The following is a 56,304-nucleotide window of genomic DNA, read 5'->3' as shown; positions in this document are numbered from 1 at the left end:
GCCACCGGCCAGGCCCCCGCCCCCCCGGCGCCTGCCCCCGCAGCACCGGCTGCGGCTGCGGCGGCCCCGCCACCAGCCACCGAGGCAGCGGCCCCTACGCCGCACCAGAAGCCCCATGTGATGTACGTGGACGACGACCAGGCCCTGGTCTTCCTGGTGCAGCGCCTCTTGCGCCGGCGGGGCTACGAGGTAAGCGGCTTTACCGACCCGCACGAGGCCACGGCCGCGCTGCGCGCAGCGCCGCAGCGCTACGACCTGCTGGTGACCGACTACAACATGCCCGGCTTCTGCGGCGTGGACCTGGTGCGCGAGGCACGCCTCATCCGCCCCGGCCTGCCCGTGGCCCTGGCCTCGGGCTATGTCACGGCCGAGATCGAGCAGGCCGCGCTGGCCGAAGGCGCGCGCGCGCTGATCCACAAGCCCAACGATGTGGAAGAGCTGTGCGCCACGGTGCAGCGGCTGATCGCAGACAACGCAGCAACCAGCAATGCCGCAGGCGATGGCGCGGCCTGAGCCCCTGGCGGGCGGCGTGCAGGCGGCGTACGAAGATGCCGACCTGCTGGTGCTGCAAAAGCCTGCGGGCCTGCTGTGCGTGCCCGGCCGGGGCCCCGACAAGCAAGACTGCCTGAGCGCCCGCGCGCAGCAGCTCTGGCCCGGCGCACTCATCGTGCACCGGCTGGACCAGGCCACCTCGGGCCTGGTGCTCATGGCGCGCCACATCGACGCCCAGCGCCGCCTGGGCCACGCCTTTGCCGAGCGCCAGGTGCACAAGCGCTACCAGGCCGTGGTGTCGGGACTGCCGGGTGGGGACGACGGCGCCTGGAACGAGATCGACCTGCCCATCGCCGCCGACTGGGAGCGGCGCCCGCTGCGCGTCATCGACCCCGCCCTGGGCAAGCCCAGCCTCACCCGCTGGCGCATGCGCAGCCACGACCCGGTGGCCCGAACCACGCACGTCGAACTGGAACCCGTGACCGGCCGCACCCACCAGTTGCGTGTGCACTTGGCGGCCATCGGCCACCCCATCCTGGGCGACGCGCTGTATGCCGACCCCGCCACCCAGGCGCAGGCCCCGCGCCTGCTGCTGCACGCCAGCCACCTCGCATTCACCCACCCCGGCACCGGCGCCTGGCTGGCCCTGGAGTGGCCTGCAGAATTTGAATCGGTTTGAATAAAACCGGCCCGCAGCGCTTATCCAGCAAGCGCAATCAGCTATCCATTGGATAGCATCACGCGGCGGCGGACGCTGCCGGCCGCGACATCGCCCACTGCACCGCCAGGATGCTGGCCAGCACCACCAGCATGCCCGCCAGCGACAGGCCCCGCAGGGCCTGCCCCAGCAGCGCCCAGCCCAGCACCACGGCCGTGACGGGGCTGAGCAACAGCAGCGACGACACCGCCACCGAAGGCAGCCGCGCCACCCCCCCGGAACCACAGCGCATACGACAGCAGCGCGCCCACCAGGCTCAGGTACAGGTAGCCGGCGACATGGGTGGCGGTGAGCACGGGCAGCGGCGGGTCCACCACCCAGGCCACGGGCGCCAGCATGATGCCGCCGGCCAGCAGCTGCCAGCCGGTGAAGGCCAGCACCGGCAGGTCGGACCGCCAGCGGCGCGACCAGAAGGTGCCCGCCGCCATGCACAAGGTGCCCGCCAGCGCGGCGGCCACGCCCACCATGTCCCAGCGCGCGCCCGGCGACAGCAGCAGCGCCGCCATGCCCAGCACCCCCAGGCCCCCCGCGCCCAGCGCCAGGGCGGGCGGACGGCGGTGGTCCAGCGCCCAGGCCAGCCCCATCACCACCAGCGGCCCGACAGCGCCCACCACCGCAGCCACTCCACCGGGCAGCCGGTAGGCCGCCACGAACAGCAGCGCCTGGAAAACACCGATGTTCAGTGCCGCCAGCACCAGCAGGCGCCACCACCCCGTGAAGTCGCCCCAGGCTGGCCACCGGCGGCACCACAGCACCAGCAGCAGGCCCGCAGGCAAGGTGCGCAGCAGTGCGGCGGTGAAGGGCCGGTCGGGTGGCAGCAGCTCGGTGGTGACGATGTAGGTCGAACCCCAGATCACGGGGCCCACCGCCGTGGTCAGCGCATCCAGCCAGGGGGAGGTACGGAGATTCGACATGGTGATTTATCTTAAATTCAAGATAAATGACTCTACCATACAATCTTGAAATCAAGACAATTCCAAACCGATAGCCATGGCCACCCAACGCCCCCCCGACGCCGTGGACGCCATCCTCGACCAATGGCACCGCGAGCGCCCCGACCTGGATGTGAGCCCCATGGGCCCCATCGGGCGCGTCACGCGCTGTGCGGCCCTGCTGCAGCGCCGCCTGGACGAGGCCTTTGCCCCGTTCGGCCTGAGCTTCTGGGAGTTCGACATGCTGGCCACGCTGCGCCGCTCGGGCGCGCCCTACTGCCTGGCGCCCACCACGCTGTTCTCCACCCTCATGGTGACCTCGGGCACCATGACGCACCGCATGGGCAAGCTCGAAGCCAGCGGCTGGATCGAGCGCCTGCCCAACCCTGCGGACGCGCGCAGCTCGCTGGTGCAACTCACCCCCGCCGGGCTGGCGCTGATCGACCGCGCCGTCGAGGCCCATGTGGCCAACGAGCACCGCATCCTCGCGCCACTCAAGGCAGCCGACCTGGCGGCGCTGGACGCGCGGCTGTCGCAGTTGCTGGCAGCACTGGAGTCGCCTGCGGGCCCATAGCAGCGCGTGGACATGCGTACTGCGCAGTAACATGGCGGGATGCCTCATAACCACCTCACCATCCTCACCGGCGCCTCGCGCGGCATGGGCCTGGCCATGGCCCAGCAACTGCTGCGCAGCGGCAACACCCTGGTCTGCATTGCACGCAGTGCCAACGCCGACCTGGCCACCGAAGCCAAGGCCGCCGGCGTCACCATCGAACAATGGCAGCAGGACCTCTCGCAAGGCGAGCAGGCCGCACACAAGCTGCAGGCCTGGCTCACCGCCCAGGGCCCTGCCGCTTTTGCCAGTGCCACGCTCATCAACAACGCGGGCATGATCCCGCGCATTGCGCCGCTGTCCGGCAGCGATGCCGGCGACCTGGCCAACGCACTGCGCGTGGGGCTGGAAGCGCCCATGCAGCTCACCGCCGCCTTCCTGGGCGCGACGGACGCCTGGACGGTGCCGCGCAAGGTGCTCAACATCTCCTCGGGCTTGGGCCGCCGTGCCATGGCCTCGCAAGCCGCCTACTGCGCGGCCAAGGCGGGCATGGACCATTTCACGCGCTGCGTGGCGCTGGACGAGGCCACCAAGCCCCATGGCGCCAAGGTATGCTCGCTGGCGCCCGGTGTGATCGACACCGACATGCAGGTCCAGCTGCGCGGCGCCGACCCGGCCGCCTTCCCGGACCGCCAGAATTTCGCCAACCTCAAGACGGGTGGCCAGCTCACATCGCCCACCGACGCCGCCACCCGCGTGCTCGCCTGGCTGGAGCGCGCAGACTTCGGCACCAACCCGGTGGCCGATGTCCGGGACGCATGACACCCTGATACTCCTGTTTTTATAGCTGCCAGCGCTTACTGGACAGGCGATAGCGGCCAATTTGATCTAAACCCCACCTGAAAGGACCTCCCCATGACCCGTGAAGTCGTCGTCGTCAGCGCCGTGCGCACCGCCATTGGCACCTTTGGCGGCAGCCTCAAAGACCTGCCCCCCACCGAACTCGGCGCGCTGGTCGTGCGCGAATCGCTCGCCCGCGCCAACGTGGAGGGCAAGGACGTGGGCCACGTGGTGTTCGGCCATGTGGTGAACACCGAGCCCAAGGACATGTACCTCTCGCGCGTCGCGGCCATCAACGGCGGCTGCGCCGAAGGCACGCCCGCGTTCAACGTGAACCGCCTGTGCGGCTCGGGCCTGCAGGCCATCGTGTCGGCGGCCCAGGCCATCCAGCTGGGCGACACCGACGTAACCATCGGCGCGGGTGCCGAGGTGATGAGCCGCGCACCGTTTGCCAGCCTGAACATGCGCTGGGGCGCACGCATGGGCGACACCAAGATGGTGGACATGATGATCGGCGCGCTGCACGACCCCTTCCACACCATCCATATGGGCGTGACGGCCGAGAACATCGCCGCCAAGTGGGGCATCAGCCGCGAAGACCAGGACCAGCTGGCGGTAGAGAGCCACAACCGCGCCGAGCGCGCCACACTGGCCGGCGTGTTCAAGGACCAGATCGTGCCCGTCACCCTTAGAGCCAAGAAGGGCGACGTGCAGTACGCCACCGATGAGCACTTCCGCCCCGGCGCCACCATGGCCGACTTTGCCAAGCTCAAGCCCGTGTTCGTAAAGGAAAACGGCACCGTCACGGCCGGCAATGCCTCGGGCATCAACGACGCGGCCGCCGCCGTGGTGCTGATGGAAGCCGGCGCCGCCAAGGCGCGCGGCGCCAAGCCCCTGGCCCGCCTAGTGGCCTACGCCCATGCGGGCGTGGACCCCAAGTACATGGGCATCGGCCCGGTGCCAGCGACGCAGCTGGCCTTGAAAAAAGCCGGCCTCACCGTCAACGACCTCGACGTGATCGAAGCCAACGAGGCCTTCGCCGCACAGGCCTGCGCCGTGACCAAGGACCTGGGGCTGGACCCGGCCAAGGTCAACCCCAACGGCTCGGGCATCTCGCTGGGCCACCCCATCGGCGCCACGGGCGCGCTCATCACCGTGAAGGCGATCCACGAGCTGCAGCGCGTGCAGGGCCGCTACGCGCTGGTGACCATGTGCATCGGTGGCGGCCAGGGCATTGCCGCGATTTTTGAACGCATCTGACCCCCGCCCCAAGGCCTGCGGGCCTGCCATCGCCAGCGGCGATGCTGCCAACCGCGATTGGCAAGGCAGGCGCCGTGGAGGATCAGCGATCATCCACGGCTGCCGACCCAGATCGGCCGAGCCCGCTGCGGCCTCGGGATGGCTTCTGATGAGATCACCCCACCCGCAGCCTGCCCGCACCTCCTTGAACCGACGGAGACATCCTTCACCATGATTCGCACCCTGCTTTCCTTCACCGCCCTCGCCTTCGCCCTGGGCGCCACGGCCCACGCCCAGGCGCCCGCGCCAGCGGCGGCCTACCCAAACAAGCCCATCCGCCTCATCGTGCCCTTCCCGCCCGGGGGCGGCACCGACATCCTTTCGCGCCTGGTGGCCACCAAGCTCACCGACAGCGCCAAATGGACCGTGGTGGCCGACAACAAGGCCGGCGCAGGCGGCACCATCGGCATCACCGAAGCCGTGAAGGCCGCGCCCACGGGCTACGACCTCGTGATGGGCCAGAAGGACAACCTGGTGATCGGCCCCTGGCTCTACAAGAACCTGCCCTGGGACCCGACGAAGGACCTGACCGCCGTGGCCCATGTGGCCTGGACGCCCGTGGTCATCGCCACCAGCGTGAACTCCAAGTACAAGACCCTGGCCGACGTGGTGGCCGCCGCCAAGGCCGCACCCGGCACCATCACCTATGGCTCGCCCGGCAACGGCACGTCCATCCATCTGGCGGGCCACCTGTTCGAGCAGGCGGCGGGCGCCAAGCTCAGCCACATCCCCTACAAGGGCTCCAACCCCGCGCTGATGGATGCGCTGGCGGGCAATGTGGACCTGCTGGTGTCCTCGCTGCCCTCGGCCATGGGCCAGATCAAGTCCGGCAAGCTGCGCCCGCTGGCCGTCACATCGGCCAAGCGCAGCTCGTCGCTGCCCGACGTGCCCACCGTGGCCGAATCGGGCTTCAAGGACTTTGATGTGAGCACCTGGTACGGCGTGTTTGCCCCTGCGGGCACCCCCGCGCCCGTGGTGGCCGCGTTGAACACCGAGATCAACAAGCTGCTGGCCACGGCCGACATGAAGGCCGCCATCCATGCCCAGGGCGCCGAGCCTGAGGCGATGTCGCCCGCCCAGCTGGGGGCCCAGCTCAAGAAGGAATACGGCCAGTGGAAGGGCATCGTGGAGGCGTCTGGCGCAAAGATTGAATGACCCCCTGAGGCGCTTCGCGCCTTCCCCCTGAAGGGGGACGCACCCGGTGGCCTGGCGGAGCCAGCTCCACGGGTGCACTGGCCGGGGGTGTGCCTGTTCCACGGACAGGAGGCTGCGGGCGGTGCGCAGCGTTATCAAGCACTGAAATGAAAACGGCTCCTTGCGGAGCCGTTCTTCATGGGGGATGGCGCTCAGTCTCTAACCACCAGCACGGGGATGTGCACCACGCCCAGCACGCGCTGCGTGACGCTGCCCAGCACCAGCTTTTCGAGGCCGCGGCGGCCGTGCGAGCCCATCACGATGAGGTCGGCCCCGGTGCTTTCGAGTGCGCGCAGGATGCCGTCGTGCACCGCATGGCCCTCGCCCACCAGGGCGGTCGCCTGCACACCCGCTTCTGCCATGGCTTTTTTGGTGGCATCCAGGGCCGCATTGGCCTCTGCCGTGGCGGCGCTGATGTACTGCGCCTGGCCATAGGCGAAATCCGCCCCCACGCCGGTGAAGGGATAGGGGTCGATCACATACACCGCCGTCACGGCGCTGCCGAAGGTCTTGGCCAGGCCTGCGGCCTTGGACACGGCCAGCATCGAGGTCTTGGAGCCATCGACGGGAACCAGAATGTGCTTGAACATGGTGCTACTCCTTAAGTGAAGGGTGGGACCGGGCTTTGAATCTGTTCAAGATCTTATGGCCTGGCCATGGGCATCAGTGTGAACTGCCACCATACCCCGCATCTTGATTCGCATCAAATCCGGCGCACTCGCAACAGCTTTCAGGCGGCCGGGCTCTGCCCCACCACATCGGCGCCCTGGAAGTTGCCGCGCCGGCAGGTCACCACCAGCGTGTCGCGGTGGCCGCCTTCGGCCAGGGGCTGGATGGGGGTGGATTCATGGATCATGCGCGCATCGTCGAGCAGCAAGAGCGACCAGGGCTCGGTGAGCGTGAAGCGCTGGCCGCTGGGGCCCGTGGCCTCGAACACGCGGGTCTCGCCACCCTTCACGCCTTCGCGGCCCACCAGGAACACCGCCACCAAATCCACCCCGTCACGGTGCGCGCCCTCGGGCGTGGGGCGGCCAATGCCATCGGTGGTGTCGATGCGGAACTGGTGCGCTTCCACAAACCAGGGCGCGGGCGCATCCGGGCCCGCAAAAACAGTGTCGGACACCCCCGCCAGCGCCGCCAGCAACTGCTGCCACACGGGCTGGGCCACAGTAGCGGGCTCCATGGGCGCAAACCAGCGCTCCATGCCGCCATGCAGCGCGTTGTATTCCACCGGCTGCCAGTGCGCACGGTGGGGGGCCTGCTGCACCTGCCCATCCTGCACCACAAAACAGGCATGGCGGCGGCGGCGGTAGCGGCCGCCGTCTTTCAGAAAATCATCGGGCGGCAGCGTGGCCCAGTCGCCGTTGAGGGCCTGGAGTGCCGACAGATCGCACCCGATCCACGCGGCCACGGCCGCCGGGGACAGCACGGCATAACCGCCCTGGCGCAGCTGGCTGGCGACTTCGGAAGGGGTGGTGAACGGGGGTGAAAAGGTGACTTGGGCCATAGAAGCCCGAGCTTAACCGCTGGCGCCAGCCCCTGGCCTGCGGTGGCGCAAGGGAACGGGCGGCGCCCTGCCCTGCCCGCCCGCCCCCACCAGCTAGCCAGTCAGTCAGTCAATCCCGGTGGCCATGGCCCTTGCCGCGGCCTTCGCCCCGCTCGTCCCGGTCACCACGCTCATCCCCCCGGCCATGGCCACGCCCGTGGTCACGGTCGTGCTTGCCGCCACCGTGGCGGTGGTCGTCGTCCCAGCGGTGGTCGTCACGCCCCCGGGGGCCCGGGTAGGGGTTGCCACGGCGTGGCGGGGGCTCTTGCACAAAGTACACCGGCTGGTTGCAGGCGTTGTAGCGGGCGCAGTGCTTGCCCCAGTGCTTGGCGTGGCCCGGGGGCACATACAGGTAGATCGGGGCGCGCGGCACCACCACGGCCGGGCGGTGGATGATGACGGGCTCGGCGTAGATCAGGGGCGGCGGTGGTGCGTTGCCGATGTTGATGCGGCCATACACGCCCGGTGCCAGCTCGCCCCCCACCGTGGCATTGATGTAGGTCTGGGCCTGGGCGCCGCCTGCAGCGGCCAGCAGCAGTGCGGCGGCAGCGCCGGCAACCAGGTGGCGGATCGTGGTGGAGGTTGTGGTGTTGTTCATGGGGGGCTCCGAAAGGCGAAGGGCGGGCCCGCCGGATGCACGCAGTGCGCGCAAAAACCAGCGTGCGGGGCCATGGCGGTCTGCGCAGATCACAGGGCCTGCCCGACCTTACCCCGCAAGGGGCGCGGCGGCTGTCAGCCAAGGGCGACAGATGCGAATGAAGATGCAGGCGCAGACCCCGGGCAGCAGCCCACGGGATTTTACAAGCCGAAATGGCATGCAGCGCCCGACCATCCTACCCAACCAGCTATCAAAAATGGAGCATTCCGACACTCCGAGGCACGGAAGGGTTCACGGCACGGGCGCCTGCTCCTGCGCCGCTACCGCCTGCAGGGCCGCCGCCGGGCCGGGGCGCCCGAACAGGTAGCCCTGCCAGGTGTGGCAGCCCAGGCTGGCCAGCATGTCGCGCTGCTCGCGGGTTTCCACGCCTTCGGCGATCACGCCCAGGTCCATGCTGTGCGCCAGCGTGACGATGGTGCGGGCAATGCTGGCGTCGTCGGCATCGGTGAGCAGGTCGCGCACAAAACCCTGGTCGATCTTGAGCTGGTCCAGCGGCAGCCGCTTGAGATAGCTCAGGCTGGAATAGCCCGTGCCAAAGTCGTCGAGCGAGAAGCCCACCCCATGGCCACGCAACTGCTCCATGCGCTCGATGGTGTCCTCCACATCGTCGAGCAGCAGGGTTTCGGTCAGCTCCAGCTTCAGGCGCTGGGGGTTGGCGCCGGTCTCCTCCAGCACCCCCAGCACCTCGTCCACAAAATGGCTGTGGCGGAACTGCCGCGCACTCACGTTGACGGCCAGCGTCCAGTGCGCGGTGCGCGCATCCCGCGCCCATTCCACCAGTTGCAGGCAGGCGGCGCGCAAAATCCACGCGCCCAGCGGGACGATGAGGCCCGAGGCCTCGGCCACCGGGATGAACTCGGCCGGCGACACCAGGCCCCGCAGCGGATGCTGCCAGCGCACCAGGGCCTCGGCCCCCACCACGCCGTGGTGCGCGCTGATCTGCGCCTGGTAGTGCAGCAGGAACTGGCCGTCGCGCAGCCCCTCGCGCAGCCCGGCCTCCAGCAGCGTGCGCGCCGTGACGTTGGCCTGTGTGCGCGGGTCGAAAAACCGCAAGGTGTTGCGCCCGGCCCCTTTGGCTTGGTACATCGCCATGTCGCCGTGCTTGAGCAGCTCATCCACCGAGCCCCGCGCGTCGGCATACAGCGCAATGCCGATGCTGCAGGCGCTGTGGTGGGCCAGGCCGCCCAGCAGGTAGCTTTGGCCCAGTGCCTGCAGCACCGTGCGCCCCACCATCTCGGCCTGGGCGGCGGCTTCGTGCGCGTGAGGGCTGAGCCCCTCCAGCAGCACGATGAACTCGTCGCCCCCCAGGCGCGCCACCGTGTCGCCCATGCGCACGCAACCCGTCAGGCGGGCGGCCACCTGGCGCAACAGCTGATCGCCCAGCTCGTGGCCCTGGGTGTCGTTGAGGTCCTTGAAGTTGTCGAGGTCCACAAACAGCAGCGCCCCGCCGGTGCCGGCCCGCGCGCTGGCCACCAGGCTGTGCTGCAGGCGGTCGGTCATCAGGCGGCGGTTGGGCAGGCCCGTGAGCGGGTCGTAGAAGGCCAGCAGGCGGATCTCTTCTTCGGCCGCCTTGCGGCTGGAGATGTCGGTCTGGGTGCCCACGTAGTGCGTGATCCCGCCCTCGGGTGAGCGCACCGCGGTGATGGTGATCCAGGCCGGGTACTCCGAGCCATCCTTGCGCCGGTTCCACACCTCGCCCTGCCACATGCCCGTGGCACGCAGCGCGGCGTGCATGCCGGCATAGAACGCCGCGTCCTGCCGCCCCGAGTGCAGCAACCGGGGCGTCTGCCCCACCAGTTCGTCCACGGCATAACCCGTCAGCCGCGCATAGGCCTGGTTGGCCTTGAGGATGCGCTGGTCGGGCCCGGTGACGATCATGCCCTCGAACGACTCGAACACCGTAGCCGCGATCTGCAACGACTCCTCGGCCTTGCGGCGCTCGGTGATGTCGGTGGAAATGCCGCACAGCGCGTGGATGCTGCCGTCGGCATGGCGCAGCGGGATCTTGACCGACAGGTAGACCCGGGTTTCGCCCGTGGCTAGCTGGGTGTTCACCTCCTCGGCTTCCAGCGTTTCGCCGTCCTCCAGCACCCGCCGGTCGTTGGCACGCAGCTGTGCGGCCGTGGCGGCATCGAACACGATGGAATCCTCATGCCCCACCACCTCGCTGGCCGTCTTGCCGAACAGCTTGAGCGTGTGGTGGTTGGCGTACTGGTAGCGGTAATCCCGGCCCTTGATGTAGATGAAGGCGCCCACGCTGTCCAAAATGGTGGCCAGCTTCTGCTCGCTGTCCTGCAGGTGGCGGGTGCGCGTTTGCACCTCGCGGCGCAGCAACAGGGCCGCCAGCGCCGCCAGCAGGCCAAACACCAGCAGCCCGCCCAGGCCCCACCACCACAGCCGCGACACGCCCCCCACCTGCTCCTGTACACCCCAGCGGCGCAGCACCTCGGTGTAGGCCGGGTCGGCGCCGCTGCGCCAGCCCTGCACCGAACGGTCAATGGCCTCCAGCACATCGGCGTCGCGCCCCGGGCCAGCGGCAAAGAACAGGGTGGCGGGCTGGAAGACGATGCCCGTGTCCACCACCCCATACCGGGCCGAATGGAAATTGCCGAACAGGTGGTTGGCGATCACGGCATCGGCCTCGCCCCGCTGCACCAGGGCGAAGGCGTCGATGAGGCTGGAGGCATCCACCAGCGAGACCTGGATGCCAAAGCTGTCCATCATGCTGACAAAGGTCGCGCGCTGCACCGAGCCCCTGAGCACCGCCACCCGCTTGCCCTGCAGGTCAAACAGAGAGTGGATCGCGCTGCCCGGTGTGCGGTAGATCTGCGACCAGCTGTGCAGCACCGGCAGGGCGTGGAAGCTGTACAGCGCCTCGCGCTCGGGCGAGCGCGCCACGTCGGGCATCAGGTCGAGCTGCCCCGCGCGCAGGGCGTCCAGGCAGGCCTGCCAGTCGCAGGGCACGAACTTCAGCGTCCATTGCTCGCGCGCCGCCACCAGCTGTAGCAGGTCCACAAAAATGCCGGCGGCCTTGCCGTCGCCATCGACAAACACCTTGGGCTCGTTGGAGTAGACCCCCACCCGCAGCTCGCGCGGCGCCGCAGACAGGCTGGCGCAGGCCCACAGCAGGGGCAGCACCACGACCCATCGCAGCCAGCCGACACATCGGCGCCTGAACCGGTACACGCCTGGACCCACAGCCCGACTCCACAAACAGCAGAGTCTGGATGGTAACGAAACCCCGCAAAAACCACCAAAGACAATCTGCGGGGTTGGAGTAGCATGTGCCCAACCCCCTCCCCGCTTCGTCCAGGAGACAGCGATGCCCCATGAACGCCGCCACTTCGTCCGCGTCAGTTTTGATGCGCCGGCCCTGCTCACCACCTCGCGCGATGCCTTCAGCGTGCATGTGCTGGACCTGTCCCTCAAGGGCGCACTCATCACGGTGCCCGCCCAGGCCGAGCTGGAGCCCGGCATGCTCTGCCAGATCACCATTCCCCTGGCCGAAACCGGCAACCACATCGCCATGTCCACCGAGGTGGCGCATGTGCAGGGCCTGCACACCGGCCTGCTGTGCCGGGGCATCGACCTGGACAGCGTGACCCACCTGCGCCGCCTGATCGAGCTGCAACTGGGCGACCCCGCCCTGCTGGAGCGCGACCTGGGCGAGCTGACCACAGCATCGGCCGCGTCCTGACACGGCCAGCCCCCCGCCCCCGGCCACCCCGCCAAAAAAGAAAGGGCTGCACCACCAGCAGCCCTTTTCCCTGTCGTCCCTTGTCAGAACGGGGCAACGTGCCCCTCCGTCCTGGTCTACGCCGCCTCCTGCTCCTGCAGCGCGCGCCACATCACCTTGCCGCTGCCGCTCTTGGGCAAAGCGTTCACAAACTGCACGATGCGCGGCACCTTGTACACCGCCATGTTCTCGCGGCACCAGTCGATGATCTGCTGCTCGGTGGTGCTGTCCTTGTGCGATGCACGCACCACCACCACGGCCTTCACCGTCTCGCCCCGGTAGCTGTCCTTGGCCGCGATGATGCAGGCCTCCTGGATCGCGGGGTGGCGGAACATCAGCGCCTCCACCTCGGCGGGCCAGACCTTGAAGCCGCTCGCGTTGATCATGCGCTTGAGCCTGTCGGTGAGGAAGAAGTAGCCCTCTTCATCCATGCGCCCCAGGTCGCCCGATCTGAAGAAGCGCTTGCCCTCGAACTCGATGAACGCCGACGCCGTGGCATCGGGCCGCTTCCAGTAGCCCTCGAACACCTCGGGGCCGTGGATGATGATCTCGCCCTGCTCGCCCACGGGCACCTCCTGCAAGGTGTCGGGGTCGATCACGCGCGCATCGGTGCCCATGAAGGGGATGCCCAGGCACTGCTGCTTGGGGTGGTCGGGCGGGTTGGAGTGCGAAGGCGCGGCCGTTTCGGTCAGGCCATAGCCCTCGGCATAGCGCAGGCCATATTGCTCCAGCAGGCGCTGCGCCACGGCCTGGGGCATGGCCGCGCCACCACCGCCGATGTAGACCAGGCTGGACAGGTCGTAGCTTGCAAAGTTCGGACTGCCCAGCAGGTCGATGACCATGGTGGGGATGTTGGTCCAGTTCGTGACCTGCCAGCGCGAGATCAGGCGCCCGGCCAGATCGCGGTCCCAGCGCGGCATGATCACGATGGTGGCGCCACTGTAGATGGACGCATGCATCACGCTCACCATGCCGGTGATGTGGAACATGGGCACCACGGCCAGCGTCACGTTGTCGGCTGATCCGTTGCCCCACAGGCTGCTGGCCACGGCGTTGTGCATGATGCTCTTGTGCAAATGCATGCAGCCCTTGGGCAAGCCCGTGGTGCCGCTGGTGTAGGGCAGCAGCGCCAGGTCCTCCGGCCCCACCGCCAGCGCCGGGGGGGCATCGGCGCAGGCCACGGCATCCACCCAGGCATGGGCCTCGCCACCGTCCAGCACGGGCAGCGGATGCCGCGTGCCCAGCCACTCGGCCCAGGCCTCGGGCGGCGCATCGGCGCCCGTCACGCCTGCATCAAACGCATCGGTGAACTGCGTCACCACCAGGTGCGCCAGCCGTTCGGACGGGTGCAGCGCATTGCTGGCCTTGGCCATCTCCGGGGCCAGGTCGCCCGTGGTGAAGGCCACCTTGGTGTCGGGGTCGGTGATGTAGTGCTTGAGCTCCTCGGCCCGGTTCATGGGGTTGACCGGCACCACCACCGCATTGGCACGCAGGATGGCAAAGTGCGCCATCACCAGTTGCGGACAGTTCTGCATGCACAGCACCACCCGGTCGCCCCGCTGCACCCCCAACGCCGCCAGCCGCGCCGCCACCCGCTCGGCCCCGGCGGCCAACTGCGCGTAGGTCACGGTGCTGCCAAAGAAGACCAGCGCCGGCTTGTCCGGGTAACGCCGGGCGTTGATGGCCAGGTTGTCCCACAGCGAGGTGGACGGCAGGGTGATGGCATGCGGCAGGCGGCGGGGCCAGAACTTGTAATGCGGACGCATAGGGCAAACAGTCTCCTTTGCCCTCAAGCCTAGAGGCCGTGCGGTGGACGGGCAATGGGGGTGGCCCGGTTCGGCGTCGCCAAAGTGACCCCCATCGACCAGCCCTTGAACGTGTCCTTCTGGTCACCACACCCGTCCCCTGCGACAGAGATGCGAGTGACTCGACTGAGGTCACACACAGTTAACCAGATGTATCTGCCCCCTAGAATGGCCCGCAGGGAGGAACACGCATGACGCCAGAGGCCAAGGCCAGGGTAACCATCGATGCACTGCTGATATCGGCGGGCTGGCACGTGTGCAGCGTTGCGGACGCCAACATCCACGCAGCCATGGGCGTGGCGATCCGCGAATTCCCCCTGAACCCCGGTTTTGGCTATGCCGACTACCTGCTCTACGTCAACGGCAAGGCCTGCGGCGTGATCGAAGCCAAAAAAGAAGGCGCCACCCTGACTGGCGTAGAGCTGCAAAGCAGCCGCTACGCCAAAGGCCTGCCCACCACCCTGCCCGCCTGGAGCCGCCCCCTGCCCTTTGTGTGGGAAAGCACGGGGGTAGAAACCCACTTCACCAACGGCCTGGACCCCGAACCACGCGCCCGCAGCGTGTTCGCCTTCTTCCGCCCCGAGCTGCTGGTGCAATGGCTGGCGCTGCTGCCGCCAACCAGCCATGGCAACGGCGTCAGCGAATCCCCCAGCACCTTCCTGGCCCGCATGCGCAACATGCCCCAGCTGATCACTGAATGGGGCAGCGGCGGCGCGCACTACCAGCTATGGCCCGCGCAGATCGGCGCCATCACCAACCTGGAGAAAAGTCTGGCTGCCAACAAGCCCAAGGCCCTGATCCAGATGGCCACCGGCAGCGGAAAAACCTTTACCAGCATTGGCTTCATCTACCGCCTCATCAAGTTTGGCGGCGCGCGCCGCGTGCTCTTCTTGGTAGACCGGGGCAACCTGGCCCGCCAGACCAAAAAAGAGTTTGACGCCTACGCCAGCCCCTACAACAACTACAAGTTTGGCGAGGAATACATCGTCCAGCACCTGCAAGGCAACCAGCTCGATACCAGCGCCCGCGTGGTCATCTGCACCATCCAGCGCATGTTCAGCATGCTCAAAGGGCGCGAGCTGGCCGACGAGGCCGACGAAGAAAGCACCGAACGTATCGAAGGCCTGTTCAAAGACCCCGAGCCCATTGGCTACAACCCGGCCATCCCCATCGAGAGCTTTGACATTGTGGTGACGGACGAGGCCCACCGCAGCATCTACAACCTGTGGCGCCAGGTGCTGGAGTACTTTGACGCGTATCTGATCGGTCTGACCGCCACGCCCAACAAGCAGACCTTCGGCTTCTTCAACCAAAACCTGGTCATGGAATACGGCCACGCCCAGGCCGTGGCCGATGGCGTGAACGTGAACTACGACGTGTACCGCATCAAAACCGAGGTGGGCGAAAGCGGTGCCAAGGTGGACAAAGGCTTCTGGCTGGAAACGCAAGACAAAGCCACCCGCCGCAAAACCGCCTGGCAGCTGGACGACGACTTCGAATACCAGCCCGAAGAGCTGGACCGTGCCGTGCAAACACCCGACCAGATCCGCACCGTGGTGCGCACCCTGCGTGACCGCTGGCAGCCCGACATGTTCCCCCAGCGGCAAGAGCTGCCCAAGACCCTGATCTTTGCCAAGGACGACAACCACGCCGAAAAAATTGTCGAAACCCTGCGCGAAGAGTTTGGCCGGGGCAATGAGTTTGCGCAAAAAATCACCTACCGCAGCGCCCAGGGCGGCGGCACCAGCCCCGAGCAGCTCATCAAAGACTTCCGCTCCAGCTACTACCCCCGCGTGGCCGTCACCGTGGACATGATCGCCACCGGCACCGACATCAAGCCGGTGGAAATCGTCGTCTTCATGCGCTCGGTCAAAAGCCGCAGCTTCTTCGAGCAGATGAAAGGCCGTGGCGTGCGCGTATGCAACCCCACGGATCTTGCCGCCGTCAACCCCGGCGAACACATCAAGAAAGACCACTTCGTCATCGTCGATGCCGTGGGCGTGTGCGAGCGCGACAAAACCGACAGCCGCCCCATGGACGCCAAAAAGAGCGTGCCCCTGGACAAACTGCTGCAAGCCGTAAGCTTAGGGAACGTGGAAGACGAAGTGCTCAGCAGCATCGCTGCCCGCCTGGCCCGGCTGGACAAAGACGCCGGCGACGCCGACCGCGCCAAAGTGCTGGAGCTAAGTGGCGGCAAAACCCTGCGCGACCTGGCGCGCGGCATTGTGGAAGCGCTCAACATCGACGCCACCCAAGACATGCCGCCCGCCGAGGCAGAGCAGCGTTTAAGGGACGCTACAAGGCCTTTCGGCGCACCTGCATTGCGCGAGCAGCTATTAAAAATGAAGCAAAAGGCAGACTTGGTGATCGACACGGTCACCCAAGACACCCTGCTGCACGCAGGTTTTAGCGAAGGCAGCGACCGCGCCACCGCATTGGTGCAAAGCTTTGAGCAGTTCATCCAACAGCACAAAGACGAAATCACCGCCCTGCAAATCTTGTACAGCCGCCCCACGCGTGCGCCGCTCAAGTTTGACGACGTGAAAGCCTTGGCCGACGCCCTGCACGCCCCGCCGCTGAACATTGACGAGGGCGCCCTGTGGCAGGCCTACGCCACCCTGCGCAAAGGCGCAGTGAAAGGCGCCACGCAGCGCCGCCTGCTGACGGACTTGGTCAGCCTGGTGCGCTTTGCCATGCAGCAGACGAATGAGCTGGTGCCCTACCCCGAGCGCGTGCAGGCCAACTTCAAAGCCTGGCTGGCCCAGCACCAATCCGCAAACCCCGCCGTTCGCCCTGAGCCAGTCGAAGGGCATAGCACCACCACCACCGTTCAGGCTGAGCCTGTCGAAGCCCCTTTCACCCAAGAACAAATCCACTGGCTAGAAATGATCCGCGACCACATCGCCGCCAACCTTGGCATTGAAATTGACGACTTTGAATACGCCCCCTTCAACGCCCAGGGCGGCCTGGGCAAGGTGCACCAGCTCTTTGGCGCAGAACTGCCCAGGGTGATTGAGGAATTGAATCGGGAGTTGGCGGCGTGAGTGAGGTACTGGACATCGCCGCGTTGAACTTGTCTGCGCTCCCAAACGGCTGGCATTACCAAGCTGTGAGTGAGATCGGAGCAACTGGCGAGCAACCGGTGCTGACTGGGCCATTTGGTACGAACCTTGGGCGCGGTGATTTCGTTGCATCGGGAGTTCCTCTTTTGACGATTGGTTGCCTTACCCAAGGCGGTATCAATCTGGACAAGGCCTTATTTGTCTCTGAAGAAAAAGCCAAGGAACTATCGCGCTATCGCCTCAAAGAGGGCGATTTGCTGTTCTCGCGAATGGCCTCTGTGGGGCGCGCTGGCCTCGTCCCCAAGTGGCTGGAAGGCGCACTCTTCAACTATCACATCATGCGATTGCGCCTCGACGAGTCACGCATCGACACGCGGTTGTTTATCAACTACGTTCGTGGCGCAAAGCAAGTCCGCGACTATCTCAAGGCTGTAAATCACGGGGCAACCCGTGACGGAATCAACACCGAGCAGCTTCTTGGTTTACCAGTTGCTGTGCCACCGCTCTCGGAGCAGCGTGAAATCGTCGCCGAACTCGAAAAACAGTTCTCCCGCCTCGACGAAGCCGTCGCCAACCTCCAGCGCGTCAAAGCCAACCTCAAACGCTACAAAGCCTCCGTCCTCAAAGCCGCCGTCGAAGGCCGCCTCGTAGAAACCGAAGCCACCCTGGCCCGCCGCGAAGGCCGCACCTTTGAGACCGGCGAACAACTTTTGCAGCGGATTCTTGAGGAGCGGCAGGCGAAGTGGGCTGGACGTGGGAAGTACAAGCTACCAGTCTCGCCATTGAACGATGGACTGCCCCCATTGCCGGATGGGTGGACTTGGGCAACTTCGGATCAACTGACGTACCTCATCACGAGCGGTTCACGCGGGTGGGGAGATTTCTATTCGGACACCGGTGTTCTGTTCATTCGTGCCCAAGACATCAAAACGGATGCACTTAATTTTCCTGACGCCGCGCGAGTGAATGTGCCTATAGATGCCGAAGGCACGCGCAGCAGCGTTACGGAAGGAGACATCCTCGTCACGATCACTGGTGCAAACGTAACCAAGTCCGCATTGGTGCCCGCGTTGGGTGAACTCGCATTTGTGAGTCAACACGTCGCGCTAATGAAGCTGTCCATGCCTGAAACAGCATCGTTTGTTTTCAATTGGATTATTTCGCCCGCGAATGGCCGTAAGACATTGGAGTCGTGGGCATACGGCGCAGGGAAACCCGGTTTGAGCCTTGAGCAAGTGCGGGCGCTGCCAATTGCCCTGCCACCGCTCGCAGAGCAAGCCCGAATCGTCGCCGAAGTCGACCGCCATCTATCCATCATCCGCGAAGTCGAAGCCGAGGTCGACACCAACCTCCAGCGCGCAAAGTCTCTACGGCAAGCGACGTTGGCAAGAGCATTCTTATAAGCAAAAGGAGGCAAGCTTGAAGTACACATTTCGGCGCAACAGTCACATCGGGGCAATGGATGCGGAGTCAGACAACAAGTATTTAAAAGAATGTTTCTTTGAAACCGGTGACTTGCAGGTATTGCAGGATTGCAGTGAGCCGAAACGGATAGTCGTTGGTCGAGTTGGGGCTGGAAAGAGTGCTTTGCTTGGGCGCTTGTTAGAAACATTCCCGAATGCCATTGAGGTGAAAGCGGAAGACCTTTCGCTAAACTGGATATCCAACTCTGACATCATTCAGTTTTTTGAGAATGCTGGCGTCAAGTTAGATTTGTTTTACCAGTTGCTATGGAAACATGTCTTTGTCGTTGAATTATTGAAGCGACGCTATCGCATAACCGATAGAGACCCAAAAGGGTTTCTAACGAATTTTCACGAACTTTTTAGACGCGACCCTGCCAAGCAGCGGGCAATCCAGTATTTGGAGCAATGGGGGGATAAGTTCTGGCTTGATACGGAAATGCGAGTCAAGGAGTTTGCATCCAAACTCGAACAGAAGTTATCCGCTTCGATCGATACAAAGTACGGGCCACTCACGTTAAACGCTGCAGGGGCCAAAAACCTTTCTGATGAGATTCGTGGAGAGATCGTTCACAAAGCGCAAAGCATCGTCAATGCCAATCAGGTCCGCGAGCTTGGCGAAATCGTTAATTTTCTGGCAGATGATGTTTTTTCCGATCCATTAAATCGCTACTACATAGTCATTGATCGTTTAGATGATGCTTGGGTTGATGACCGCATCAGATTCAAGCTAATCCGTGCCCTGATAGAGACTGCTAAAGCATTCGTTCGTGTTAGATCAGTCAAAATTGTCGTCGCGCTTCGAGAGGACCTACTCAGACTCGTTTTCGATCAAACGCGTGACGCAGGTTTTCAAGAGGAAAAATACGAATCACTTTTCCTGCGCTTGCGATGGAAGCCCGCGCAGCTGCGTGAGCTTTTAGATTTACGCATCGCAATGCTTGTGCGAGAGCAGTACACAAGCAGAAGAGTAACTTTTAATGATGTTTTTCGAGGCGAGGTCAGAGGGGAGAGTGCATTTGATTATGTTGCCAGTAGAACACTATTCAGGCCCCGCGACGTAATTGCCTTCGTAAACTGCTGCATAGAGCTTTGTGAGAACAAGGAGTATATCCCGCCCTCAGCAGTTCAGGATGCAGAGAAAAAATATTCAGATGGGCGTTTACGCTCACTCGCTGATGAATGGCGAAATCATTACCCCGATCTGGTTATTTATGCCGAATTAGTGCGAGGGCGTCCGGCATCTTTCAAGTTTACCGATATCACCGAAGAACAGTTTCAAAGCTTTATGTCGGATGCTTTCGAGGCTCTTCCTGATGAAGATCCTTTTAAGCAACTGGTTTCTGAGTATTTGGAAAGCAAACGTTCGATGAACTATTGCCTCCAGCAAATATTGAAAATCTTGTACACAGCATCGGTTGTTGGCATCAAACCACAAGCAACCGATAAAACAAGTTGGTCGTTCCTCGAAGATAGAGGTGTGCCTGACGGCCAGTACAAATCAAGCTCGTCAATTCAGGTTCACAAAATGCTGTGGCGGGCGCTCGATACGTTCCTGCCACCTAGATTGGGTAGTCAGCGCAAAGGTTGAAAGGCGCAGGACATGCAAACCCCTTTCTCCCTCCGCATCTTCGTCGCCGACGGCGACCCCGACGGCCTGCGCATCGTCGACAAGTCCAACTGGATCGGCAAGGCGCTGGTGTTCCCGCGTGCGCTGCTGCCGCAGATCAAGGCCCGGCCAGAGTTGGCGCAGACCGGCGTGTACCTGCTGCTGGGGCCGCGCCCGGATGGTGAGGGCGACATGCTCTACGTGGGCGAGGGCGACCCCATCCTTCCGCGTTTGCAGGATCACCAGGCCAAGAAAGACTTCTGGACCCGCGCCATTGGCTTCACCACCACCACGGCCGGGCAGCTCAACAAGGCGCATGTGCAGTTTCTGGAGTCGCGCCTGATCGCCCTGGCCCGCGCCGCCAAGCGCATGCCACTGGACAACGCCAACCAGCCCGCCGAGCCATCGCTGAGCGAGGCCGACCGGGCCGACATGGAAGTCTTTTTGGGCCACATGCTGGGCATGCTGCCGGTGCTGGGGGTGCATGCGTTTGAGCAAGCGCCCAAAGCCCCCGCGGCCAAGGCCGGCCCGGTGCTCACCTGCAAGGGCAAGGGCGTGCAGGCCACGGGCTACGAGGCCAGCCAGGGCTTTGTGGTGCGTACTGGATCGCAGGCTGTTGCAGACACCTCTCCCAGCATGGAGCACCACGTTCGCGGAATGTGGGAACTGCGCCAAGAACTCATTGGCAACGGCGTGCTAACTCTCGCGGGCGCTTTTTATGTTTTCACCCAGGATTACCCATTCAGTGCACCAAGTACGGCGGCAGGGGTTGTTCTGGGTCGAATTGCGAATGGGCGCATTGAGTGGAAGACGGCGGAAGGCCGCACGCTGAAAGAGCTGCAAGAGGCCGAGGCGGCGCAGTAATCAATTCACTACAATTTTGATAGCTGCTTGCGCTTGATAGACGGGCGGTAGGTGCCATTTTTACCCAAACGCCTACCCTTGCAGCGCTATCCGCGGCGCTTCACTCACTCGATTTAAAAACCCATTTTGGGTATTAAAATGCCCAAAATGGGTATACAGCCAATACACACCGCCGCAACACACCGCACCAGCCTGGCGGGTGCCCTGTTTTCTGGCACGCAGCAGCGCGTGCTGGGCCTGCTGTTTGGGCAGCCGGACCGCAGCTTTTACGCCACCGAGTTGATCAACCTGGCGGGCGTGGGCTCGGGGGCGGTGCAGCGGGAGTTGGCGCGCCTGGCTCAAAGTGGCTTGGTCACTGTCAAACCCGTGGGCAACCAGAAGCACTACCAGGCCAACCCGGTTTCGCCCATCTACGAAGAGCTGTGCAGCATGGTGCGCAAGACCGTGGGCATGGCCGAGCCGTTGCGTGCGGCACTGGCACCGCTGGCAGCGCAGATCAAAGTGGCGTTTGTGTATGGCTCCGTCGCCAAGCAGCAAGACACGGCCCGCAGCGATATTGACCTGCTGCTGGTGAGCGATACCCTGACCTATGGTGACACCATTCTGGCGCTGCAAAACGTAAGCGCGCAGCTGGGGCGCGAGGTCAACCCCAATATCTTTACGCCGCAAGACTTTGCCAAACGGCTAAAGGAAGGCGGCTCTTTCGTGTCGCGCGTCATGGCGCAACCCAAGGTCTGGCTGATAGGAGGACCTGATGACCTCGCCCTTTGAAAACCTGGCCGGGCCGGGCAAGGCTCTGCGTGCAGAGCCTCCCGATGCGAATGAATTTGCGGGCCTGCAGCGCATGGGGCTGGCCCGCCTGCAAGACGCCCAAAAGCCAGACCTGGCCGTTGAAAGCCAGTTTGACCTGGCCTACAACGCCGCACACGCGCTGTGCCTTGCAGCCTTGCGCTGGCATGGCTATCGCTCGGGCAATCGATTCCTTGTTTTTCAACTGCTGCCCCACACGCTGGGCCTGGGCCCCGAGGTGTGGCGCGTACTGTCCAAATGCCATGACGCGCGCAACCTCGGCGAATACGAAGGCATGCTCGAAGTCGATACGCGGCTCGTCACAGACCTGATCACGGCCTGCAAACAGGTGGCAGACAAACTTGGTGCCTTGCCACCCATCACATCCGCATGAACACCACCACCCACTCTCTCGTCCAGAAGCTCTGGAACTACTGCAACGTGCTGCGCGACGACGGCATGAGCTATGGCGACTATGTGGAGCAGCTGACGTACCTGCTGTTCCTGAAGATGGCCGATGAGCGCTCGCAGCCGCCCTACAACCAGCCCAGCATCGTGCCAGCCGAATACGCCTGGGCGTCGCTACTGGCCAAGGATGGTGACGATCTTTTTGAGCACTACCGCCACGTTCTCGAAAAGCTGGGGCACGAGAAAGGCACGCTGGGCCTGATCTTCGGCAAGGCGCAAAACAAGTTTCAAGACCCGGCCAAGTTGCGCCGGGTGATTGTGGATTTGATCGGCGCTGAAACCTGGACGGTGCTGGGCGCAGATGTAAAAGGCGATGCCTACGAAGGCCTGCTGGAGAAAAACGCCCAAGACACCAAGAGCGGTGCGGGCCAGTACTTCACGCCCCGGGCGCTGATCCAGGCCATGGTGGAGTGCATTGCGCCCAAACCGGCGGAGCGCATTTGCGACCCGGCATGTGGCACGGGTGGCTTCTTATTTACCGCGCACAACTACATCACGGCGCACAACAAAAGCCTGACGCGCGAACAGCTCAAGCACCTGAAGGAGAAGGCCTTTACCGGCTACGAACTGGTGCAGGCCACGGCCCGCGTGTGCGCGATGAACATGATGCTGCACGGCATTGGCTCTGAAAAATCCGTGCCCGTGGTGGTGGGTGATGCGCTGGCTGTAGACCCCGGCGAGCGCTTTGAGGTGGTGCTGGCCAACCCGCCGTTTGGCAAGAAGAGCAGCACCGTCATCGTGGGTGAAGACGGCCGCACCAGCACCGAAAAGGACACCATCGAGCGCGACGATTTCTGGGCCACCACCAGCAACAAACAGCTCAACTTTGTGCAGCACATCAAGACGCTGCTCACCACCCACGGCCGCGCGGCGGTGGTGCTGCCCGACAACGTGCTGTTTGAAGGCGGCGCGGGCGAAACCATCCGCAAAAAACTGCTGCACGAGTGCAATGTGCACACACTGCTGCGCCTGCCCACCGGCCTGTTTTACGCCCAGGGCGTCAAGGCCAATGTGCTGTTCTTTGAAAAGAAACCCGCCAGCGAAACGCCGTGGACCCAGCAGCTGTGGATTTACGACCTGCGCACCAACAAGCACTTCACGCTCAAGACCAACCCGCTCACCCGCGCGGACCTGGACGAGTTTGTGACGCTGTACCAGGCAGACAACCGCCAGCAGCGGCAAGCCACTTGGTCGCCCGAAGTGGATGCCATCAAAGGCTCCAGCCCCGACGGCCGTTGGCGCGCGTACAGCTACGACGAGCTGGTGGCGCGGGACAAGACGAGCCTCGATATCTTCTGGCTCAAAGACGAATCACTGGCCGACAGCGACAACCTGCCCGCACCGGGCGTGATTGCGCGGGACATTGTGGAAGACCTGCAAGCGGCGCTGGCGCAGTTCAGGCTGATTGCGGGTGACCTGGGGGAAGTGGTGGAGGAGTAAGGGTGGCAGAGTGGCAGGCATACGCCCCTCCCCCCGCTCTGGATGTACGGCCCCTATTTGCGTCTGCACCGCACCACTTGAAGCCGTTCACGCTGAGTTTGTCGAAGCGCAGCGCGAGGCTTCGACAGGCTCAGCCCGAACGGTTGCCTCAAGTTCAGACTCCCGATCCATCGCGCTGGATTGACTAGCTCTGTATCTGCCCCCACAGCTTGTCCAGCCGCTTCACGCTCACCGGCTGCGGCGTGCGCAGCTCCTGCGCGAAGAAGCTCACGCGCAGCTCTTCCAGCAGCCAGCGCAGCTCCTGCATGCGCGCATCCACCACGCCCTTGCGCTCGGCCACCAGGCGCCAATAGCGTTGCTCTTGCGGGCGCAGTTCGGCCAGCTTGGCAGCGTCGCGGGCGGGGTCGGTGCGGACCTTGTCCAGGCGCAGGGTGATGGCCTTGAGGTAGCGGGCGTAGTGGGCCAGCTGCGCCCACGGCGCCACGGCGATGAAGTTCTTGGGTACCAGGCGCTGCAGCTGCTGCAGGGCGTCCGCTGTCGCATCGGGCGCGCTCTTGGTGTCCTTGATCTTGCGGGCGGCCGCCGCGTATTCGATGAGGATGGTGCCCGCCAGGCGCGCGACCTCGTTGGCGATCAGCGTGAGGCGGCCCCTGCCCTCTTCCACGCGGCGCTTGAAGGCGTACTCGTCGGTGGGCAGCGGGTCGAGCAAAAAGGCCCGGTCCAGCGCCACGTCGATGATCTGGGTGCGCAGCTCTTCTTGTGTGCCCAGCGGCATGAAGGCCACGGCCATTTTCTGCAGGTCGGGGATGTTCTTTTCGAGGTACTTGAGCGCGTCCTTGATCTGCAGCGCAAACAGGCGGCGCAGGCCTGCGCGGTGCTTGGCGGCGGCGACCTCGGGCTCGTCAAACACCTCGATGCTCACGGCGTCGCCGCCGTCGATGAGCGCCGGGAAGCCGATCAGCGTCTGGCCGGCCTTTTTGATCTCCATGAGTTCGGGCAGCTCGCCAAACGTCCAGGTGGTGTAGCGCTGGCCTGCAGGGGCCGCTGCGGGCGCCGGGGTCGGCGCTGCTTTTGCTACATTTTTAGTAGCTTCTATGGCTTTTCCAGCGGGCGCTGGAGCCGTTTTTTTATCCGATGCTTCTGACGCACCCGCCTGGCCGCCCAGCTTGAGCCCCGCCAGCGCCTGGAAGGCACCGCGCGCCTTGGCGCCCCACTCGGCCTTGAGGGCGCCCAGGTTGCGGCCGTAGCCCAGCTGGCGGCCATGTTCGTCCACCACGCGGAAGTTCATGAACAGGTGGGGGCTGAGCATGTCGAGCTTGAAGTCGGCGCGCTTGACATCCAGCGAGGTCTCGTCGCGCACCTGCTTGAGCAGGGCGTCGGTGAGGCCGCCGGTGCCAAAACGCTCGGGCGCGTTGAACAGCTCGGCCAGCCGCGCGGCCGACTCGGGCAGCGGCACGAAGCGGCTGCGCGGGCGCTGGTGCAGGCTTTTGAGCAGCGCCTGGATCTTGTCCTTGAGCATGCCGGGCACCAGCCATTCGCAACGCTCGTCGCTCACCTGGTTGAGCACGAACAGCGGGATGGTCACGGTGATGCCGTCGCGCGCGTCGCCGGGCTCGTGCAGGTAGGTGGCGGCGCAGTCCACGCCGCCCAGGCGCACAGTCTTGGGGAAGGCGCTGGTGGTGATGCCCGCCGCCTCGTGGCGCATGAGTTCGTCGCGCGTGAGTTTGAGTAACTCGGGATTGGCGCGGCTCGCGTCCTTGTACCAGCGCTCAAACGTGGTGCCGCTGCACACGTCCTGCGGCACCTGCTGGTCGTAGAAGGCGTAGATGAGTTCGTCGTCCACCAGCACGTCCTGGCGGCGCGACTTGTGCTCCAGCTCCTCGACCTTGGCGATGAGCTTCTGGTTGGCGGCCAGGAACGGCAGGCGGGTTTCCCACTCGCCGCCCACCAGCGCCTCGCGCAGGAAGACTTCGCGCGCGCCCTGCGGGTCCACCTTGCCGAAGTCCACGCGCCGGTTGTTGTAGACCACGATGCCGTAGAGCGTGGCACGCTCGAGCGCGGTGACCTGCGCGGCCTTCTTCTCCCAGTGCGGGTCCAGCATCTGCTTCTTGAGCAGGTGGCCGCCCACCTGCTCCAGCCACTGCGGCTCGATGGCGGCAATGCCCCGGCCGAAGAGGCGCGTGGTCTCGACCAGCTCGGCAGCAACAATCCAGCGGCCAGGCTTTTTGTTCAGATGCGCGCCAGGGTGCTTGTAGAACTTGATGCCACGTGCGCCCAGGTACCAGTCCTCCTCGTCGCTCTTGACGCCGATGTTGCCCAGCAGGCCCGAGAGCATGGACAGGTGGATCTGCTCATAGCTCGCGGGCTGCGTGTTGATCTGCCACTTGTGCTCGGTCACCACCGTAAGCAACTGGGTGTGGATGTCGCGCCACTCGCGCAGGCGCCGGATGCTGATGAAGTTCTGGCGCAACAGCTGCTCATACTGGCGGTTGCTGAGCTTGTGGGTAGGCGCTGGCAACGCAGCCGCGCTGGCCGCTGCAGGCGCTGCGGCAGACGCCGCAGCCACGGCACGCTGCGCCACGGGCAGGTGCGCTTGCGAGGGCGCCTTCTGCTGCGCCATGGCTTTCTGAGCGCGCGCCGACGGCAGGCTCGGTGCACCGCCGCGCGCTTCGTTGATCCATTTCCAGAGCTTGAGGTAGCCGCTGAATTCGCTTTTTTCGTCGTCGAACTTGGCGTGCGCCTGGTCGGCCTGCTGCTGGGCTTCAAGCGGACGGTCGCGCACGTCCTGCACGCTCAGGGCGCTGGCGATGACCAGCACTTCGTCGAGTGCACGGCGCTCACGCGCCTCCAGAATCATGCGGCCCACGCGCGGGTCCAGCGGCAGTCGCGACAGCTCCACGCCCATGGGGGTGAGTTCGTTGGCATCGTCCACCGCGCCCAGCTCGGACAGCAGCTGGTAGCCGTCGGCAATCGCACGGCCCGAGGGGGCCTCGATGAACGGAAACTGCCCCACGTCGCCCAGGTGCAGCGACTTCATGCGCAAGATGACGCCCGCCAGCGAGCTGCGCAGGATTTCGGGGTCGGTGAAGCGCGGGCGGCTGTTGAAGTCCGCCTCGTCGTACAGGCGGATGCAGATGCCGTTGGCCACGCGGCCACAGCGGCCCGCGCGCTGGTTGGCAGCGGCCTGGCTGATGGGTTCCACCAGCAGCTGCTCCACCTTGCTGCGGAAGGAATAGCGCTTGACGCGCGCCGTACCTGCGTCAATCACATACCGGATGCCCGGCACGGTGAGCGAGGTCTCGGCCACATTGGTGGCCAAAACAATGCGCCGGCCCGTGTGGCCATCAAAGATGCGGTCCTGCTCGGCCTGCGACAGCCGGGCGAACAGGGGCAGCACCTCGGCATTGCGCATCACCGGCTGATGTGACAGGTGCTTGCGCAGGTGGTCCGCCGCCTCGCGGATTTCGCGCTCGCCGGGCAGGAAAATCAGGATGTCGCCACCCGCATTGCCCGCCCACAGCTCGTCCACTCCGTCTGCAATCGCTTCGTTCAGGCCGTGGTCACGCGTCTCTTCAAAAGGCCGCCAGCGCTGCTCCACCGGGAAGGTGCGGCCGGACACCATGATGACCGGGGCTGGGCCCTTGGCACTCTCAAAGTGTTTGGCAAACCGGTCGGCATCGATGGTGGCCGAGGTGACGATGACCTTGAGGTCGGGCCGGCGCGGCAGGATCTGGCGGATGTAGCCCAGCAGGAAGTCGATGTTGAGGCTGCGTTCATGCGCCTCGTCGATGATGATGGTGTCGTAGGCCTTGAGCAGCGGGTCGGTCTGCGTTTCGGCCAGCAAGATGCCGTCGGTCATCAGCTTGACCGAGGCGTCGCGCGAGAGGCGATCCTGGAACCGCACCTTGAAGCCCACCACGTCGCCCAAAGGCGTGTTCAGCTCTTCGGCAATGCGCTTGGCCACGCTGCTGGCGGCAATGCGGCGCGGCTGGGTGTGGCCGATGAGCTGGCCCCGGACCTTTCCATCGGGCCCCGGCTTGGCATTGCACTTGCCCCGGCCCAGCGCCAGCGCAATCTTGGGCAGCTGCGTGGTCTTGCCCGAGCCCGTCTCGCCACACACGATGATGACCTGGTGCTTGCTGATGGCCGCCATGATCTCTTCGCGCTTGCCCGAAACGGGCAGGGAATCAGGAAACGTGATGCGCAGCGGCGTGGCGGGGGCGGCGGCGCGCGGGGCGGTGGGCGTGGGGGAGAGAGGCGCGGATTCGGTCATGAAGGCACGCATTATCCGAGAGCCTGGGTTTTCGGTATGTAATGCGCACACCGTCTTCACCGCACGGCGATGTCTCCGTGGCCGGTGCCCCCCTGGAATGCCCGAATGCCCCTGCAGACATCTGCCCAAACGCCCGTTGCCGACGACGACCGCACCCCGCGCCCGCCCCCGTCGCGGCGCGACTGGCTGGCGTGGGCGGGCACCTCCGCCCTGGCGCCCCTTTCACCCGTGCTTGCCCCCTTGCTTGCGGGCTGCGGGGGCAGCAACAACCCGGGGCCCCAGCTGGCGGCCACCATGGCCTGGGGCCGCCAAGCCATCCGGCAGGCCATGCAGGCCAGCCAGGCGCGGGCCGCCTCCGTTGCACTGCTGCAGGGCGAGCGCCTGGTCTGGCAGGAGGCCTTTGGGGTGCTGGACGACACCTCCCGCGCGCCGGCCACGCCCGACACGCGCTTCAACGTGGGCTCGGTGAGCAAGGTGCTGGCGGCGCTGGCCGTGGTGGTTTTGATGGACCGCCAACTGCTGGAGTTGGACGCCCCCGTGGTGCGCTACCTGCCGCAGTTCACCATGCTGTCGCCGGGCTACCGCGACATCACGGTGCGGCACCTGCTGAACCACGCCTCGGGGCTGCCCGGCACCTACCCCCACCACCTGTTTGCCTTTGCCCCGCAGCCGGGCTATGCGGCCGGGCTGGAGGCCGCGCTGGCCGACATGCACCTGAAGCACGCGCCCGGCGCCATGGCGGTGTACTGCAACGACGGCTTCACGCTGGTCGAGCGCATCGTGCTCGCGGTCACAGGCCAAACCTACCCGGCGTTTGTACAGTCAGCCCTCCTCAACCCGCTGGGCATGGCCCGCTCGGGCTACACGCTGCAGCCCCTGCCGGCCGGCAGCTTTGCCCACGGGTACATCGGCAACCTGCGCCAGGGCCAGGAATTTGTGATGGGCTACGCCACCGGCGGGCTGTGCACCACCCCGGGCGACATGATGAAGCTGGCCGCCCTGCTGATGCGGGGCGGTGAGCTGGATGGCCAGCGCATCGTTTCGAAGGCCGCCGTGGCCGAGATGGGCAGCGCCCAGACCCAGGGCATGCGCCTGAACCACCTCACCCCCGACTGGCACGGGGGCCTGGGCTGGGACAACACCCTGCAGCCGGGCCTGGACGCTGCGGGCTTTGTGGCCTGGCAAAAGAGCGGCAGCACCATGTTCCACGCCAGCGACTTCTACGTGCTGCCGCAAGCGGGCCTGGCGCTGTTGCTCACGGGCAGTGCGCCTGGCTTCAAACCCGGGCCCCTGGCCGAAGGCATCTTGCTGCGCGCGCTGCAGGAAACGGGGCAGCTGCGCACCCTGCCGCCCAAGGTGTCGGTGGCCACACCGGCGCTGGCCACCATCTCTTCCAGCGCCGTAGATGCCTTGCTGGGCATCTACGGCTGTGCCTCCAGGCCCATGAAAGTCGCCTCGCCCGACGGCCAGCAGGTGGATGTGTCGATCTGGTCCACAAAGGCCAAAGACTGGGAGCCGCTGTGCACCGGGCTGCGCCTGTGCAGCGATGGCTGGTGGTGGTCAGACGCCCAGCCCCGCACACAGTACCGCTGGGAGCAGGCCGAAGGCCGGCGCTACCTGCTCGCGCGCGAGCCCGCCATGGCCGGGCACTACGGGGTCACCACGCCCGTGGCGCAGCAAATGCCGCGGGCCCCGGGCCCGCTGCCGCCGGCCTGGACGGCGCGGCTGGGCAGCACCTGGCTGCTGGCCAACGAGGGGCCCGACTCCATCCCGCTGGCCATGGGCGCGGGGGCCGCCACCCTGCAGGAGCTACCAGACCTGCCCGGCTACCTGTTCTGGGACGACAGCCAATTCCTGCGGCCACTGTCGGCAGACCGCGCTGGCATGGTGGTGCAGGTGCCGCACAACGCGGGCCGCGACCTGGTGGAGCTGGTGGTGCAAACGCACGACCAGGAAGAGTGGCTCAACGCTGCGGGCTGGGCCTACCGCCGCCAGGATTGATTCCATTTTCAAGTCATCCGTGCCGTTGACCAGGGACGCAATGGCTGCGCCTGTAGCAGCCGAAAGCTCAGCATGCTTATGATGCGCGGTTTGGCGGCCCCAATGGGTCGCCCGTTGTCGCCGGTTTTTCCGTATTCTCAAGGCCCGCCCCCACCGATTCCACCGCCATGTCCGCCGTTTTCAACTTCACCTTTGTCCCCTGGTTCCGCTCGGTGGCGCCGTACATCCACAAGTTCCGCAACCAGACCTTCGTGATCGGGCTCACGGGCGAGGCGATTGCGGCGGGCAAGCTGCACAACATTGCGCAGGACTTGGCGCTGATCCAGGCCATGGGCGTGAAGATCGTGCTGGTGCACGGCTTTCGCCCCCAGGTGAACGAGCAGCTGGCGGCCAAGGGGCATGCGGCCAAATACTCGCACGGCATCCGCATCACCGACTCGGTGGCGCTCGACTGTGCGCAGGAAGCCGCCGGCCAGCTGCGCTACGAAATTGAGGCGGCCTTTAGCCAGGGCCTGCCCAACACGCCCATGGCCGGCGCCACGGTGCGGGTGATCTCGGGCAACTTCCTCACCGCGCGGCCGGTGGGCATCGTGGACGGGGTGGACTTCCAGCACTCGGGCCTGGTGCGCAAGGTGGACGTGGCGGGCATCCGGCAGACGCTGGACATGGACGCGCTGGTGCTGCTGTCGCCGTTTGGCTTCTCGCCCACGGGCGAGGCCTTCAACCTGAGCATGGAAGAAGTGGCCACCAGCGTGGCCATCGAGCTGCGGGCCGACAAACTGATCTTTTTGACCGAGGTGCCCGGCATCCGCATGCAGCCCGGCGAGCCCGAGAGCGAAGACAACCCCATCGACACCGAGCTGCCTCTGGCCGCCGCGCAGGCCCTGCTGGCCACGCTGCCCACGGCGCAGCAGCCCACCGACACGGGGTTTTACCTGCAGCACTGCGTGAAGGCCTGCAAGGCGGGCGTGGAGCGCAGCCACATCCTGCCGTTTGCGGTGGACGGCTCGCTGCTGCTGGAGGTGTACGTGCACGACGGCATCGGCACCATGGTCATCGACGAAAAGCTCGAGGAGCTGCGCGAGGCCACCATCGACGACGTGGGCGGCATCCTGCAGCTGATCGAGCCCTTCGAGAAGGACGGCACGCTGGTCAAGCGCGACCGCACCGAGATCGAGCGCGACATCGCCACCTACACCATCATCGAACACGACGGCGTGATTTTTGGCTGCGCGGCGCTCTACCCCTACCCCGAAGCCAAGACCGCCGAGATGGCCGCCGTGACGGTATCGCCGCAAAGCCAGGGAACTGGCGACGGCGAAAAGCTGCTCAAGCGCATCGAGCAGCGCGCGCGCCTGCTGGGGCTGGACAGCATCTTTGTGCTGACCACCCGCACCATGCACTGGTTCATCAAGCGCGGCTTCTCCCCCGTGGATCCGGACTGGCTGCCCGACGCCCGCAAGCGCAAGTACAACTGGGACCGCAAGAGCCAGGTGCTGGTCAAGAAGCTCTGAAGAACCGGGCTTCAAAATCACACAACCGTGCGGGCTGAGCCTGTTGAAGCGCTGCGCAAGGCTTCGACAGGCTCAGCCCGCACGGTTTGGAGAAATGCCAACCAAGGCCCGCCCTGGTCAAAGAACCTGCAGGCAGACTACCCTTGGCGCGCCGCCACCACAGCCCGCGCCACCTGGGCAATCGCCGCGTCCCGCTGCTCTGCTGACGCCGCTGACCGCGTGAGGTAGCAGGTCACCAGCACCGGTGCGCCGCCGCCCGGGGGCCAGAGCACGCCGATGTCGTTGGCCGTTCCGCTGTCGCCGGCCGTGCCCGTCTTGTCACCCACCTTCCAGCCCGGCACACCCGCGCGCAGGCGCTGGTCGCCCGTGCTCGTCTCCACCAGCCAGCGCTGCAGCCAGGCGCGGGATGTGGGGCTGAGCACATCGCCCAGCACCAGCTTGTGCAGCGTGTGCAGCATGGCCAGCGGCGTGGTGGTGTCGCGCGGGTCGCCCACCTTGGCTTCGTTGAGCGTGGGTTCGGTGCGGTCCAGCCGCGTGGCGGTGTCGCCCAGCGAGCGCACAAAGGCCGTGACCCCCGCAGGGCCGCCATGGCGCGCCAGCAGCAGGTTGGCGGCGGTGTTGTCGCTCAGGCTCACGGTGGCAGCGCAGAGCTCACCCACCGTCAGACCGCCGCCGTTGCCCGCGCGAGGGCCACTCACGGGCGAATACGCCACCACGTCGGTGGCCGCGTAGTGCACGCGCGCATCCAGCCGCTCCCGGCCCTGGTCCACCAGCGCCAGCATCCAACCGGCCAGCACGGCCTTGAAGGTGCTGGCCATGGCAAAACGCTCGTCCTGGCGCCAGCCCAGGGCCAGGCCCGATCCGGTGTCCAGCATGGCCACGCCCAGTCGGCCCTGGGCGGCGCGCTCGATGCCGGCCAGGGTCTCATTCCAGGTCCGCACGGTCCTGCCGCTGCCTTGCGTTCCCTGCCCGCTCCCGGCATTGCCAACGCCGGCGCAACCCCACAGGGGCAGCGCCGCAGCACCCATCAAGCCCAAGGAAAACTGTCGTCTTTGCATAAAAATTCGGCCCAAAATGGAAACAAGGCCCGAACGATAAGGACTCCCAGCCCCCAGCACCATCGACAATAATTGCCAACAGCCCCAAGAAAAACTTCCATCTCACAATGCACCTGCCGCTGAATGCCCTGCGCGCCTTCGAGGCCTCGGCGCGCCACCTGAACCTCACGCGCGCGGCGGAGGAACTGCACGTGACCCAGACCGCCGTGAGCCAGCACATCCGCAAGCTCGAAGACCGCCTGGGCAAGCCCCTGTTTCGCCGCCTGCCGCGCGGCCTGGCGCTGACGGACGAGGGCCAGGCACTGCTGCCCGTGGTGGTGGAATCGTTCGGCAACCTGGAGCGGGCGCTGGAAAAGCTGGGCGACACCCGCCCGCGCGAGGTGCTCACGGTGGGCGCGGTGGGCACTTTTGCCGTGGGCTGGCTGCTGCCCCGGCTGCGCGACTTTCAGCAGGCCTGCCCCTTTGTGGACCTGCGCCTCTTCACGCACAACAACCGGGTGGACATGGCGGGCGAAGGGCTGGACTGCGCGATCCGCTTTGGCGACGGCGCCTGGCATGGCACCCATGCCGAACGCATCATGGACGCGCCCCTGTCGGTGATGTGCTCACCCGCGCTGGCCCATGGCCTGCGCAACGCGGCCGACCTGGCGCGCCGACCGCTGCTGCGCAGCTACCGCACGGACGAATGGGCAGCCTGGTTCGACGCCGCAGGCGCGCCCTGCCCCGTGGTGCGCGGCGCGGTGTTCGACTCTTCCCTCACCCTGGCCGAGGCGGCGGCCCAGGGCGCGGGCATGGCGCTGCTGCCGGTGTGCATGTTCACCCATGAGCTGCGCCAGGGCCGGCTGGTGCAGCCGTTTGCGCAGGAACTGCCCCGGGGCGCCTACTGGCTCACGCGGCTGCAGTCGCGGCCCGCCACCGGGGCCATGGCGGCGTTCAGCGACTGGCTCAGGGCCCAGGCCCGCGCGCAGGGGCGCAGCGACACCATCAAATGAAAATCGGGCTGTAGCGCCCATCCATCAATCCCAAGCAGCTATTGAATCAATAGCGAAACCCATGCAAGCAAGGCGCGCCCCAGGCATCCAGGCTGGCCTCTATGCCGGGGGAGCGGCCAGCGCAGGATGCTCGGCCTGCGGCTGGTCCAGGTGGTAGCCCTGCACCATGTCCACGCCGAGCGTTTTGAGCATGTCCCAGATCTCCTGGCTCTCCACGAACTCTGCCACCGTGCGCCGGCCCAGCCCACGGGCCACGTCGATGATGGCGCGGACAAACACCTGGTTGTCGTGCTCGCGGGTGAGGTTGCGGATGAACAGCCCGTCGATCTTCAGCACGTCCACCTTGAGGTGCTTGAGGTAGGCAAACGATGCAAAGCCCGTGCCGAAATCGTCCAGGCACACCTGGCACCCGGTGCGGTGCAAGGCGTCGATGAACCGCTCGGCATCGCGCAGGTCGGACACCGCCGAGGTTTCCGTCAGCTCCACCAGCAGGCGCTGGGGCGCCACGCCCGCCGCCTGCAACTGGGCCGCGATGTAGGCCGGAAGGCTGGGGTCATCGAACGAGCGCGCCGAGATGTTGATCGCCAGCGCCGGAAGCTGGGGCAGCGCGCCCAGCATGGCAATGCTCTTGCGCGCCACCCAGCGGTCGATCTCCAGGATCTTGCCGCTCTTTTCCGCGTAGCCGATGAACTGCCGGGGCGCGATCAGCTGCGTGGAATCGGACTCATCCACCATGCGGATCAGCACCTCCAGATGGGCCAGCTCCCCGGTGGCGGCGTCATACACCCCTTGGTAGTGCAGGCGCAGCAGGTCATGCTCGATGGCCCTGGAGATGCGGTCGTTCCAGGCCAGGCGCGTGATCATTTCCTGCGATGCATGGTGGTCGGGCCGGTAGACGGACCAGCAGTTTTTGCCGAGGTGCTTGGCCTGGTACATGGCGGCATCCGCATGGGCCACCAGATCCTCGGCGTTGCTGGCATGCTGGGGCGCCAGGGCAATGCCCAGGCTGGTCGTCAGCCTCAGGCTCTGCCCTTCGATGCAGAACGGGCCTTGCGAAATGGCGCGGACGATGCGCTCGGCCAGGCGCCGGGCATCCTCCACCGAGGCATGGGGCATCAGCACCGCGAACTCGTCGCCCCCCAGCCGGCACAGGGTTTCCGTCTGGCGCACCAACGCCTGCACATCGCTGCCCACGCGCACCAGCACCGAGTCGCCGGTGCGGTGGCCAAACGTGTCGTTGATGGCCTTGAACTCATCGAGATCGAAGAACAGCAAGGCGCCCTGGCGCTCCTGCCGCTCGCTCCCACGGAAGAAGCGCTGCAGTTCATCCTCGAACCTGCGCCGGTTGTACAGGCCCGTGAGGGCATCGCGCTCGGCGAGGTAGATCAGCTGCGCCGCCGTCTGGCGCTCGCGCGTCACATCCTCGTGGATCCAGAGCCTCCCGATGTAACGCTTGTCGCTGTCATGCACAGGGTGCGATGTCAGCAACAGGGTCTGCCCGTCGCCCACATCCATCTCGTACCGGCTGGAGAGCCCTGGCGCCATCAGCGCCTCCTGCGCATGGCGCGCCAGGGCCGCCAAGGACGTGGGCCCATGCCCCACCGCCTGGAAGATGTCGCTGGCGGCACGGCCCACAAAGGCGGCCTCGTCGCCTTGTATGCGCCAGATTGTCAGAAACGCGGGGTTGCAGTAGGTCACCTGGTTCTCAGCGGTGACGAAGAGGATGCCCAGGTTCATCGCGCCCAGCAGCGCAAACAGGCGGGCGCGCTCCTCCTCCAGGCTGACCATGTACTGGCGCCGCTCGTCCACCTCGGTCTGCAAGGCCTGCGCATGCGCCGCCGCCATGGCGCGCTTCTGGACGAGCTCGGACACCATGCCGTCAAAGGCCCGGGCCAGGCGGCCGAGTTCGTCCTCCGTGCCCAGCGCCACGGGGTTCGGCGTCTGCCCCTGGCCCAGGGTGTCGACGGCCTCGGTCAGGCGCTGCAGCGGGCGCACCACCAGCGTGTTCACCCTCCTGCGCATGGACCACAGCACCGGCATCAGCCCCAGCAGGCCGATGGCACACAACCCCAGCATGCCCCACATCACCAGGCCGTCCACCCGCGACTGGGGCATGAGGTAGATCTGGTACCAGTTCGGCCCCCTAATCCGCGACCACGCAATCCATTGCGTTCCGTCGGCACTCAGGCCCGCGCCCCGGTCGGCATGCGCGTCCAGCACCATGCGGTGCACCTGCGCCAGCAACGGGTCCTTCAGGCTGGCGACCTGGAGCTGCCCATTCGCTGCGGCAATGCGCTCCCTCAACTCGGGATGGGAGATCAGGTCCCCCTCGGCGCTCAGGATCAGTTGCACGCCCTCCTGGTCGCGGCTGGCCACCACGGCGTCGAGCAGGGTTTCAATCGACAGGTCGTGCCCCACCGTGCCCACCCAGCGCCCCTGCCAGTCCAGGGGCTGGATCACCGACACCATCCAGGCCTTGGCCTGCTCGTCAAAGTACACCGGCGTCCAGAAGATGCGCCGCTCCGAGTTGCGCTGGGGGTCTGCGCCCCGCATGGTGGGGTAGTCGGCATTGCTGGCGTCTGCGGTGGCGCCACTGCCCCAGTCGACACCGCGCGCATAGACCATCAGGCCGTCTTCGACGAAATCCATGTACGCGGAAAAAAAGGGCGGCACCAGCGCAGGCCCCCGCTCCCTCAGAAGGTCGTAGCTGACGGCCGCACGCACGCGCGTGGATTCATCCGGGCCATTGGGGCCGTGGTGCAGGTACAGGGTGGGCGCATTGGCCGTATCGACCTTCCCGGGCCGAAGGCGCCAGAGCCCGTCCGGCCCGCGCGCAAACAGCTCATCGAACCGGCTGAGGGCGGCCTCGGTATCGGCAGCGCGCAGCCGCGTCAGCAAATCCTGCTGCACCTGCTGGGCGCTCTGCCCTGCCTGCACAAACAGCCCCTCGACAGCCTGCGCGCGCAACTCCACCGCCTGGCGCATGATCAGCGGCACCACATGGTCGGCAACGGCACTCATCGCTGCATACCCGAGCAGCGAGAGAAGGATCACCAAGCCCAGAAACAGCCCCCATATCGACAGGGACAGCCGGTGAATCACGGAAGTACGAAGCCGGGAGGTCAGCAAGCAAGGCCCCTCGAAAAGGTCAGGACGCGGGTCAGGACACGGATTGGGCGGTGGCTCAAGCGTTTCAACATGTTAATGGAATCCGGCGCAGGCAGGCGCTCCTGGCGCGTCCCCTGCCCGACAGCGTCCTGCATGCCCGGGGGGCCGATCCTACGCAAACCCCAGCGCCCCGATATCCACCCCATCCACCTGCCCCGCGTCCAAAAACGCCCGCCCGTACCGCAGGTACACCCCCTCGCGCACAAACACCTCGAACAGGTCCGGGTCGATGTGCCCGTTGTCCCGCATCCGGCACATGATCACCAGCGCCTGCGACAGGGTCATGCCGCTCTTGTAGGGCCGATCGGCGGCCGTGAGCGCCTCGAAGATGTCGGCAATGCCCATCATGCGGGCCTGCAGCGACATCTGATCGCGCGTGAGGCCGCGCGGGTAGCCCTTGCCGTCCATGCGCTCGTGGTGGCCGCCCGCGTACTCGGGCACGTTCGTCAGGTGGCGGGGCCAGGGCAGCGTTTCCAGCATCTTGATGGTGGCGACGATGTGGTAATTAATGGTGTCGCGCTCGGCCTGGTTGAGCGTGCCCGCGCGGATGGTGAGGTTCTCCACCTCCTCGGCCGTCAAGAAGCTGGTCTGCACACCCTGCGGGTTGCGCCAGTGCCGCATCACGGCAATGTCGCGCACGCGCTGCTGGTCCTCGGGGCGCATGGCCTCGGTGCCGGTGTTGCAGCGGCGCAGAAAGTTGCGCTCGTCCTCCAGCATCTGGATCTCTTGCTGCAGGCCCTGCAGCTCCTGGCCTTCGGCGCGCGCGTCCACCACCGGGCGCAGCGCCAATTGGCGGCGCAGCGCGGCCAGCTCGGCGTCGCGCTTCAAGACCTCGAAGCGCGTGTCCACCAGGCCGATGCGGTCGTAGATGGTCTGCAGCTTGGTGGCCTTGTCCACCACATGCACGGGCGTGGTGATCTTGCCGCAGTCGTGCAGCAGGCCGGCCATCTTGAGCTCGTAGCGGTCGCGTTCGCTCATCGTGAAGCCTGCCAGCGGCCCCTCGCGCGTGGCATCCACGGCCTCGGCCAGCATCATGGTGAGGGCCGGCACGCGCTGGCAGTGGCCACCGGTGTAGGGCGACTTCTCGTCGATGGCCAGGTTGATGAGGTTCACGAACGACTCGAACAGGCGTTCGAGCTGCGTGATGAGCAGCCGGTTGGTGAGCGCAATCGCCGCCTGCGAGGCCAGCGACTCGGCCAGGCTCTGGTCGGCCTGCGAGAAGGTGATGACCTCGCCCGTGTCCGGGTCGCGCGCATTGATGAGCTGCAGCACGCCGATGAGTTCGCGGTCGTGGTTCTTCATCGGCACCGTGAGGAACGACTGCGAGCGATAGCCCGTGCGCAGGTCAAACGCCCGCGTGCCTGAAAAATCAAACCCCGCCGCGCTGTAGGCGTCGGCGATGTTCACCGTGCGGTCGTGGATGGCGGCATGCGCAGCCACCAGCGAATCGTTGGGCGCGCCGTCAAAGGTGCGCAGGGGCAGCAGCGGCAGGTCGATGGGTTTGCCCGTGGTGCCGCCCAGGCGGATGTCCAGCGAGTCGGTGCGCAGGATCTCGAACTTGAGGGCCGACTGGTCCTCCGTCACGCTGTAGAGCGTGCCGCCATCCGCGCCGGTGATGGTCTTGGCCGCCTCCAGAATGTTCTCCAGCAGCCGGTCGATGTCCCGCTCGCGCGAGAGCGCCGCACCGATGCCGTTGAGCTGTTCGAGCCGGCGGAACAGATGGAGAGTGGATTCCTTGCTCATACGACCACCTTGGAAACAGCGTTGGTGACCCTGCATCGTAACGAAAGGTGACAGCTATCATCACCCCCTTCCCCCAAATTCACCCATTTCGTGGACCCGGTCACCCCCCGCTTTCTCACCGCCGCGCTCTACCAGTTTGTGGACCTGCCGGACTTTGCTGCCCTGCGAGCGCCCCTGCAGTCGCTGTGCGATGCCCACGGCGTGCGCGGCATGCTGCTGCTCGCACCCGAGGGCATCAACGGCACCATCGCGGGCGAGCCGCAGGGCGTGCACGCGGTGCTGGCCTGGCTGCGCAGCGACGCACGCTTTTCCGCCCTGCAGCACAAGGAGGCGCTGGCCGATCGCATGCCCTTCTACCGCATGCGCGTGCGGCTCAAGCGCGAGATCGTCACCCTGGGCGTGCCGGGCCTCAACCCCGCGCGCAACGCCGGCACCTATGTGAAGCCCGAGGACTGGAACGCCCTCATCGACGACCCCGGCGTGGTGGTGGTGGACACGCGCAACGACTACGAGGTGGGTATTGGCAGCTTCGAGCGCGCCATCAACCCGCACACCCACAGTTTCGCGGAGTTTCCGGCCTGGGTGGCGCAGCAGTCGCAGCCGGGCGGCGTGCTGGCGGGCAAGCCGCGCGTGGCCATGTTCTGCACGGGCGGCATCCGCTGCGAAAAATCCACGGCCTTCCTCAAATCACAAGGCTTTGACGAGGTGTATCACCTGGAAGGCGGCATCCTCAAGTACCTGGAAACCGTGCCCGAGGAGTCCAGCCGCTGGCATGGCGACTGTTTTGTGTTCGACGAACGCGTGTCCGTGGGCCACGGCCTGGTGCCGGGCCACCACCAGCTGTGCCGCTCCTGCCGCATGCCGCTGGGCGAGGCCGAACTGCAGTCGCCCCACTACGTGGCGGGCGTGAGCTGCCCCTACTGCCACGGCACCCGCACACCCGAGCAAGAAAGTGCCCTGGCCGAGCGCGAGCGACAGATGCAGCTGGCCCGGCAGCGCGGACAAGAGCACATCGGCGCACAGCAGCCCGGCCGCCCCGCGCGCACTGCAGCCAAGGACACGGGTGACGACGGCAGGGACGGCGCAACGTGACCGCCCTGCCCGTCCTGTACTCCTTCCGCCGCTGCCCCTACGCCATGCGCGCCCGGCTGGCCCTGGCGGTGAGCGGCCAGGCCTGCGAGTTGCGTGAAGTGGTGCTCAAGAACAAGCCCCAGGGTTTGTTGCAGGCATCACCCAAAGGCACCGTGCCCGTGCTGGTGCTGCCGGGTGGCGAGGTGCTGGAGCAGAGCCTGGACATCATGCTCTGGGCACTTTCGCAGCGCGATCCCGAGGGCTGGCTCACGCCGAGCCAAGGCAATCTGGAGGACATGCAGGCGCTGATCGCAGAATGCGATGGCCCATTCAAGCACGCACTGGACCGGTGCAAGTACCCCAGCCGTTACCCCCATGCCGACATTGCAGCAGCGCGCGCAACCGCCGAGGCCTGGCTGGGTCTGCTGGACGCGCGCCTGTCCGCCCAGCCTCATCTGCTCAGCACCCATGCAGCCCTGGCCGATATGGCGATTGCCCCTTTTGTGCGGCAGTTTGCGGGGATGGATGCAGACTGGTGGGCAGCGCAGCCCTGGCCCCGCCTGCAGGCTTGGCTGGCGCAGTGGCAGGCCAGCGATCTTTTGGCCAGCGTGATGCACAAGCTGCCCGCATGGGTGGATGGCACCAAGGGCGTGCCGTTTCCGCACCGTGCCGGGATGGCAGACTGAATCCATCGCCACGGCCCTGCTTGAGATCGGTGCGGAGGGCACCATCTTCTTCAAACCACACCAAGCGCCAGGCCCCAACGGGTGCCAGACCGCTCGCTTTGTCGGCCATGCGCACTGCAACGCCCTCCCGGGCTTCGCGGCGCAGAGCCCTGTCCGAGAACCCCTGACTACCCAACATGAAGATCATCGACGAGATGCTGAACCTGGACCTGCTCACCCGCGAGCAGCACCTGCAAATCAGCGCATGGATAGCACACTCCTCCTCGCCTGACGAGATATTGCAAATGCCCGCCCCCCTGTGGCAGGCCGTGGAACGCGCCAGCCAGACCATGGGCATCAACGAGGACCTTCTGCGTCCGCCGTCGCTGGACGCAGGTGATGCCGTGCTCGGCTAGCCGGCCCCCTGGTGCCCGTTCAAACGCCCTGGGCGGTCGGCGCCGCTCGAAGCAGAAGGCCAGACGTTTGAAGCCCGTCCCGCAATGAAAAAGGCGCTCCGTTGAGCGCCTTTTTATAGGAGTCCGAGCATCACAGGCATCAAGCCACCGAGTAGCCCGAGCCCCCCTTGTGACCGCCCTTCAGGCCCCGCCCCAGCAACGCCAGCAGCACCACCGCAAACCCCACAAAGCAGACAAACGACCAGTTGGCAATCGAGCCGCCCAGAAAGGTCCAGTCCACCGCTGCACAGTCGCCCGAGCCCCGGAAGATCATGGGGATCGCCCGGCTGATGGGGTAGTTTTCGATCATGCCGTAGAAGTCGCGGCCGCAGGTGGCGACTTCGGGCGGGTACCACTGCAACCAGCTCTGGCGCGCGGCCACGAAGGCGCCGAAACCGGAGGCGATCAGGGCCAGCACGCTCCAGGTCATCCACCAACCTTTTGAGCCCCTGGCGCTTGCCAGGCCTGTGAAGATTGCTACACCAATGAGCGCATAGCGCTGCACGATGCACATGGGGCAAGGCTCCAGGCCCACCACATGCTGCAGGTACATGCCAAAAGCCAGCATGGCCACGCAGGCCGCACTGATCAGTGCCAGCACGCGGCGCGGGGCCTGATCGATCCAGTTCAACAACATCTTTGTTATCCCTCAAAGCCGCGCTGCACCTGGCGCGGCGCCCCAGGGGAAACAGCTCAGATACCAGCGGCGTGATCCAAGAACACTCGGGCGCGACGTGGTGTGACCACCAGCGTTTCGCCCTCTTTGAAACCCATTTCCTTGAACTGCTGCGCAGGGATCTGCGCTTCGATCAAGGGGTCTGGGGACGCATTGTCCGCTGGTTTGTGATCGCCCGAGGGAATAAGTTCCAGCCGCGCAATCGGCCCCACCACGATGGCCCGGCTGAGCTGGGCCACGATGCCGCGCGGGCGGCCCGCAGCGTCCAGGCCGGCGCCGGGCGAATAGCGCTCCACGTCCAGGTCGTGCGGGCGAACGTAGGCAAATGCCTTGGCGTTCTGCGCCGCCTGGTGTTCGGGCGAGTCGAGCTGCATGCCTTCCAGGTGCACCAGGCCTTCATGGGCGCGGCCATGGAACAGGTTCACGTCGCCCAAAAAGCCATAGACGAACGGGCTCGCGGGCTGGTCCCACACCTGCTGGGGCGAGCCGCTTTGCTCGATGCGGCCCTGGTTGATCACCACCACGCGGTCGGCCACTTCCAGGGCTTCTTCCTGGTCATGGGTCACGAAGATGCTGGTCACATGCAGTTCGTCGTGCAGGCGGCGCAGCCAGCGGCGCAGTTCCTTGCGCACCTTGGCATCCAGGGCGCCGAAGGGCTCGTCGAGCAACAGCACCTTGGGCTCCACCGCCAGGGCGCGGGCCAGGGCGATGCGCTGGCGCTGGCCGCCAGACAGTTGCGAGGGGTAGCGCTCGGCCAGCCAATCGAGCTGCACCAGCTTGAGCAGGTCCATCACCTTCTGTTTGATCTGCGCCTCGCTCGGGCGCTCGCTGCGGGGCTTCACGCGCAGGCCGAAGGCCACGTTCTCGAACACGGTCATGTGGCGGAACAGCGCGTAGTGCTGGAACACAAAGCCCACGTTGCGCTCGCGCACATGCACGTCGGTGGTGTCCTCGCCGCTGAAGTGGATGGTGCCCACATCGGCCGTCTCCAGGCCCGCGATGATGCGCAGCAGCGTGGTCTTGCCGCAGCCCGAGGGGCCGAGCAGCGCGATGAGTTCGCCCGAGGCGATGTCCAGGCTCACGTCGCGCAGCGCCTGGAAGTCGCCGAACTGCTTGCTGACGTTACGGATTTCAATGCTCATGTTCTGTGTTCCTTCACACGCCAGCGGGCGCGGGGCGCTCGGGCGGCAATTCGGCGGCAGCCTTCAAGGCCTGTTCGTTGCGGTGTTCGGCAATGGTCTTGATGACCAGGGTGACCAAGGCCAGCAAGGCCAGCAGTGAGGCTGCGGCAAACGCGGCCACCGACTGGTATTCGTTGTAGAGGATCTCGACGTGCAGCGGGATGGTGTTGGTCTGGCCCCGAATGTGGCCCGACACCACCGACACCGCGCCAAATTCGCCCATGGCCCGCGCGTTGCACAGGATCACGCCGTACAGCAGGCCCCACTTGATGTTGGGCAGCGTCACGTACCAAAAAGTCTGCCAGCCGGTAGCACCCAGCACGATGGCGGCCTGCTCCTCGTCGTTGCCCTGGGCCTGCATCAGCGGGATCAGTTCGCGGGCGATGAACGGAAAGGTCACGAACACCGTGGCCAGCACGATGCCGGGCACGGCAAAGATGATCTTGATGTCATGCGCCTGCAGCCACGGGCCAAACCAGCCTTGCGCGCCAAACATCAGCACATAGATCAGGCCCGCCACCACGGGCGACACCGAGAAGGGCAGGTCCACCAGCGTGGTCAAGAAGGCCTTGCCCTTGAACTCGTACTTGGCAATGCACCACGCGGCTGCCACGCCGAACACGAGGTTCAGCGGCACGGCGATCAGCGCGGTGATCAGCGTGAGCTTGATGGCCGACCAGGCATCGGGCTCGCGCAGGCCTTCCAGATACGCGCCAAAGCCTTTGCGCAGCGCCTCGGCAAACACGGCGGCCAGCGGCAGCACCAGAAACAGCAGCATAAAGCCCAGCGCCAGCGTGATGAGCGTGTAGCGCACCCAAGGGGCTTCTGTGGTGCCCGCCTGGGCACGCCGAACAGTGCGAGAGTTGTTGCCGCTCATGCTGGAGCCCCCGCGTGACGCCGCTGCCAGGCTTGCAGCGCATTGATGACGAACAGCAGGATGAAGGAGATGACCAGCATCACCACGGCCACGGCCGTGGCGCCCGCGTAGTCGTACTGCTCCAGCTTGCCGATGATGATGAGGGGCGTGATCTCGGACACCATGGGCATGTTGCCCGCGATGAAAATCACCGAGCCGTATTCGCCCACCGCCCGCGCAAACGCCATGGCAAAGCCGGTGAGCAGAGCGGGCGTGATGGAGGGCAGGGAGATGAGCTGTTCAGCCAGGTGCAGGGTGCGGGACATGGGGGGCAGGGGGTAAACAGAGGCGTTCAAAGGCGCTCAAACGAAGGGTTGTCCGAAGCGCGGTACAAGCAAACGGGGATGACATCCAACAAGGGCGCCGCCCCGCTCGGGAGAAGGCGCCCCAGGCGACGCGGGGGCATCATGCCGCCGGTTTGACGTCCAGCACGATCTCGGTGAACGAAGGCGCGTCATCGGGCGTGTCGCGCGCTTCCTTCTGGGCCTTGGCTGCGTTGGCCGCCAGGGAGAAGTCGTTTTGCAGGCGCCACATGAGGTTGGTGGGCGAGTCGGCGTAGGCCATGCCTTCCTTGCGGTCGATCTTGGCATCCATGATGAGGTGGGCCAGGGCCTCCTCGAAAGTCTGCGAGCCTTCGGCCATGGACTTTTCCATGGCCTCCTTCACACCGGAGAAATCGCCTTTCTCGATCAGGTCGGACACGAGCTTGGTGTTGAGCATGACCTCGACCGCCGGCGCACGGCGCCCGTCCAGCGTGCGCACCAGGCGCTGCGAGATGATGGCCTTCATGGCCGAGGCCAGGTCCCCCAGCATGGTGGGGCGCACTTCCACGGGGTAGAAGGACAGGATGCGGTTGAGCGCGTGGTAGCTGTTGTTGCCATGCAGCGTGGCCAGGCACAGGTGGCCCGACTGGGCATAGGCAATGGCGGCCGACATGGTTTCGCGGTCGCGGATTTCGCCGATCAGGATCACATCGGGTGCCTGGCGCAGCGCGTTTTTCAGTGCGGTCTGCAGCGACTGCGTGTCGCTGCCGATCTCGCGCTGGTTGACGATGGATTTCTTGTTCTTGAACTGGTATTCGACCGGGTCCTCGATGGTGAGGATGTGGCCGGTCAGCGATTCGTTGCGGGTGTCGATCATCGACGCCAGCGAGGTGCTCTTGCCCGAGCCGGTGGCGCCCACCATCAGGATCAGGCCGCGTTTTTCCATGATGAGCTCGCGCATCACGGGCGGCAGGCCCAGGGTGTCGAATTCGGGAATCTGTTGCGAGATGAAGCGGATCACCACCGCGTAGCTGCCGCGCTGGCGCATGGCGCTCACACGGAAGCGCCCCACGCCGCTGAGCGGCACGCCCATGTTGAGTTCGCCGGTTTCTTCCAGCTCCTCGATGCGGTCCGGGGGCACCACCTCGGAGAGCAGATTGCGCGGCGCATCGGGTGGCAGGACCTGGTTGTTGATGGGCACGCATTCGCCGTTGATCTTGATCAGCGCCGGGGCGTTGGCCGACAGATAGACGTCAGAGGCCTTTTTCTCTGCCATCAGGCGGAGAATGCGTTCCATCGTGCTCATGGTGTGTCCCTCTTGTTGTCGGTTTCTGTCGGTGGGGCGAACGGCCGGGGCCGTCCGCCGGCTCGCGCCAATCAGTCGCGCAGCAGGTCGTTGATGCTGGTCTTGGAGCGCGTTTGCGCATCGACCTGCTTGACGATGATGGCCGCATACATGCTGTAGGGCGCGCCGTTGGCCGCCGTCTTGGGCAGGTTGCCGCTGACCACGACCGAGCCCGAGGGCACGCGGCCGTAGCTGATCTCGCCGGTGGCGCGGTTGAAGATGGGGGTGCTCTGGCCCAGGTACACGCCCATGCCCAGCACGGAGTTCTCTTCGACCACCACGCCTTCAACCACTTCGGAGCGGGCGCCGATGAAGCAGTTGTCTTCAATGATGGTGGGGCCGGCCTGCAGCGGCTCCAGCACGCCGCCGATGCCCACGCCGCCCGAGAGGTGCACGTTGGCGCCGATCTGCGCGCACGAACCCACGGTGGCCCAGGTATCGACCATGGTTCCTTCGCCCACATAGGCGCCGATGTTCACGTAGGAGGGCATGAGGATCGCGCCCTTGGCGATGAAGCTGCCACGGCGGGCCACGGCTGGTGGCACCACGCGCACGCCGGTGGCCTTCATTTCTTCTTCGGACAGGTGGGCGAACTTGGTCTGCACCTTGTCATAGAAGCCCAGGTCGCCGGCCTTCACGACTTCGTTGTCCTTCAGGCGGAAGGACAGCAGCACGGCCTTCTTGATCCACTGGTGCACGGTCCATTGGCCCACGCCTTCGCGGGTGGCCACGCGCAGCGTGCCGTTGTTCAGCTCGGCGATCACGTGCTCGACGGCGTCCTGGATCTCCTTGGGGGCGGCTGCGGGCGAGAGGCTGGTGCGGTTGTCCCAGGCGTTGTCGATGATGGTTTGCAGTTGTTGGGTCATGTTGTTGTCAGTCAGTGTGTCTGTCTGTTGGTCGGTCTATGTCGATCTGCCCGTCAGGCAGTACGGGATTGGATGAATTGCACGATGCGCAGCGCGGCTTCCACGCATTCGTCGGTTTCGGCCACCAGGGCCATGCGCACGCGCTGGGCGCCGGGGTTGCTGCCCTGGGCCTCGCGGGCCAGGTAGCTGCCGGGGAGCACCGTGACATTGTATTGAGCCAGGAGGGCCCGCGCGAACTCGGCGTCGGTCATGCCCAGGGCATCGGGCACCTTGGCCCAGAGGTAGAAACCGGCGTCGGGCAACGCCACCTCCATCACGCCCGCCAGCAGCGGGGTGACCTGGGCGAACTTCTTGCGGTAGCGCGTGCGGTTTTCCACCACATGCTGTTCGTCGTCCCAGGCCGCAATACTGGCGGCCTGCACAATGGGGCTCATGGCGCTGCCGTGGTAGGTGCGGTAGAGCAAAAAGGACTTGATCAGCGCTGCATCGCCCGCCACAAAACCGCTGCGCATGCCGGGCACATTGCTGCGCTTGGACAGGCTGGTGAAGGAGATCAGGTTCTTGAAATCGCGCCGGCCCAGCTGCTCTGCGGCCTGCAGGCCCCCGAGAGGGGGTTCGTCACGGAAGTAAATCTCGCTGTAGCACTCGTCCGAGGCGATCACGAAGCCATAACGGTCGCTCAGCTCGAAGAGTTTTTTCCATTCGCCCAGGGGCATCACGGCGCCCGTGGGGTTGCCGGGCGAGCACACAAACAGCAGCTGCGTGCGCTGCCACACCGACTCGGGCACCGTGTCCCAGTTCACCGCAAAGTTGCGTGCCGGATCGCTGGGCGCGTAGTAGGGCTGGGCGCCGGCCAGCAGCGCCGCACCTTCGTAGATTTGGTAGAACGGGTTGGGGCAGACCACCAGGGCCTGGCCCCCAGAGGGGTCGATGACCGTCTGGGCAAAGGCAAACAGCGCCTCGCGCGAACCGTTCACGGGCAGGACCTGGGTGCCGGGGTCCAGTGTCAATGCGTAGCGCCGGTTCAGCCAGCGCGTGAAGGCCTCACGCAGCCGGGGCTCGCCGGCCGTGGCGGGATAGCTGGCCAGCCCGCCCAGGTTGTTGCTGAGTGCATCCTTGATGAACTGCGGAGTAGGATGGCGCGGCTCACCCATGCCCAGGCTGATGGGGCCGTAGGCCGCTGGGGGCGTCACCCCCGCAAAGAGTTGTCGCAACCGCTCAAACGGGTAGGGCTGGAGGTGGGAAAGCAGGGGGTTCATGGAGCGACATTATGGGCGAAGGGCATGGCCGCAAGGGCTCTGCGCCAGGCACCGCGCGCTCGGGCCGCCGTGTCAATCCGACGTAAGAGCGGAGGCCTAGCATCCGCCACTGGAAAAAACGATAACAGGAGACAAGATGTCTGGATTCCTACCACTGCGCCCCGGACTCTGGTGGATGCGCAGATGGCACCTGCCCGGCAAGCTGGCGACGCTGGGTGTTTTGATCGCTGTGGTGTTGGCTGCCACCGCCGCCGCGCCGGGATGGGGCGGGGTTGTGGGGGCTGCGGCGCTGCTGTATGTGCTGCTGGCGCTGTATTTGAGCCTGTCGTCCGATCTGGCGGGCCTGTCGCGCGCCATGGAGCAGACCACCAAGGGCGACCTGAGCACGCGCGCGGGCGTTTATGGGCAGGACGAAGTGGGCGCGATGGCTCAGTCGCTTGATCAGATGGTGCTGACCCTGTCGTCCATGGTGGCCGACATCCGCAGCAGTGCGGCATTGGTGGCCCATGCGGGCCAGAGCCTGGCGCAAGGCAACCGGTCGCTCGCGGACCGCACCGAGCAGCAGGCCGCCAACCTGGAGCAGACCGCTGCCAGCGTGGAGCAGCTGTCGTCGGCCGTGCAGAACAACGCCCACACCGCCCAGGGGGCCGACGCGCGCGCCGCCGAGGTGCGCAAGGCGGCAGATGCTGGCGCCGAGGCCATGGCCCGTGCCGTGCAGTCGGTCGAGGCCATCCAGCAGGGCGCGCGCCGCATGACCGAGATCATTGGTGTCATCGACAGCATTGCGTTCCAGACCAACATCCTGGCGCTGAACGCGGCCGTGGAGGCCGCCCGTGCGGGCGAGCAGGGCCGGGGTTTTGCGGTGGTGGCGGGCGAAGTGCGCACCCTGGCCAAGCGCTCGGGCGACGCGGCGCGCGAGATCCGCGAGCTGATCGGTGCCTCGGTGAGCCAGGTCGAGGCCAGCGCCGGGCTGATCCGGTCGGCCGGCGACGGGATTGCCAGCATGGCGGGCGGCATCCGCAGCGTGGCGGCCAGCATGACCGAGATCTCGGGCTCCAGTGCCGAACAGAGCACGGGCCTGAACGAGGTGAGCGCAGCCGTGCAACAGCTGGACCAGATCACCCAGCACAACGCACAAATGGTGGGCCACGCGGTTGCGCAGGCCGAGGCGCTGGAGCAGCGCGCATCCACCCTGTCGCGGGCGGTGGCGACCTTCCGGTTGCAGCAGGGCACGGCCGATGAAGCCGTGGCGCTGGTCCAGAAGGCGGTGGCCCTGCACAAGGCCATGCCGCAGGACCCGTTCCTGCGCAGCGTGACGGACAAGAACCAGCCCTATTACGACCGGGACATGTATGTGTTCGTGCTGGACGCCGTGGGCACCTACCGGGCGTTCGGCGGCAACCCTGCCAAGGTGGGCACCCGGGTGCAGGACATTCCGGGCATTGCCGGCGACCGGCTGGTAAGCGACATCGTCGCCCAGGGCGACCGGGCCCCGGGCTGGGTGGAGTACGACATCAACAACCCGGCCACGGGCGCGGTGCAGACCAAGATGTCCTATGTGTCCCGCGTGGGGGACTTGTATGTGGGCTGCGGGGTCTACAAGTCCCTGGCGGCACGTTGATGGGGTGATTTTTCCCCGGTTCCGTGGCCGGGACTGGCGGTGGCGGGTAGCGCGAGAGCGGCGTGGCCCCTGGCCCCGCGCCAGGGTTCGTTCACTCTTGGCCTGGGCGGCTCTTCAGCGTGGGTTGTGTTCCCTGCGCTGTCGTGCGCGCTCCATGGCGGCCGCGATGGCGGCCTTGCGCGCGTCAGCGGCATCGGTGGTGGCTGCGGCCGCTGTGTTGCTGGAGCCCGAGGCCGGCTCACCCACTGTCTCGGCTGGCTCTGGTTCCTCCTGCGCATCTTCCAGCGGCACGCGCTGGCGATGCTGCTGGTAACGCTGGCGCGCCTGCTGGGCCAGCGGCGCGGACCATGCGGACCAGCCGGTGGCCGTGCCGCTGACGTTGTCGAGCTGGATGCAGTCCACCGGGCAGACGGGGATGCACAGTTCGCACCCTGTGCAATAGGGTTCGATCACGGTGTGCATCCGCTTGTTGGCACCCACGATGGCGTCTGTGGGGCAGGCCTTGATGCACAGCGTGCACCCAATGCACCAGGCTTCGTCGATGAAGGCCACGGTGCGTGGGCCTTCCACGCCATGGTCGGCGCTCAGTGGCAGCGCGGCCAGGCCCGTGATGGCCGCCAGGCGGGCGACACCTTCGGCGCCGCCGGGCGGGCACTGGTTGATGGCGGCCTCGCCGCTGGCAATGGCCTGCGCATAGGTGGCGCAGTCGGGGTAGCCGCAGCGCGTGCACTGCGTCTGGGGCAGCGCGGCGTCAATCCGCGCTGCGAGGTCCGTCGGGGCAGCGTGTGGTGTGCGGGCTTCTGCGGGGCGGATCAAGCCTTGCGCGCCTTGCTGCTGCGGCTGGCGCTGCGGGCAGGGGCCGCCGTGACCGTCGTCGTGGCCTTGGCTGCTGCACCGAGCTCGGCGTGCGCCGGCTCTGCCGCACCGGTCGGCTGCGCAGCAGCTTCCGCCTTGACCCAGCGCGTGGCCACTGTTGCAGCGGACGTGGCGGGTTTGGCGGCGGCGGCGCGTGCGCGGGCGGTGGTGGCCGGGGCGGCCTTCACCACCGGCTTGGGCTGGGGGTTGGCCTTGGGCTTGGCGGGTGCCGCCACTACCGCCACCTCCACTGCAGGCACAGTGGCCTTGGCTACGGGCGCAGCGGCCGGCTGGGCTGAGCTCTCACGGGGCAGTTCGTGCTCCAGAATGAACTCCCGCACCTTGGGGTACACCAGATCGCGCCAGCGGCGGCCGCTGAAGATGCCGTAGTGCCCGGCCCCCTTGGCTTCCATGTGGCGCTGTTCCTTGCGCACGATGCCGCTGCACAGGTCGTGGGCAGCTTCGGTCTGGCCCGAGCCGGAGATATCGTCCAGCTCGCCCTCTACTGTGAACAGGGCGGTGGTGGTGATGTCCTGTGGGCGCACGCGCTCGATCTTGCCGGCCGGCGAGCGCACATCCCAGGTGCCGTTGACCAGCTTGTAGTCCTGGAACACGGTCTGGATGGTTTCCAGGTAGTAGTCCGCGTCCATGTCCAGCACGGCGTTGTACTCGTCGTAGAACTTGCGGTGGGCTTCGGCGCTGGCGTCGTCGCCCTTGATCAGGTCCTTGAAGTAGTCGTAGTGGCTGGAGGCATGGCGGTCAGGGTTCATCGCCACAAAGCCGGTGTACTGCAGGAAGCCCGGATACACGCGGCGGCCGGCACCGGGGAACTTGTCGGGCACGCGGTAGATGACGTTGTTCTCGAACCATTCGTAGCTACGGTTCGTAGCGAGGTTGTTCACGGCGGTGGGCGACTTGCGGGCGTCGATGGGGCCGCCCATCATGGTCATGGTCAGCGGCGTCTTTTCGCCCCGGCTGGCCATCAGCGAGACGGCGGCCAGCACCGGCACGGTGGGCTGGCACACGCTGATCACATGGCAGTTGCCATACTCGGTCTGCAGGTGGCGGATGAACTCCTGCACGTAGTTCACGTAGTCATCCAGGTGGAACTCCCCCTCGGACAGCGGCACCAGGCGGGCATTTTTCCAGTCGGTGATGTAGACCTTGTGGTCCTTGAGCATGGTGCGCACAGTGTCGCGCAGCAAGGTGGCATAGTGGCCCGACAGGGGCGCCACGACGAGCACCACGGGTTGGCCCTTGAGCTTGGTCAGCGTGGCAGGGTCGTCGGAAAAGCGCTTGAAGCGGCGCAGCTCGCAGAAGGGTTTGTCGACCTCGATGCGCTCATGGATCGCGACACCGATGCCGTCCACATCCACCGTGTGGATGTCAAAGGCGGGCTTTTCGTAGTCTTTGCCCAGGCGGTAGAGCAGGTCGTAGCCAGCGGCCATGCGCTGGGCCGCCGAGGTCTGGCTCAGGGGCGACACGGGGTTGCTGAACAACTTGGACGCCGCCTGCGCAAAGTCTGTAAAGGGCTCCATCAGGGAGCGCTGGGTTTCGTAGATGTGGTAGAGCATGGGGCGAAACTCCGATTTGTTGCAGTGCAATATAGCAGCACTTGGTAACCAGCGCATGGAGTAAAACCACCAATGTCCAGTCACCTATGCGACATGCTGGGCCGCCGGGCCACGCGCCGTCTTGCCCCGTCCCCATCTGCGCCCGGTCAATGCGGCCGGGGCTCGGCGTTGTCGAGCAGCCAGGCTTCGAACGATTCGCGTGCCGAATTGCGCAGCGCCGGGCGGAACGCGGTCTTGTTGCTCAGGTACAGGCAGTGCCGCATCACGGTGTAGGGGTTGAAGCTGCCCTGGGGGTTCTGCTCCTCCAGGTGCAGCTTGTAGCGCTTGACCACGCCGATGGTCTCGCGCATCAGGGTGTTGAAGCGCGCGCGTGTCATGCGCGGCGACCAGGCCTGGATGTCGTCCACGAAGCCATCGACCTTGGAGGGGTCGAACTCGAAGTCCTTGAAGAAATGCGTGGCGATCTTGAGGAAGGTGAAGGCGTTCAGTTCGCTGCTGCCGCCTGCCGCCTTGCTGGCGGCCTGTGCGTCGGCGGCGGCATCGGGGAGAGGGTCGGCGGTTTCGTCGGGGGCCTGCAGCAGCTCGGCCGCCGTGGCGTCGCGGATCTGGCGAAACTCCCGGTCGGCCAGCTCGAACAGGGCGGACAGCACATTGATACGCCGCTTGAGCTGCTGCGGAATCGATTTCTTGTACTTGATCTTGTGGTCCAGCACGCTCCAGGAGTCCTGGATGATGGTGCGCACCTGCAGCTCGAACGCCCAGTGGGCATAGGCCGCGTGCTCCGGCAGGTTGCGCTCGGCGGCGCCCAGCCGCAGGTCCAGGTGCAGACCCTTGTAGCCAAACGACGCCTCGGTGCTCTCCACCGCGGTCACCTTGTCGGTGACTTCGATCACCGCAAAGCGGGTGCGCATGGTCTGGGCGACCTTCTCCAGTTCGTCCTCGTACAGGCACACCACCCGCACGCCGATAAGGTCGGTGATGTAGCTCTGGATGTCGTAGGGCGTGTTGCTTTCTTCCAGCGCCGGGCGGTACTTGCGCACGAACTTGCGGATGCATTCATCGGCATCCTTCACGCGGCCTTCCACCTTGGCGATGTCGATGCCCCCGGCCTGCGTCACCGCAGCCGCCACCAGGCCGGCGATGGCCGTGCAGGCGGCCTCCAGCGCCGTGGCCTGCTGCGCATAGACGGCGCGGAAGTGGGCGGCCTCCAGGTCGAAATCAAGCGATGGCATGCGGGAGTCTTTGTTTGGAGGCTGAGGTGGGGGGGATGGTGTGCCGGTGGCCCGAGCATATCCGGCAACACCCCGCTGCGGGCGAGGGGGGCGAACGCAGCGAATGGGGGTTCTCCACCCCCTTGCAGCAGGGTGCAGATGCCCATAATGGTGCAGGCGAGCCCGCCGCCCTGGGGACCCGCCCTTTTCCCTTTTGACTGACCGTCCGCCGAACCGCAATGACACCACACTCTCATGAAGGCAACGGGCCATCGGCTGGCCCTGCGCCATCGGCGCCGCGCGTGGCGTCGCAGACAGGGGCAGCCAGCCACCGCTGGCTGCCGGTGGTGCTGCCGCCGTTGATTGCCCTGGTCACGCTGGGGCTCACGTTTCTGTACTGGCAGGGGGAAGAGCGGGGCATGCGCGCCAAGCGCGCACAGAACTTCCAGGTGGCGGCCGGCCAGATTGCGTCCAACCTCAAGGACCGGATGACCACCTACGAGGTGGTACTGCGCGGGGTGAAGGGCTACTTCGAAGGCTCCGAACGCATTGACCGCAGCGAGTTCCAGGCCTACATCAGCGCCTTGCAGCTGGAAGCCACCCGCCCCGGGCTGCAGGGGGTGTCGCTGATCCTGCAGTTTCCCGGGGCGGCGCTGGCCAGCCATGTGCAGGACATGCGCCGACGCGGTTTTGAGCAGTACGCCGTGCGGCCCGAAGGCGAGCGCGCCGTGCTGGCCCCGATCACCCACATCGAACCCCTGTCGGGCGACAACCTCAAGGCCCTGGGGTTTGACGTTCTGACCCTGCCTGCTGCCAAAGAGGCGTTGGACCGGGCCCGCGACACCGGGGCGCTTGCGCTGTCCGGGCAACTGACGCTGATGCAGGACCGTGGCCCGGGGCTGGTGATGTACCTGCCCCTGTACCGCCCTGGCTCCAGCACCACCACCATCGAAGGGCGCCGTGCGGGGCTGGCGGGCTGGGTGTCGGCACCGTTTCGCATGGCCGATGTGGTGCAGGGCATGTCGGGCGAATTCGACGCGGACATTGGCCTGCAGATCTCCGACACCACCGAACCCGACGCCGCCGCGACGCGCCTGTTCAGCAATGTGGGCACCGAGCCAGGCCTGCAGGGGCTGCAGGCCCAGCGTGAGCTGGACCTGGGTGGGCGCCGCTGGGCGCTGCACTTCTCGCCCCAGGCGGCGTTTGGGCAGCGCTTCCAGGACCAGGGGCACCACGCCGTCGCCCTGATGGGGGCTGTGCTCAGCCTGCTGCTGGCCTGGTTCACCTGGTTCCTGGCCACGGGCCGCGAGCGGGCCGTGGCGCTGGCGCATGGCATGACGGCCGAGTTGCGCGCTACGCGCGACGACCTGGAGAGCACGCTCAACGCCATTCCCGACCTGCTGTTCGAGCTGGGGCTGGATGGGCGCATCCACCACTACCGGTCGGCACGCTCGCAAGCGTTGGCCGTGCCCCCCGAGATGTTCCTGGGGCGGCTGCTGTCCGAGGTGGTGCCCCCCGACGCAGCGGCAGGCTGCCATGCGGCGCTGCAGGCGGCCCGGCACCTGGGGTTTTCGTCCGGCCAGCAGTTCCGCCTGGAGCTGGGCGGTGCCACCCATTGGTTTGAGCTGTCCATCGCCCGCAAGGAGAGCGCCGCGCCAGGCGCCGAAGCCCGATTCATTGCGCTGTCGCGCGACATCACCGAGCGCAAGCAGGCCGAGGCGCGCTCGCACCAGCTGGCGTATTTTGACGGCCTGACCGGTCTGCCCAACCGGCGCATGCTGCTCGACCGTATGGAGCACGCCTTGCATAGCGCCCTCAAGGCCGCCCAGGTAGGGGCGGTGCTCTACATCGATCTCGACAACTTCAAGCAGATCAACGACGCACGCGGCCACACCATTGGCGATGCACTGCTGATGCAGGTGGCGCAGCGCCTCACGCACCATCTGCGCCCGGGCGACACCGTGGCCCGGCTGGGCGGCGACGAATTTGTGGTGCTGGTGCACAACGTAGCAGCCGACATGGAATCTGCCGGGCGCGCGGCCCTGTTGGTGGCCGAGGAGATCCGCGCGGTGCTGGAGGCGCCCTATACCATCGCCACCCACCTCTACAGCACCACGGGCAGCATCGGCATCACGCTGTTTCCCAAGCGTGGTGAGGGCGTGGAAGACCTGCTGCGCGAGGCCGACACCGCCATGTACCGCGCCAAGGACCTGGGCCGCAACCGCATCCGCTTTTACGAAGCCGCCATGCAGGCCGACGTGCAGGAGCGCCTGGCGCTGGAGCAGGACCTGAAAAAGGCCCAGGCCGAGGGGCAGCTGGCCGCGTTTGTGCAGAGCCAGGTGGACGCCACGGGCGCCGTGGTGGGCGGCGAGCTGCTGATGCGCTGGACCCACCCGGTGCGCGGCAACGTGCCGCCCAGCCGCTTCATTCCCATTGCCGAGGCCTCGGGCCTGATCCTGCGCATGGGCGACTGGATGATCCAGCAGGCCTGCGAAACCCTGGCGCGCCTGCAGGCGGCGGGGCAGGCGTTATCGCTGTCGGTCAACGTGAGCCAGCGGCAGTTCCGCCAGGACGATTTTGTCGAGCGCGTGCGCCATGTGCTGGCCCACACCGGAGCGCACCCCGCCAATCTGATCCTGGAGGTAACGGAAAGCCTGCTCATCGAAGACCTGGACGACACCATCGCGCGCATGACCGAAATCGTGGGCCTGGGCGTGCGCTTTTCCATTGACGACTTTGGCACCGGGTATTCCAGCCTGGCCTACCTCAAGCGCCTGCCGCTGTTCGAGCTCAAGATCGACAAGAGCTTTGTGCAGGACACGCCGGACGACCCGAGCGACACCGCCATCGTGCAGTCCATTCTCTCGGTGGCGCGCCACTTGAACCTGCGCGTGGTCGCCGAGGGCGTGGAGACCCGTGCCCAGGCCGATTTTCTGGTGCAGAACCAGTGCGAATGCCTGCAGGGCTACCTGTTCGGCCGGCCCGAGCCGCTGGCAGCGTGGCTGGCGCGGCAGGTGTAGCGCCGCAGGCTGCGCCCGCCTTTATCCAGCGTCGGCGCCTGCCTCTGCCGGGTGCCCATAGGCAAAGGTGCCATAGGTCTCCATTGCCAACGCATGCACCTCACGTGCGGGCCGGTCCTTGAGCAAATGGTTGCTCCACACCTGGCGCCAGATGCGGGCGCCCGGCAGGCTGTGGCGCAGGCCCAGCATGTGGCGGGCGATGTGGGGCCAGGGCGTGCCGTGCTGCGCGGCCTCCCGTTCCATGTACTCAACCATGGCCAGCTCCACCTCTTCGCGGGTCAGGGGGCAGGCGGCGCCGCCGTAGTAGAGCTGGTCCCAGCGGGCCAGCCACCAGGGGTTGTGATACGCCTCGCGGCCGATCATCACGCCGTCCAGGTGGTCGAGCTGCTGCAGCACCACGTCATCGGTCTGGATGCCGCCATTGATGGCAATGGTGAACTGCGGAAACTCGGCCTTGAGGCGGTGCACCACCTCGTAGCGCAGGGGCGGGATGTCACGGTTTTCCTTGGGGGAGAGGCCCTGCAGCCAGGCGTTGCGCGCGTGCACGATGAACACGGTGCAGCCGGCCTCGGCCACGGTGCCGACGAAGTCGCGCACAAAGCCGTAGTCCTCCACTTTGTCGATGCCGATGCGGTGTTTGACGGTCACGGGCACGCTGACCACATCTTTCATGGCCTTGACGCAGTCGGCCACCAGCTGGGGCGCTTTCATGAGGCTTGCGCCAAAGGCGCCGCGCTGCACGCGGTCGCTGGGGCAGCCGCAGTTGAGGTTGATCTCGTCGTAGCCCCATTGCTCACCCAGTCGCGCGGCCTGGGCCAGCTTGTCGGGTTCGTTGCCGCCCAGTTGCAGGGCCACAGGATGTTCTTCGGCGTTGAAGCGCAGGTGCCGCTCGGTGCCGCCATACAGGATGCCGCCCGCGTTCACCATCTCGGTGTACAGCAGGGTCTGGCGGGTCAGCAGCCGGTGAAAGTAACGGCAGTGGCGGTCGGTCCAGTCCATCATGGGGGCGATGGACATGCGCCAGGGGCTCAGGGTGGGTTCCACGGGGCAAAAACGGAGGGCGGGGAGGGGTGAGGTCTGCAGCGGGGTGCCCGCTCGGTGCGCGAGGC

General features: G+C 66.0%; 41 protein-coding genes and 2 pseudogenes. 22 read left to right on the top strand and 21 right to left on the bottom strand.

Going from position 1 to position 56,304, the window contains the following annotated elements; translation table 11 throughout:
• Together DBV10_RS04990 and DBV10_RS04985 are read left to right on the top strand one after the other, a co-directional pair.
• Nucleotides 1-513: response regulator (locus DBV10_RS04990; protein WP_233589805.1), on the top strand; the 513-nt coding region annotated here is incomplete at its 5' end.
• On the top strand, nucleotides 500-1,171 hold the full coding sequence (locus DBV10_RS04985) for an RluA family pseudouridine synthase (RefSeq protein ID WP_124511238.1): 672 nt from the start codon (nucleotides 500-502) through the stop codon (nucleotides 1,169-1,171). The genes DBV10_RS04990 and DBV10_RS04985, both read left to right, overlap by 14 nt.
• Nucleotides 1,172-1,229: 58 nt before the next feature.
• On the opposite strand, the pseudogene DBV10_RS04980 reads toward DBV10_RS04985, so the two are convergent.
• Nucleotides 1,230-2,124, bottom strand: a pseudogene (locus DBV10_RS04980) (EamA family transporter).
• A gap of 76 nt (nucleotides 2,125-2,200) precedes the next feature.
• On the opposite strand from DBV10_RS04980, the gene DBV10_RS04975 reads away from it, so the two are divergent.
• The 4 genes from DBV10_RS04975 (at nucleotide 2,201) to DBV10_RS04960 (ending at nucleotide 5,989) form a co-directional block, all read left to right on the top strand.
• On the top strand, nucleotides 2,201-2,716 hold the full coding sequence (locus tag DBV10_RS04975; protein ID WP_124511229.1) for a MarR family winged helix-turn-helix transcriptional regulator: 516 nt from the start codon (nucleotides 2,201-2,203) through the stop codon (nucleotides 2,714-2,716).
• Between the two features lie 39 nt (nucleotides 2,717-2,755).
• Complete coding sequence (locus tag DBV10_RS04970) at nucleotides 2,756-3,517, top strand: SDR family NAD(P)-dependent oxidoreductase (RefSeq protein WP_124511228.1); 762 nt, start codon at nucleotides 2,756-2,758, stop codon at nucleotides 3,515-3,517.
• 93 nt (nucleotides 3,518-3,610) lie between these two features.
• The gene (gene bktB / locus DBV10_RS04965; RefSeq protein ID WP_124511226.1) at nucleotides 3,611-4,795 is read left to right on the top strand and encodes a beta-ketothiolase BktB; all 1,185 of its coding nucleotides are present in this window, start codon (nucleotides 3,611-3,613) and stop codon (nucleotides 4,793-4,795) included.
• Nucleotides 4,796-5,005: 210 nt separating this feature from the next.
• Nucleotides 5,006-5,989, top strand: a complete 984-nt coding sequence (locus DBV10_RS04960; RefSeq protein ID WP_124511224.1) for a tripartite tricarboxylate transporter substrate binding protein — start codon at nucleotides 5,006-5,008, stop codon at nucleotides 5,987-5,989.
• Nucleotides 5,990-6,180: 191 nt separating this feature from the next.
• Here the strand turns inward: DBV10_RS04960 and DBV10_RS04955 are convergent, their stop codons facing one another.
• The 4 genes from DBV10_RS04955 to DBV10_RS23325 form a co-directional block, all read right to left on the bottom strand.
• Complete coding sequence (locus DBV10_RS04955; protein ID WP_124511222.1) at nucleotides 6,181-6,618, bottom strand: universal stress protein; 438 nt, start codon at nucleotides 6,616-6,618, stop codon at nucleotides 6,181-6,183.
• Nucleotides 6,619-6,758: 140 nt separating this feature from the next.
• Entirely contained in the window at nucleotides 6,759-7,535 is a 777-nt protein-coding gene (locus tag DBV10_RS04950) for a 2OG-Fe dioxygenase family protein (RefSeq protein WP_124511220.1), read from the bottom strand.
• Nucleotides 7,536-7,644: 109 nt separating this feature from the next.
• Complete coding sequence (locus DBV10_RS04945; RefSeq protein ID WP_124511218.1) at nucleotides 7,645-8,172, bottom strand: hypothetical protein; 528 nt, start codon at nucleotides 8,170-8,172, stop codon at nucleotides 7,645-7,647.
• 291 nt (nucleotides 8,173-8,463) lie between these two features.
• Complete coding sequence (locus DBV10_RS23325; RefSeq protein WP_124511216.1) at nucleotides 8,464-11,373, bottom strand: EAL domain-containing protein; 2,910 nt, start codon at nucleotides 11,371-11,373, stop codon at nucleotides 8,464-8,466.
• Between the two features lie 181 nt (nucleotides 11,374-11,554).
• Between DBV10_RS23325 and DBV10_RS04935 the strand changes: the two genes are divergently transcribed.
• Nucleotides 11,555-11,929: a PilZ domain-containing protein gene (locus tag DBV10_RS04935; RefSeq protein WP_124511214.1), complete on the top strand. Its 375-nt coding sequence runs from the start codon at nucleotides 11,555-11,557 to the stop codon at nucleotides 11,927-11,929.
• A gap of 116 nt (nucleotides 11,930-12,045) precedes the next feature.
• On the opposite strand, the gene DBV10_RS04930 is transcribed toward DBV10_RS04935, so the two are convergent.
• Nucleotides 12,046-13,734, bottom strand: coding sequence for a long-chain fatty acid--CoA ligase (locus tag DBV10_RS04930; protein ID WP_124511212.1), 1,689 nt, complete (start codon nucleotides 13,732-13,734; stop codon nucleotides 12,046-12,048).
• A gap of 230 nt (nucleotides 13,735-13,964) precedes the next feature.
• On the opposite strand from DBV10_RS04930, the gene DBV10_RS04925 reads away from it, so the two are divergent.
• From DBV10_RS04925 to DBV10_RS04895, 7 genes are all read left to right on the top strand, one after another.
• Nucleotides 13,965-16,817: a type I restriction-modification enzyme R subunit C-terminal domain-containing protein gene (locus DBV10_RS04925; protein ID WP_124511210.1), complete on the top strand. Its 2,853-nt coding sequence runs from the start codon at nucleotides 13,965-13,967 to the stop codon at nucleotides 16,815-16,817.
• Nucleotides 16,814-18,238 carry a restriction endonuclease subunit S gene (locus DBV10_RS04920; protein WP_158616801.1) on the top strand — a complete coding sequence of 475 codons (1,425 nt, stop codon included), beginning with the start codon at nucleotides 16,814-16,816 and terminating at the stop codon, nucleotides 18,236-18,238. Before DBV10_RS04925 ends, DBV10_RS04920 begins: the two co-directional genes overlap by 4 nt.
• A gap of 16 nt (nucleotides 18,239-18,254) precedes the next feature.
• Complete coding sequence (locus DBV10_RS04915; RefSeq protein WP_199740039.1) at nucleotides 18,255-19,889, top strand: P-loop ATPase, Sll1717 family; 1,635 nt, start codon at nucleotides 18,255-18,257, stop codon at nucleotides 19,887-19,889.
• A 12-nt stretch (nucleotides 19,890-19,901) separates the two neighbouring features.
• A complete protein-coding gene (locus tag DBV10_RS04910) occupies nucleotides 19,902-20,771 on the top strand; it encodes a GIY-YIG nuclease family protein (RefSeq protein WP_124511206.1) in 870 nt (289 codons plus the stop codon).
• 147 nt (nucleotides 20,772-20,918) lie between these two features.
• Nucleotides 20,919-21,542, top strand: a complete 624-nt coding sequence (locus DBV10_RS04905; protein WP_124511204.1) for a transcriptional regulator — start codon at nucleotides 20,919-20,921, stop codon at nucleotides 21,540-21,542.
• A complete protein-coding gene (locus DBV10_RS04900) occupies nucleotides 21,526-21,954 on the top strand; it encodes a hypothetical protein (protein ID WP_124511202.1) in 429 nt (142 codons plus the stop codon). The genes DBV10_RS04905 and DBV10_RS04900 overlap by 17 nt, the downstream gene beginning before the upstream one ends.
• Complete coding sequence (locus DBV10_RS04895; protein WP_124511200.1) at nucleotides 21,951-23,468, top strand: class I SAM-dependent DNA methyltransferase; 1,518 nt, start codon at nucleotides 21,951-21,953, stop codon at nucleotides 23,466-23,468. Before DBV10_RS04900 ends, DBV10_RS04895 begins: the two co-directional genes overlap by 4 nt.
• Nucleotides 23,469-23,652: 184 nt before the next feature.
• On the opposite strand, the gene hrpA is transcribed toward DBV10_RS04895, so the two are convergent.
• Entirely contained in the window at nucleotides 23,653-27,741 is a 4,089-nt protein-coding gene (gene hrpA / locus DBV10_RS04890) for an ATP-dependent RNA helicase HrpA (RefSeq protein ID WP_124511198.1), read from the bottom strand.
• A gap of 105 nt (nucleotides 27,742-27,846) precedes the next feature.
• Between hrpA and DBV10_RS04885 the strand changes: the two genes are divergently transcribed.
• Together DBV10_RS04885 and argA are read left to right on the top strand one after the other, a co-directional pair.
• Nucleotides 27,847-29,742, top strand: a complete 1,896-nt coding sequence (locus DBV10_RS04885; RefSeq protein WP_124511196.1) for a serine hydrolase — start codon at nucleotides 27,847-27,849, stop codon at nucleotides 29,740-29,742.
• A 167-nt stretch (nucleotides 29,743-29,909) separates the two neighbouring features.
• The gene (gene argA, locus DBV10_RS04880) at nucleotides 29,910-31,256 is read left to right on the top strand and encodes an amino-acid N-acetyltransferase (protein ID WP_124511194.1); all 1,347 of its coding nucleotides are present in this window, start codon (nucleotides 29,910-29,912) and stop codon (nucleotides 31,254-31,256) included.
• Between the two features lie 137 nt (nucleotides 31,257-31,393).
• Here the strand turns inward: argA and bla are convergent, their stop codons facing one another.
• A complete protein-coding gene (gene bla / locus DBV10_RS04875) occupies nucleotides 31,394-32,314 on the bottom strand; it encodes a class A beta-lactamase (protein ID WP_124511192.1) in 921 nt (306 codons plus the stop codon).
• 107 nt (nucleotides 32,315-32,421) lie between these two features.
• On the opposite strand from bla, the gene DBV10_RS04870 reads away from it, so the two are divergent.
• Entirely contained in the window at nucleotides 32,422-33,306 is an 885-nt protein-coding gene (locus tag DBV10_RS04870; protein WP_124511190.1) for a LysR family transcriptional regulator, read from the top strand.
• Between the two features lie 99 nt (nucleotides 33,307-33,405).
• Here DBV10_RS04870 and DBV10_RS04865 read toward each other — a convergent pair whose 3' ends face one another.
• Together DBV10_RS04865 and DBV10_RS04860 are read right to left on the bottom strand one after the other, a co-directional pair.
• Entirely contained in the window at nucleotides 33,406-36,327 is a 2,922-nt protein-coding gene (locus DBV10_RS04865; protein WP_124511188.1) for an EAL domain-containing protein, read from the bottom strand.
• 258 nt (nucleotides 36,328-36,585) lie between these two features.
• Nucleotides 36,586-38,217 (bottom strand): HD family phosphohydrolase, encoded by a 1,632-nt coding sequence (locus DBV10_RS04860; protein ID WP_124511186.1) that lies wholly within the window; start codon nucleotides 38,215-38,217, stop codon nucleotides 36,586-36,588.
• Nucleotides 38,218-38,307: 90 nt separating this feature from the next.
• Here DBV10_RS04860 and DBV10_RS04855 point away from each other — a divergent pair, with 90 nt between their 5' ends.
• The 3 genes from DBV10_RS04855 to DBV10_RS04845 all read left to right on the top strand — a co-directional run bounded on the left by DBV10_RS04855 (nucleotide 38,308) and on the right by DBV10_RS04845 (nucleotide 40,369).
• Nucleotides 38,308-39,309, top strand: coding sequence for a rhodanese-related sulfurtransferase (locus DBV10_RS04855; protein WP_124511184.1), 1,002 nt, complete (start codon nucleotides 38,308-38,310; stop codon nucleotides 39,307-39,309).
• The gene (locus tag DBV10_RS04850; RefSeq protein ID WP_124511182.1) at nucleotides 39,306-39,974 is read left to right on the top strand and encodes a glutathione S-transferase; all 669 of its coding nucleotides are present in this window, start codon (nucleotides 39,306-39,308) and stop codon (nucleotides 39,972-39,974) included. Before DBV10_RS04855 ends, DBV10_RS04850 begins: the two co-directional genes overlap by 4 nt.
• 176 nt (nucleotides 39,975-40,150) lie before the next feature.
• Nucleotides 40,151-40,369, top strand: a complete 219-nt coding sequence (locus tag DBV10_RS04845; protein WP_124511180.1) for a hypothetical protein — start codon at nucleotides 40,151-40,153, stop codon at nucleotides 40,367-40,369.
• A 139-nt stretch (nucleotides 40,370-40,508) separates the two neighbouring features.
• Here DBV10_RS04845 and DBV10_RS04840 read toward each other — a convergent pair whose 3' ends face one another.
• From DBV10_RS04840 to dapC, 7 genes and pseudogenes are all read right to left on the bottom strand, one after another.
• Nucleotides 40,509-41,045 carry a disulfide bond formation protein B gene (locus tag DBV10_RS04840; protein WP_124511178.1) on the bottom strand — a complete coding sequence of 179 codons (537 nt, stop codon included), beginning with the start codon at nucleotides 41,043-41,045 and terminating at the stop codon, nucleotides 40,509-40,511.
• Nucleotides 41,046-41,101: 56 nt separating this feature from the next.
• Nucleotides 41,102-42,226, bottom strand: a complete 1,125-nt coding sequence (locus DBV10_RS04835) for a sulfate/molybdate ABC transporter ATP-binding protein (RefSeq protein WP_124511176.1) — start codon at nucleotides 42,224-42,226, stop codon at nucleotides 41,102-41,104.
• Between the two features lie 13 nt (nucleotides 42,227-42,239).
• Nucleotides 42,240-43,142 (bottom strand): sulfate ABC transporter permease subunit CysW, encoded by a 903-nt coding sequence (gene cysW / locus DBV10_RS04830; protein WP_124511174.1) that lies wholly within the window; start codon nucleotides 43,140-43,142, stop codon nucleotides 42,240-42,242.
• A pseudogene (locus DBV10_RS04825) lies at nucleotides 43,139-43,414 on the bottom strand (ABC transporter permease subunit); the annotation flags it as partial. The pseudogene DBV10_RS04825 and the gene cysW, both read right to left, overlap by 4 nt.
• Nucleotides 43,415-43,586: 172 nt before the next feature.
• Complete coding sequence (locus DBV10_RS04820) at nucleotides 43,587-44,750, bottom strand: PilT/PilU family type 4a pilus ATPase (RefSeq protein ID WP_124511172.1); 1,164 nt, start codon at nucleotides 44,748-44,750, stop codon at nucleotides 43,587-43,589.
• Nucleotides 44,751-44,821: 71 nt separating this feature from the next.
• Complete coding sequence (dapD, locus tag DBV10_RS04815; RefSeq protein WP_124511170.1) at nucleotides 44,822-45,655, bottom strand: 2,3,4,5-tetrahydropyridine-2,6-dicarboxylate N-succinyltransferase; 834 nt, start codon at nucleotides 45,653-45,655, stop codon at nucleotides 44,822-44,824.
• A gap of 53 nt (nucleotides 45,656-45,708) precedes the next feature.
• The gene (gene dapC, locus DBV10_RS04810) at nucleotides 45,709-46,914 is read right to left on the bottom strand and encodes a succinyldiaminopimelate transaminase (protein WP_124511168.1); all 1,206 of its coding nucleotides are present in this window, start codon (nucleotides 46,912-46,914) and stop codon (nucleotides 45,709-45,711) included.
• 136 nt (nucleotides 46,915-47,050) lie between these two features.
• Between dapC and DBV10_RS04805 the strand changes: the two genes are divergently transcribed.
• Entirely contained in the window at nucleotides 47,051-48,535 is a 1,485-nt protein-coding gene (locus tag DBV10_RS04805; protein ID WP_124511166.1) for a methyl-accepting chemotaxis protein, read from the top strand.
• Between the two features lie 114 nt (nucleotides 48,536-48,649).
• Here the strand turns inward: DBV10_RS04805 and rsxB are convergent, their stop codons facing one another.
• From rsxB to DBV10_RS04790, 3 genes are all read right to left on the bottom strand, one after another.
• Nucleotides 48,650-49,351, bottom strand: coding sequence for an electron transport complex subunit RsxB (gene rsxB / locus DBV10_RS04800; protein WP_370451098.1), 702 nt, complete (start codon nucleotides 49,349-49,351; stop codon nucleotides 48,650-48,652).
• Nucleotides 49,348-50,964 (bottom strand): polyhydroxyalkanoate depolymerase, encoded by a 1,617-nt coding sequence (locus tag DBV10_RS04795; protein WP_124511164.1) that lies wholly within the window; start codon nucleotides 50,962-50,964, stop codon nucleotides 49,348-49,350. Before DBV10_RS04795 ends, rsxB begins: the two co-directional genes overlap by 4 nt.
• A gap of 146 nt (nucleotides 50,965-51,110) precedes the next feature.
• Entirely contained in the window at nucleotides 51,111-52,196 is a 1,086-nt protein-coding gene (locus tag DBV10_RS04790; RefSeq protein WP_124511162.1) for a GTP pyrophosphokinase family protein, read from the bottom strand.
• A gap of 218 nt (nucleotides 52,197-52,414) precedes the next feature.
• On the opposite strand from DBV10_RS04790, the gene DBV10_RS23320 reads away from it, so the two are divergent.
• Nucleotides 52,415-55,195, top strand: a complete 2,781-nt coding sequence (locus DBV10_RS23320; RefSeq protein ID WP_124511160.1) for an EAL domain-containing protein — start codon at nucleotides 52,415-52,417, stop codon at nucleotides 55,193-55,195.
• 21 nt (nucleotides 55,196-55,216) lie between these two features.
• On the opposite strand, the gene dusA is transcribed toward DBV10_RS23320, so the two are convergent.
• Nucleotides 55,217-56,239 (bottom strand): tRNA dihydrouridine(20/20a) synthase DusA, encoded by a 1,023-nt coding sequence (gene dusA, locus DBV10_RS04780; protein ID WP_255424812.1) that lies wholly within the window; start codon nucleotides 56,237-56,239, stop codon nucleotides 55,217-55,219.
• Nucleotides 56,240-56,304 lie beyond the last annotated feature (65 nt).

The sequence above is a fragment of the Acidovorax sp. FJL06 genome (genome assembly GCF_003852545.1).
In the GTDB taxonomy this organism is placed as follows: Bacteria; Pseudomonadota; Gammaproteobacteria; order Burkholderiales; family Burkholderiaceae_C; genus Acidovorax.
The sequence above is the reverse complement of the archived record's forward strand: the minus strand, read 5'-3'. Positions and strand labels throughout refer to the sequence as shown.

What these genes read in the sequence shown, in the direction of transcription:
- DBV10_RS04985 (WP_124511238.1), top strand. Translation starts at nt 500, where the DNA reads ATGGCGCGGCCTGAGCCCCTGGCGGGCGGCGTGCAGGCGGCGTACGAA.
- DBV10_RS04975 (WP_124511229.1), top strand. Translation starts at nt 2,201, where the DNA reads ATGGCCACCCAACGCCCCCCCGACGCCGTGGACGCCATCCTCGACCAA.
- DBV10_RS04970 (WP_124511228.1), top strand. Translation starts at nt 2,756, where the DNA reads ATGCCTCATAACCACCTCACCATCCTCACCGGCGCCTCGCGCGGCATG.
- bktB (WP_124511226.1), top strand. Translation starts at nt 3,611, where the DNA reads ATGACCCGTGAAGTCGTCGTCGTCAGCGCCGTGCGCACCGCCATTGGC.
- DBV10_RS04960 (WP_124511224.1), top strand. Translation starts at nt 5,006, where the DNA reads ATGATTCGCACCCTGCTTTCCTTCACCGCCCTCGCCTTCGCCCTGGGC.
- DBV10_RS04955 (WP_124511222.1), bottom strand. Translation starts at nt 6,618, where the DNA reads ATGTTCAAGCACATTCTGGTTCCCGTCGATGGCTCCAAGACCTCGATG.
- DBV10_RS04950 (WP_124511220.1), bottom strand. Translation starts at nt 7,535, where the DNA reads ATGGCCCAAGTCACCTTTTCACCCCCGTTCACCACCCCTTCCGAAGTC.
- DBV10_RS04945 (WP_124511218.1), bottom strand. Translation starts at nt 8,172, where the DNA reads ATGAACAACACCACAACCTCCACCACGATCCGCCACCTGGTTGCCGGC.
- DBV10_RS04935 (WP_124511214.1), top strand. Translation starts at nt 11,555, where the DNA reads ATGCCCCATGAACGCCGCCACTTCGTCCGCGTCAGTTTTGATGCGCCG.
- DBV10_RS04930 (WP_124511212.1), bottom strand. Translation starts at nt 13,734, where the DNA reads ATGCGTCCGCATTACAAGTTCTGGCCCCGCCGCCTGCCGCATGCCATC.
- DBV10_RS04925 (WP_124511210.1), top strand. Translation starts at nt 13,965, where the DNA reads ATGACGCCAGAGGCCAAGGCCAGGGTAACCATCGATGCACTGCTGATA.
- DBV10_RS04910 (WP_124511206.1), top strand. Translation starts at nt 19,902, where the DNA reads ATGCAAACCCCTTTCTCCCTCCGCATCTTCGTCGCCGACGGCGACCCC.
- DBV10_RS04905 (WP_124511204.1), top strand. Translation starts at nt 20,919, where the DNA reads ATGGGTATACAGCCAATACACACCGCCGCAACACACCGCACCAGCCTG.
- DBV10_RS04900 (WP_124511202.1), top strand. Translation starts at nt 21,526, where the DNA reads ATGACCTCGCCCTTTGAAAACCTGGCCGGGCCGGGCAAGGCTCTGCGT.
- DBV10_RS04895 (WP_124511200.1), top strand. Translation starts at nt 21,951, where the DNA reads ATGAACACCACCACCCACTCTCTCGTCCAGAAGCTCTGGAACTACTGC.
- hrpA (WP_124511198.1), bottom strand. Translation starts at nt 27,741, where the DNA reads ATGACCGAATCCGCGCCTCTCTCCCCCACGCCCACCGCCCCGCGCGCC.
- DBV10_RS04885 (WP_124511196.1), top strand. Translation starts at nt 27,847, where the DNA reads ATGCCCCTGCAGACATCTGCCCAAACGCCCGTTGCCGACGACGACCGC.
- argA (WP_124511194.1), top strand. Translation starts at nt 29,910, where the DNA reads ATGTCCGCCGTTTTCAACTTCACCTTTGTCCCCTGGTTCCGCTCGGTG.
- bla (WP_124511192.1), bottom strand. Translation starts at nt 32,314, where the DNA reads ATGCAAAGACGACAGTTTTCCTTGGGCTTGATGGGTGCTGCGGCGCTG.
- DBV10_RS04870 (WP_124511190.1), top strand. Translation starts at nt 32,422, where the DNA reads ATGCACCTGCCGCTGAATGCCCTGCGCGCCTTCGAGGCCTCGGCGCGC.
- DBV10_RS04865 (WP_124511188.1), bottom strand. Translation starts at nt 36,327, where the DNA reads ATGAGTGCCGTTGCCGACCATGTGGTGCCGCTGATCATGCGCCAGGCG.
- DBV10_RS04860 (WP_124511186.1), bottom strand. Translation starts at nt 38,217, where the DNA reads ATGAGCAAGGAATCCACTCTCCATCTGTTCCGCCGGCTCGAACAGCTC.
- DBV10_RS04845 (WP_124511180.1), top strand. Translation starts at nt 40,151, where the DNA reads ATGAAGATCATCGACGAGATGCTGAACCTGGACCTGCTCACCCGCGAG.
- DBV10_RS04840 (WP_124511178.1), bottom strand. Translation starts at nt 41,045, where the DNA reads ATGTTGTTGAACTGGATCGATCAGGCCCCGCGCCGCGTGCTGGCACTG.
- DBV10_RS04835 (WP_124511176.1), bottom strand. Translation starts at nt 42,226, where the DNA reads ATGAGCATTGAAATCCGTAACGTCAGCAAGCAGTTCGGCGACTTCCAG.
- cysW (WP_124511174.1), bottom strand. Translation starts at nt 43,142, where the DNA reads ATGAGCGGCAACAACTCTCGCACTGTTCGGCGTGCCCAGGCGGGCACC.
- DBV10_RS04820 (WP_124511172.1), bottom strand. Translation starts at nt 44,750, where the DNA reads ATGAGCACGATGGAACGCATTCTCCGCCTGATGGCAGAGAAAAAGGCC.
- dapD (WP_124511170.1), bottom strand. Translation starts at nt 45,655, where the DNA reads ATGACCCAACAACTGCAAACCATCATCGACAACGCCTGGGACAACCGC.
- dapC (WP_124511168.1), bottom strand. Translation starts at nt 46,914, where the DNA reads ATGAACCCCCTGCTTTCCCACCTCCAGCCCTACCCGTTTGAGCGGTTG.
- DBV10_RS04805 (WP_124511166.1), top strand. Translation starts at nt 47,051, where the DNA reads ATGTCTGGATTCCTACCACTGCGCCCCGGACTCTGGTGGATGCGCAGA.
- DBV10_RS04795 (WP_124511164.1), bottom strand. Translation starts at nt 50,964, where the DNA reads ATGCTCTACCACATCTACGAAACCCAGCGCTCCCTGATGGAGCCCTTT.
- DBV10_RS04790 (WP_124511162.1), bottom strand. Translation starts at nt 52,196, where the DNA reads ATGCCATCGCTTGATTTCGACCTGGAGGCCGCCCACTTCCGCGCCGTC.
- DBV10_RS23320 (WP_124511160.1), top strand. Translation starts at nt 52,415, where the DNA reads ATGACACCACACTCTCATGAAGGCAACGGGCCATCGGCTGGCCCTGCG.